Origin of the sequence: Shewanella sp. N2AIL (assembly GCF_022690845.1) — a bacterium.
Taxonomy (GTDB): domain Bacteria; phylum Pseudomonadota; class Gammaproteobacteria; order Enterobacterales; family Shewanellaceae; genus Shewanella; species Shewanella baltica.
This window is the reverse complement of record NZ_JALBYT010000027.1, coordinates 1-57671: the sequence shown is the minus strand read 5'-3', so window position 1 is coordinate 57671 and position 57671 is coordinate 1. Positions and strand designations below refer to the sequence as shown.

45 protein-coding genes, 8 tRNA genes and 2 pseudogenes (1 of these 55 running past the window's edge) are annotated in these 57671 nt (G+C 45.9%); 16 read left to right on the top strand and 39 right to left on the bottom strand.

The window, feature by feature from the left end:
* Window positions 1-2248 carry the 5' portion of a PAS domain-containing hybrid sensor histidine kinase/response regulator gene (locus tag MO387_RS15580; RefSeq protein ID WP_242326368.1) on the bottom strand. 1193 nt of this gene lie to the left of the window's left edge, so the window shows 2248 of its 3441 coding nt (coding positions 1-2248); its start codon is at window positions 2246-2248; its stop codon lies off the left edge, out of view.
* A 174-nt stretch (window positions 2249-2422) separates the two neighbouring features.
* Here MO387_RS15580 and acs point away from each other — a divergent pair, with 174 nt between their 5' ends.
* The 3 genes from acs (at window position 2423) to MO387_RS15565 (ending at window position 6673) form a co-directional block, all read left to right on the top strand.
* Window positions 2423-4375 (top strand): acetate--CoA ligase, encoded by a 1953-nt coding sequence (gene acs, locus MO387_RS15575; protein ID WP_012587884.1) that lies wholly within the window; start codon window positions 2423-2425, stop codon window positions 4373-4375.
* Between the two features lie 222 nt (window positions 4376-4597).
* Entirely contained in the window at window positions 4598-6352 is a 1755-nt protein-coding gene (locus tag MO387_RS15570) for a DEAD/DEAH box helicase (RefSeq protein WP_107947117.1), read from the top strand.
* Between the two features lie 60 nt (window positions 6353-6412).
* On the top strand, window positions 6413-6673 hold the full coding sequence (locus MO387_RS15565) for a GrxA family glutaredoxin (RefSeq protein WP_006081259.1): 261 nt from the start codon (window positions 6413-6415) through the stop codon (window positions 6671-6673).
* A 79-nt stretch (window positions 6674-6752) separates the two neighbouring features.
* On the opposite strand, the gene MO387_RS15560 is transcribed toward MO387_RS15565, so the two are convergent.
* From MO387_RS15560 to motY, 18 genes are all read right to left on the bottom strand, one after another.
* The gene (locus tag MO387_RS15560) at window positions 6753-7916 is read right to left on the bottom strand and encodes a DcaP family trimeric outer membrane transporter (protein ID WP_107947116.1); all 1164 of its coding nucleotides are present in this window, start codon (window positions 7914-7916) and stop codon (window positions 6753-6755) included.
* Window positions 7917-8155: 239 nt separating this feature from the next.
* Window positions 8156-8231 (bottom strand) — tRNA-Lys (locus MO387_RS15555).
* A 60-nt stretch (window positions 8232-8291) separates the two neighbouring features.
* Window positions 8292-8367 (bottom strand) — tRNA-Lys (locus MO387_RS15550).
* A gap of 37 nt (window positions 8368-8404) precedes the next feature.
* Window positions 8405-8480: transfer RNA gene (locus MO387_RS15545), tRNA-Lys, on the bottom strand.
* Between the two features lie 37 nt (window positions 8481-8517).
* Window positions 8518-8607: transfer RNA gene (locus MO387_RS15540), tRNA-Lys, on the bottom strand.
* Between the two features lie 188 nt (window positions 8608-8795).
* Window positions 8796-8871: transfer RNA gene (locus MO387_RS15535), tRNA-Lys, on the bottom strand.
* Window positions 8872-8930: 59 nt separating this feature from the next.
* A tRNA-Lys gene (locus MO387_RS15530) sits at window positions 8931-9006 on the bottom strand.
* Window positions 9007-9044: 38 nt separating this feature from the next.
* Window positions 9045-9120, bottom strand: a tRNA-Lys gene (locus MO387_RS15525).
* 58 nt (window positions 9121-9178) lie between these two features.
* A tRNA-Lys gene (locus MO387_RS15520) sits at window positions 9179-9254 on the bottom strand.
* A gap of 142 nt (window positions 9255-9396) precedes the next feature.
* On the bottom strand, window positions 9397-10146 hold the full coding sequence (gene ybgF, locus MO387_RS15515; RefSeq protein WP_011846551.1) for a tol-pal system protein YbgF: 750 nt from the start codon (window positions 10144-10146) through the stop codon (window positions 9397-9399).
* Window positions 10147-10170: 24 nt separating this feature from the next.
* Window positions 10171-10707, bottom strand: a complete 537-nt coding sequence (gene pal, locus MO387_RS15510; protein WP_006081256.1) for a peptidoglycan-associated lipoprotein Pal — start codon at window positions 10705-10707, stop codon at window positions 10171-10173.
* A gap of 46 nt (window positions 10708-10753) precedes the next feature.
* Entirely contained in the window at window positions 10754-12082 is a 1329-nt protein-coding gene (gene tolB, locus MO387_RS15505; RefSeq protein WP_012196906.1) for a Tol-Pal system beta propeller repeat protein TolB, read from the bottom strand.
* Window positions 12083-12091: 9 nt separating this feature from the next.
* Window positions 12092-13123: a cell envelope integrity protein TolA gene (gene tolA, locus MO387_RS15500; protein WP_107947115.1), complete on the bottom strand. Its 1032-nt coding sequence runs from the start codon at window positions 13121-13123 to the stop codon at window positions 12092-12094.
* Window positions 13124-13558 carry a protein TolR gene (gene tolR / locus MO387_RS15495; protein WP_106650233.1) on the bottom strand — a complete coding sequence of 145 codons (435 nt, stop codon included), beginning with the start codon at window positions 13556-13558 and terminating at the stop codon, window positions 13124-13126.
* On the bottom strand, window positions 13558-14244 hold the full coding sequence (gene tolQ, locus MO387_RS15490; RefSeq protein WP_006081252.1) for a protein TolQ: 687 nt from the start codon (window positions 14242-14244) through the stop codon (window positions 13558-13560). Before tolQ ends, tolR begins: the two co-directional genes overlap by 1 nt.
* Window positions 14234-14635 (bottom strand): tol-pal system-associated acyl-CoA thioesterase, encoded by a 402-nt coding sequence (gene ybgC, locus MO387_RS15485; RefSeq protein WP_012587890.1) that lies wholly within the window; start codon window positions 14633-14635, stop codon window positions 14234-14236. Before ybgC ends, tolQ begins: the two co-directional genes overlap by 11 nt.
* Window positions 14636-14806: 171 nt before the next feature.
* Window positions 14807-16990, bottom strand: a complete 2184-nt coding sequence (locus MO387_RS15480) for a prolyl oligopeptidase family serine peptidase (RefSeq protein WP_107947114.1) — start codon at window positions 16988-16990, stop codon at window positions 14807-14809.
* An 802-nt stretch (window positions 16991-17792) separates the two neighbouring features.
* Window positions 17793-18662: a flagellar protein MotY gene (gene motY, locus MO387_RS15475; RefSeq protein WP_063883092.1), complete on the bottom strand. Its 870-nt coding sequence runs from the start codon at window positions 18660-18662 to the stop codon at window positions 17793-17795.
* A 141-nt stretch (window positions 18663-18803) separates the two neighbouring features.
* Between motY and rnt the strand changes: the two genes are divergently transcribed.
* Window positions 18804-19475, top strand: a complete 672-nt coding sequence (gene rnt, locus MO387_RS15470; protein WP_107947113.1) for a ribonuclease T — start codon at window positions 18804-18806, stop codon at window positions 19473-19475.
* A 100-nt stretch (window positions 19476-19575) separates the two neighbouring features.
* On the opposite strand, the gene MO387_RS15465 is transcribed toward rnt, so the two are convergent.
* On the bottom strand, window positions 19576-20181 hold the full coding sequence (locus MO387_RS15465) for a peroxiredoxin C (RefSeq protein ID WP_006081247.1): 606 nt from the start codon (window positions 20179-20181) through the stop codon (window positions 19576-19578).
* Window positions 20182-20569: 388 nt separating this feature from the next.
* Here MO387_RS15465 and MO387_RS15460 point away from each other — a divergent pair, with 388 nt between their 5' ends.
* Complete coding sequence (locus MO387_RS15460) at window positions 20570-21889, top strand: Na+/H+ antiporter family protein (RefSeq protein WP_006081246.1); 1320 nt, start codon at window positions 20570-20572, stop codon at window positions 21887-21889.
* Window positions 21890-22072: 183 nt separating this feature from the next.
* Here the strand turns inward: MO387_RS15460 and MO387_RS15455 are convergent, their stop codons facing one another.
* The gene (locus MO387_RS15455; protein WP_006087454.1) at window positions 22073-23479 is read right to left on the bottom strand and encodes a GGDEF domain-containing protein; all 1407 of its coding nucleotides are present in this window, start codon (window positions 23477-23479) and stop codon (window positions 22073-22075) included.
* A gap of 271 nt (window positions 23480-23750) precedes the next feature.
* Window positions 23751-24377 (bottom strand): uracil phosphoribosyltransferase, encoded by a 627-nt coding sequence (gene upp, locus MO387_RS15450; RefSeq protein WP_006081245.1) that lies wholly within the window; start codon window positions 24375-24377, stop codon window positions 23751-23753.
* Window positions 24378-24708: 331 nt separating this feature from the next.
* On the opposite strand from upp, the gene purM reads away from it, so the two are divergent.
* The 8 genes and pseudogenes from purM (at window position 24709) to asnB (ending at window position 34278) form a co-directional block, all read left to right on the top strand.
* Complete coding sequence (gene purM / locus MO387_RS15445) at window positions 24709-25746, top strand: phosphoribosylformylglycinamidine cyclo-ligase (protein ID WP_006081244.1); 1038 nt, start codon at window positions 24709-24711, stop codon at window positions 25744-25746.
* The gene (purN, locus tag MO387_RS15440; protein ID WP_012088897.1) at window positions 25746-26390 is read left to right on the top strand and encodes a phosphoribosylglycinamide formyltransferase; all 645 of its coding nucleotides are present in this window, start codon (window positions 25746-25748) and stop codon (window positions 26388-26390) included. Before purM ends, purN begins: the two co-directional genes overlap by 1 nt.
* A 158-nt stretch (window positions 26391-26548) precedes the next feature.
* Window positions 26549-26863, top strand: a pseudogene (locus MO387_RS15435) (UMP phosphatase); the annotation flags it as partial.
* 148 nt (window positions 26864-27011) lie between these two features.
* Window positions 27012-27821 carry a nucleotide-binding protein gene (locus tag MO387_RS15430; RefSeq protein WP_107947112.1) on the top strand — a complete coding sequence of 270 codons (810 nt, stop codon included), beginning with the start codon at window positions 27012-27014 and terminating at the stop codon, window positions 27819-27821.
* Between the two features lie 832 nt (window positions 27822-28653).
* A complete protein-coding gene (locus MO387_RS15425) occupies window positions 28654-29562 on the top strand; it encodes a hypothetical protein (RefSeq protein ID WP_107947111.1) in 909 nt (302 codons plus the stop codon).
* A 101-nt stretch (window positions 29563-29663) separates the two neighbouring features.
* A pseudogene (locus MO387_RS15420) lies at window positions 29664-30098 on the top strand (HAD hydrolase-like protein); the annotation flags it as partial.
* Window positions 30099-30340: 242 nt separating this feature from the next.
* Window positions 30341-32017 (top strand): M28 family metallopeptidase, encoded by a 1677-nt coding sequence (locus MO387_RS15415; RefSeq protein WP_242326366.1) that lies wholly within the window; start codon window positions 30341-30343, stop codon window positions 32015-32017.
* A 596-nt stretch (window positions 32018-32613) separates the two neighbouring features.
* A complete protein-coding gene (asnB, locus tag MO387_RS15410; RefSeq protein WP_006087458.1) occupies window positions 32614-34278 on the top strand; it encodes an asparagine synthase B in 1665 nt (554 codons plus the stop codon).
* 209 nt (window positions 34279-34487) lie between these two features.
* On the opposite strand, the gene MO387_RS15405 is transcribed toward asnB, so the two are convergent.
* The 3 genes from MO387_RS15405 to MO387_RS15395 form a co-directional block, all read right to left on the bottom strand.
* Window positions 34488-35606 carry a patatin family protein gene (locus tag MO387_RS15405; RefSeq protein ID WP_107947109.1) on the bottom strand — a complete coding sequence of 373 codons (1119 nt, stop codon included), beginning with the start codon at window positions 35604-35606 and terminating at the stop codon, window positions 34488-34490.
* Between the two features lie 235 nt (window positions 35607-35841).
* Window positions 35842-38088 carry a TonB-dependent receptor gene (locus MO387_RS15400; protein ID WP_107947108.1) on the bottom strand — a complete coding sequence of 749 codons (2247 nt, stop codon included), beginning with the start codon at window positions 38086-38088 and terminating at the stop codon, window positions 35842-35844.
* Window positions 38089-38405: 317 nt separating this feature from the next.
* Complete coding sequence (locus tag MO387_RS15395) at window positions 38406-40196, bottom strand: acyl-CoA dehydrogenase C-terminal domain-containing protein (RefSeq protein ID WP_107950188.1); 1791 nt, start codon at window positions 40194-40196, stop codon at window positions 38406-38408.
* A 246-nt stretch (window positions 40197-40442) separates the two neighbouring features.
* Between MO387_RS15395 and MO387_RS15390 the strand changes: the two genes are divergently transcribed.
* Window positions 40443-41291, top strand: coding sequence for a D-hexose-6-phosphate mutarotase (locus MO387_RS15390; RefSeq protein WP_107947107.1), 849 nt, complete (start codon window positions 40443-40445; stop codon window positions 41289-41291).
* Between the two features lie 296 nt (window positions 41292-41587).
* On the opposite strand, the gene MO387_RS15385 is transcribed toward MO387_RS15390, so the two are convergent.
* The 11 genes from MO387_RS15385 to yceD all read right to left on the bottom strand — a co-directional run bounded on the left by MO387_RS15385 (window position 41588) and on the right by yceD (window position 50314).
* Window positions 41588-42463: an NAD(P)-dependent oxidoreductase gene (locus MO387_RS15385; protein ID WP_107947106.1), complete on the bottom strand. Its 876-nt coding sequence runs from the start codon at window positions 42461-42463 to the stop codon at window positions 41588-41590.
* A gap of 308 nt (window positions 42464-42771) precedes the next feature.
* On the bottom strand, window positions 42772-43251 hold the full coding sequence (locus MO387_RS15380; protein WP_006087464.1) for an acyl-CoA thioesterase: 480 nt from the start codon (window positions 43249-43251) through the stop codon (window positions 42772-42774).
* Between the two features lie 118 nt (window positions 43252-43369).
* Window positions 43370-43738, bottom strand: a complete 369-nt coding sequence (locus MO387_RS15375) for a hypothetical protein (RefSeq protein ID WP_107947105.1) — start codon at window positions 43736-43738, stop codon at window positions 43370-43372.
* A gap of 233 nt (window positions 43739-43971) precedes the next feature.
* Complete coding sequence (gene fabF, locus MO387_RS15370) at window positions 43972-45210, bottom strand: beta-ketoacyl-ACP synthase II (protein ID WP_107947104.1); 1239 nt, start codon at window positions 45208-45210, stop codon at window positions 43972-43974.
* A gap of 236 nt (window positions 45211-45446) precedes the next feature.
* Window positions 45447-45680 (bottom strand): acyl carrier protein, encoded by a 234-nt coding sequence (gene acpP, locus MO387_RS15365; RefSeq protein WP_006081231.1) that lies wholly within the window; start codon window positions 45678-45680, stop codon window positions 45447-45449.
* 164 nt (window positions 45681-45844) lie between these two features.
* Window positions 45845-46591, bottom strand: coding sequence for a 3-oxoacyl-ACP reductase FabG (fabG, locus tag MO387_RS15360; protein WP_006081230.1), 747 nt, complete (start codon window positions 46589-46591; stop codon window positions 45845-45847).
* A 9-nt stretch (window positions 46592-46600) separates the two neighbouring features.
* The gene (fabD, locus tag MO387_RS15355; protein WP_107947103.1) at window positions 46601-47527 is read right to left on the bottom strand and encodes an ACP S-malonyltransferase; all 927 of its coding nucleotides are present in this window, start codon (window positions 47525-47527) and stop codon (window positions 46601-46603) included.
* Between the two features lie 62 nt (window positions 47528-47589).
* Window positions 47590-48549, bottom strand: a complete 960-nt coding sequence (locus MO387_RS15350; RefSeq protein ID WP_006081228.1) for a beta-ketoacyl-ACP synthase III — start codon at window positions 48547-48549, stop codon at window positions 47590-47592.
* Between the two features lie 9 nt (window positions 48550-48558).
* Window positions 48559-49587, bottom strand: a complete 1029-nt coding sequence (gene plsX, locus MO387_RS15345; protein ID WP_107947102.1) for a phosphate acyltransferase PlsX — start codon at window positions 49585-49587, stop codon at window positions 48559-48561.
* 15 nt (window positions 49588-49602) lie between these two features.
* Complete coding sequence (rpmF, locus tag MO387_RS15340; RefSeq protein WP_006081226.1) at window positions 49603-49773, bottom strand: 50S ribosomal protein L32; 171 nt, start codon at window positions 49771-49773, stop codon at window positions 49603-49605.
* A gap of 16 nt (window positions 49774-49789) precedes the next feature.
* Complete coding sequence (gene yceD, locus MO387_RS15335) at window positions 49790-50314, bottom strand: 23S rRNA accumulation protein YceD (RefSeq protein ID WP_006087468.1); 525 nt, start codon at window positions 50312-50314, stop codon at window positions 49790-49792.
* A 262-nt stretch (window positions 50315-50576) separates the two neighbouring features.
* Between yceD and MO387_RS15330 the strand changes: the two genes are divergently transcribed.
* Window positions 50577-51161, top strand: coding sequence for a nucleoside triphosphate pyrophosphatase (locus MO387_RS15330; RefSeq protein ID WP_107947101.1), 585 nt, complete (start codon window positions 50577-50579; stop codon window positions 51159-51161).
* Window positions 51162-51356: 195 nt separating this feature from the next.
* On the opposite strand, the gene MO387_RS15325 is transcribed toward MO387_RS15330, so the two are convergent.
* Window positions 51357-52073, bottom strand: a complete 717-nt coding sequence (locus tag MO387_RS15325) for an HAD-IA family hydrolase (RefSeq protein ID WP_107947100.1) — start codon at window positions 52071-52073, stop codon at window positions 51357-51359.
* 22 nt (window positions 52074-52095) lie between these two features.
* The gene (gene rluC / locus MO387_RS15320) at window positions 52096-53055 is read right to left on the bottom strand and encodes a 23S rRNA pseudouridine(955/2504/2580) synthase RluC (RefSeq protein ID WP_014620693.1); all 960 of its coding nucleotides are present in this window, start codon (window positions 53053-53055) and stop codon (window positions 52096-52098) included.
* Window positions 53056-53597: 542 nt separating this feature from the next.
* Here rluC and rne point away from each other — a divergent pair.
* On the top strand, window positions 53598-57047 hold the full coding sequence (gene rne / locus MO387_RS15315) for a ribonuclease E (RefSeq protein ID WP_107947099.1): 3450 nt from the start codon (window positions 53598-53600) through the stop codon (window positions 57045-57047).
* Between the two features lie 49 nt (window positions 57048-57096).
* On the opposite strand, the gene MO387_RS15310 is transcribed toward rne, so the two are convergent.
* Window positions 57097-57671: transposase (locus tag MO387_RS15310; RefSeq protein ID WP_242326364.1), on the bottom strand; the 575-nt coding region annotated here is incomplete at its 5' end.

The window sequence follows — 57671 nt, the reverse complement described above, 5'->3', positions numbered from 1 at the left end:
CGAGCAGCGCCCGCTCCTGCTCGCGATACTGAGTAATATCGGTAAAGGTCATCACAAAGCCGCCGTCTGGCATGGGATTACCTTGAATTTTAATCACTTTACCGTCTCTGCGATGGCGCTCAGAAGTGTGTGGCGTGCCATTACGCATATGCTGCACCCGCTGTTCAACCTGCTGTTCGATTTCACCTTCACCACAATAACCCCGCGACGCATTAAAACGGATCACTTCGCTGATGGGCATACCCTGCTGCAAGAATCCATCGGGATATTGGTACAACTCCACATACTTATAATTCCAAGCCACGAGATTGAGATCATTATCTATCACGCTCATGCCTTCATAGGCATGCTCAATCGCGCCGCGCAGCATGTCTTGGCTGAGCATAATTTTCGATGACGCTTCATCCACTAGACTGAACACTTCATCCAGCGCCAAATCACGCCCTTGCAGCACAGAATCCATCACCAGCGCTGCGCTTGAGGCGCCAAGTACGCCCGCCAATAAACGTTCAGTGTGGAAAATCAGCTCAGGCGGCGCTGCTTTATGCCAGCTATCACTTTTTACCGCATCAATCGAAAAACGGCTAAAGCTTTCATAGGCGCGTGTTGGGCTGACGAATCGACTGGCGAGAATCAGCAAATCCTGCTGTGAAATCGGACCATTTTTCTTATTGGCGCTGTTTTTCAATTTGCCAGGGCTCACAAAAGCACTGGCCTGAATACGCTCAGCCACACCCGCCCTAAACCAAATCGATCCCAAAATATAACAGGCGATATTGGCAAAAAGTGCCGTCAGAGCATCACGCACATTGGGCGTTATCGCATCTAGCAAACCTATCTCACCCGTGACTCCCGATACTAACGCTGATGAACTTTGCACATCTGTCATGCCCTGCAACATGATGTAAAACCACAGCGTAAAGCCTACGCCGAGTCCTAAAAACACCCCAGCACGATTGCCGTGCTTCCAATAAAGCCCGCCCACTAAGGCAGGCGCTAACTGAGCAAAAGCCCCGAATGACAACATGCCGAGATGGGACAAGGAATCACTGTCGGCTAAGGCCAGATAACTGCCATAACCTAAGCCAAGAATGATCACTATCGCCAAACGGCGGGCATTAAGTAACAGGTGCGAGAACTGGCTGAAGTTTTTCTCGCGGATATGGCCCGTACGCAGCATCACAGGCACTAGCCATTCGTTACTCACCATCACACTAATAGTCACCACCGCCACTATCACCATGCCGGTTGCCGCCGAAAGTGTGCCCAGCAGTGCAATCACCGCCAGCAAAGGTTGATCTAATGCCAGCGGTAAATTAATCACATAGGTATCGGCCGACACTGAATCGCCGAGAATAATTTTCCCTGCCAAGGCGAGCGGTCCAACAAACAAGCCAAAGAGTGCTAAATAGATGGGGAATAACCAACGTCCCTTTGACAACACGGACTCATCGGCGCATTCCACCACCATCACATGGAACTGCCTTGGCATACACAAAAACGCCGCCATTCCGACAAGTAACTCAGGCATTAGGGCTTCGATACGGGGATTGGGATAATTGATCAGCGACTGCGCATTCGCCTGCTGCCAAATATCCCCAAAACCATCGAATACCCCAAAACTAATGACGACGCCGACCAATAAAAATGCGGCGAGCTTCACCAGAGACTCAAAGGCAATTGCCAGCATCATCCCAGGATTGTGCTCGGTGGCATCGAGTTTGCGGGTACCAAATAAAATGGCAAATATGGCTAACAAAGACGTGATCAGTAGCGGAATTGTCACGCCATCGAGGGGATCGTTTGCGGGTTGAAACAGGTTAAGGCTGAACACCATCGCCTTAAGCTGCAGGGCGATATAGGGCATGATGCCAAACAAGGCGATTAAGGTGACTAAGGCGGCTAAGGTTTGGGATTTGCCGTATCGGGCGGCAATAAAGTCGGCCACTGAGGTGATATTTTGTGCCTTAGACACTAATACCATCTTGCGTAACATGCCAAAACCTAAGGTAAAAATCAGAATTGGGCCGATAAAAATCGGTAAAAAAGACCAGAGATCCTTAGCCGATTGGCCAACAGTGCCTAAAAAACTCCACGAGGAACAGTAAACCGCTAAGCTCAGGCCATAAATACCGACCTGTAGCTTTTTGGTGATCCGGCTAAACCAACGCTCCGCCCCCCACGCTAATAGGAATAAAAGCGAGACATAACAGACGGCAATAACGGCGACGACTAAGGTTAAATTCATACTTTGCTCTTTTTTCTGATTATTGTGCGATAAAACCTGTCTAAAATCTAGCCGGATTTTTAATGCAACAGACTAAATATAAAGGAAAATTTAAAACTAGACCAAGGTCTAATGGAGTTGCCGCCCCCTTGCATACCATACTCAGTCCACGCAATTTTTCAAAAGGGAAGCCCTATGAGCTCGCAGTCTCTCTACAAAGTCTCCGGCAATATCGCTGCCAATGCACTTGTAAACAACGATAAATATAAAACAATGTACCAAGAGTCGATTGTCAATCCCGAAGGTTTCTGGAGAGAACACGGCAAGCGTATTGATTGGATAAAACCCTATACCAAAATTAAAAAAACCTCTTTTGATGATCATAACTTATCGATCAACTGGTTTTACGACGGCACCCTGAATGCTTCTGCCAACTGTTTAGATCGTCACTTAGCCGAGCACAGTGATCGCGTGGCGATTATTTGGGAAGGCGATAACGCCAGCGAACAACGCAAAATTACCTACGGTGAATTACATGCAGAGGTGTGTAAATTCGCTAACGCGTTGCGCAGCCAAGGCGTGCGCCGCGGTGACATAGTCACGATTTATATGCCTATGGTGCCAGAAGCCGCAGTGGCTATGCTCGCCTGTGCCCGTATCGGCGCTGTGCACTCTGTGGTCTTCGGTGGTTTCTCACCGGATTCTATCGCCTCTCGCGTGATTGATGGCAAATCAAAAGTCATCATTACCTCAGATGAAGGTATGCGCGGTGGCCGTGCTATCCCATTGAAACGCAACATCGATGATGCCTTAAAAAATCCTGATGTCACTACCGTTGAAAAAGTCATCGTGCTTAAACGCACGGGTGGCAAAGTGGATTGGGTAGAAGGCCGAGATGTGTGGTGGCACTCACTGATGGAAACCGCATCTGAGTACTGTCAACCAGAGGAAATGGACGCCGAAGCGCCGTTATTCCTGCTGTATACCTCAGGTTCAACCGGTAACCCCAAGGGCGTATTGCACACCACTGGTGGCTACATGGTGTATGCGTCTATGACCCATGAGTATGTGTTCGACTACAAAGCGGGCGAAGTGTACTGGTGTACCGCCGATGTGGGTTGGATCACTGGCCACTCTTACATGGTTTACGGCCCACTTGCCAATGGTGCGACTGTGCTTATCCATGAAGGTGTACCGAATCATCCAAGCCCTGCCCGTTTAGGCGAAATGATTGACCGCCATAAAGTGAGTATTCTTTACACAGCACCAACCTTAATTCGCGCGCTGATGGCCGAAGGTAAACAGCACTTCGATAAGTTCGATGGTAGCAGCTTGAGAATCATGGGCTCGGTAGGCGAACCCATCAACCCAGAAGCATGGCGTTGGTACCATGAGGTCATAGGTCATGAACATTGCCCTATCGTCGATACTTGGTGGCAAACTGAAACTGGCGGTATTTTGATCACGCCACTGCCTGGGGCGACCGACACTAAACCTGGTTCAGCGACTCGTCCGTTCTTTGGCGTTCAACCTGCCTTAGTCGATAACATGGGTAATATTTTAGAGGGGGAGAACGAAGGTAACTTAGTGTTACTCGACTCTTGGCCGGGCCAAATGCGGACTGTGTATGGCGACCACGAACGATTCGTGCTGACCTATTTTAAAACTTTCCGCGGCATGTATTTTACCGGTGACGGTGCCCGCCGCGATGAAGATGGTTACTACTGGATAACAGGCCGCGTCGATGACGTAATCAACGTATCCGGCCACAGATTAGGTACGGCAGAGGTCGAAAGTGCGCTGGTATCACACGAACTGGTTGCAGAAGCGGCGGTAGTTGGCTACCCACACGATATTAAAGGCCAAGGTATTTATGCGTATGTCACGCTAACCCGCGGCACTGAAGAAACCGAAGAGCTACGTCAAGAGCTGCGTCAATGGGTCCGTAAAGAAATTGGTGCGCTGGCAACCCCAGATCTTATCCAATGGGCAACGGGCTTACCTAAGACACGTTCTGGCAAGATCATGCGCCGCTTCCTGCGTAAGATTGCTGCTAACGAAGTGACCAACTTAGGGGATGCATCAACCTTGGCCGATCCTGCTGTGATCGAGACCTTGATTGAATCACGCTTGAATCGTACTGAGTAATATCCGAGTTACGAACAACGTCCACAACGCTTAGTCTATGCCCAATAGGCTAAGCGTAACCTGAACCTCCCTTTTTAAACCTCAGGTTAATAGTGAACCCCGTTGAGAGAGTGTGTGTGATTGCTCCTTTCTCTAGCTTGCCCCTCCAACCAGGGGCATTTTTTTTGCCTGTTATGTTAAGCTTGCGACCTCACTTTTATTCAGCATAGATTTTTTATCAGCGTGTCAGTCAAACTCAGAGACTATCAACAGCAAGCGGTTAATGCCGCCATCGCCCATTTTAGGCAAAGCCAAGCTTCCGCCGTACTCGTATTGCCCACAGGCGCCGGCAAAAGCATAGTGATCGCCGAATTGGCGCGCATCGCCAAAGGCAGGGTCTTAGTGCTCACCCACGTGAAAGAATTAGTCGCGCAAAATGCTGAGAAAGTCGGCCTACTAACGGCACAAGCCAGTATCTATGCGGCGGGACTCAATCAAAAAGCCACTGAGGGGAAAACCGTCGTCGCCAGCATTCAATCGGCGGCGCGGGGGTTAACCCAGTTCGATCAGCCGTTCTCATTAGTGATTATTGATGAATGCCACAGAGTCAGCCTTGAGAAAACCAGCCAGTATCAACAAGTGCTCACTCATTTACGCACGAAAAATCCCCAACTAAGATTGCTCGGCCTCACCGCTACGCCCTATCGCCTTGGCACTGGCTGGATTTATCAGCAACACTATCACGGCAAAGTGGGTTCGCCCGAACACGCCGTGTTCGAACATTGTGTGTTCGAGCTGCCCATCAGACCACTCATTAAGCAAGGTTACCTCACAGCACCAACCCTGTTTGATGGCCTCAGTGCCCAGTACGATTTTAGCCAACTTAAAGCCAATGAGAATGGCGAGTATGCCGAAGCTGAGGTTAACGATTTACTGGGACATTACGGCCGCGCGACTACCGCGATAGTGAAACAGCTCATTGAACTGAGCCAACATAGAAAAGGCATTATCATCTTCGCGGCAACGGTGCGCCACGCCAATGAGATTTTTGGCCTACTCAACCAAGCTCACGCTGCACAGAGCGCCATAATCACGGCACAAACGCACGACAATGAACGTGACGCGACGATTGAACGCTTTAAAGCCCAAGAGCTTAAGTTTTTGGTCAACGTGGCTGTGTTGACGACAGGCTTCGACGCGCCCCATGTGGATTTGATTGCGATTTTGCGCCCAACCGCCTCAGTCAGTCTTTTTCAACAAATGATCGGCCGTGGTTTACGAATCGCTGAAGGTAAAAAAGATTGTCTTATCATCGACTATGCTGCCAATGGTTATGACTTGTATTTCCCCGAGGTCGGCCAAGCTAAACCCAACAGTAAATCGGTACCCGTGCAAGTGCATTGCCCTGTGTGCGATTTTGCTAATATTTTCTGGGGACTCACGGACGATGATGGGGACATCATCGAACACTTTGGTCGCCGTTGTCAGGGCATAGTCGAACAGCATGGTAAAAAGCAGCAGTGCGACTTTCGATTTAGCTCTAAATCTTGCCCTGATTGCGGTGAAGAGAATGATATTGCCGCGCGCATTTGCCAGCACTGCCAATCGACTCTCATCGATCCCGATAAACGCCTGCGCCAAGTGCTCAGTCAGCAGCACCATCATTTGTTCCGCTGCCAACATATGACGCTCATCGACGATGACGGTAATCTGAAAGTGCAGTACCTCGATATCGACGGCAATGAATTTAATCGCCGCTTTAAATTGCAAACTCCGGCACAGTGGCGAGCCCTCTATGCCTTATTCATCTTTCCCCATAGCCGAACGCCGGGATTAAAACCGAAAAAGTACACAAAGGTGACAGAGTTAATCAGCGACGTGGATAAATTCCGCATGCCCGATCTCTTGCTGCTGAAGAAACATAAAAAAGGCTGGGATCTGCTCGAAAGCTATTTTGATTATCAAGGCCGCTATCAAACTGAAAATAAACACGGCTGACATTATCAATTCACTTAGGCCTATGGTATAAAACGACTAAAGTAATCCTAAGGAGCTATTATGTTCGTTGTTATTTTTGGCCGTCCAGGCTGTCCTTATTGCGTTCGTGCTGTGCAATTATCTGAGCAACTCGTTGAAAAACGTGATGACTTTAAGTTCAGATATGTCGATATCCACGCAGAAGGTATCTCTAAAGCAGATTTAGAGAAAACTGTTGGTAAGCCAGTTGAAACAGTACCGCAGATTTTTGTCGATGAGAAACACGTCGGTGGCTGCACAGATTTCGAACAATATGTTCGAGAAAACAATCTGTTAGATTAAGCTCTACACATATGTGACCCGCTTAATGCAAAAGGAGACCTAAGGTCTCCTTTTTAGTTTTTATCGCAAGCAAGTAAGATTAGAGCACATACTTAGCTGAGAACATGATGCGGCTCAAATCACCATCATCGCCATTTTCTTTACTGTTCTTGGCGTACATATACTCGACACCAAAGGTCAGCGGTTTGCTTGGCGAGTAAAGTAAGTTGATATAACCTGAATAAGCATCCTTATTCACGCCTGAACCGGTTAAAGCCACATCGTTATCCGCTTGCGTGCCTGACAAGGTTATACTGCTGCGCCACTGCTCATTCCACCAATGACGGTAAGACACAAATCCACCTAAAGTACGAATCGACTCGATATCACCGTTAGCATCCAGCACACCCGCATTAATGTAATTGAGTGCCATATAACGACCTAAGCCTTGACCATAGGTGGCCGTGAAGCGAAGATCATCTTTGCCGACCGGAATAATGCCCGCAAAACTCGCGCCATATCCTAGGGCTGAGCTATCAATCTGCGTCGCACCTATCTTAGTTTCTAAATTCAACTGACGGGCAATACCCGCAAAGGAGAACGCCGCGCCGCCATCCGTTTTGAGGTTATACCGCGCGATAACATCGGGGATTACCCCGCTACCACTGGTAATGCGGGCACCGCCTTGATTTGGCGTGACTGTGGTTTCAGGATTTTCAATCGCGAATTGGAAATTACCTTGGGTATAGCGCAATAGCGTTTGGCGGGCGAACGGGGTGCCATCGGCAGCACCAACAAAATCGAGATTCTCAGGTAACGCAGCAGCATTTTGGAAGGTGGTCCATGTTTGGCCTACGGTCCAATTGTCATAGGAGACAAATGCATGGCGAATACGAGGCGAATAGCTGTTGGAAGTGCGTTCATTGCCATCGGTGTGGGTCATAAAATCGAGTTCAATAAAGCCAGAAAGTTTATGACCATCAACATCGGTCGTCGCTTTGAAATTAAAACGCGTTTCGCGAGCTTGAAAATCCACGACTTGATTGCCATTACCTTCTTTTCCATAAATAGTACCAGGAACATAAAACTGCCTAGAGAGATCGCCCGAATCCGGTGCGCCATTGCCATAATCACTGAACATAATGTCAGCTTTGATATAACCGCCAAACTCAACATCCGTATCTTTTAGTGATGCCGCATTGGCCGAACTTGCTAATGCCAATAATATTGCACTACCCATCAAGCTTAGTTTTGCTTGTTTCATTTTTTGTCTTTCCCCAATTGTTATTATTTATCCGCAACCAATATGGACAAATTAACAAGTGAGAAACATTGGCAATAGGTCTATGAGACAAAAGTAGAAAATGTCAGGATAAATAATATGTTAGGAAAATATTTGAAATGAAATAAGTAAAACGAAGGTATTAAATCTAGTACTGAGAATTGGAATTTAACTTGGGAAATTCATGGAGGAACTTGAGAGAGATAAAGCGGGGTAATAAGTGGTGGGTCGTGAAGGATTCGAACCTTCGACCAATTGGTTAAAAGCCAACTGCTCTACCGACTGAGCTAACGACCCATCTAGGTATTGCGATATAACTGTTCACTTATTTGTTGCATTTATCATGCTGATAATAAGTGGTGGGTCGTGAAGGATTCGAACCTTCGACCAATTGGTTAAAAGCCAACTGCTCTACCGACTGAGCTAACGACCCATCTGGTGTTGCGCTGATTTATGCACTTTCAGTAAAGTGGTGGGTCGTGAAGGATTCGAACCTTCGACCAATTGGTTAAAAGCCAACTGCTCTACCGACTGAGCTAACGACCCATCTGGTGTTGCGCTGAATTATTCACTTTCAGTAAAGTGGTGTTTCGTGAAGGATTAGAACCATTCGACTGATTGGTTAAAAGCCAACTGCCCTAGCTTTATAAAAAAGCGACTGAGCTAACGAACCATCTATATATTGCGCTGAATTATGCACTTTCAGTAAAGTGGTGTCTCGTGAAGGATTAGAACCATTCGACTGATTGGTTAAAAGCCAACTGCCCTAGCTTTATAAAAAAAGCGACTGAGCTAACGACCCATCGAGGTATTGCGATAAACTATTCACTTATTTATTGCATTTATCATGCTGATAATAAGTGGTGGGTCGTGAAGGATTCGAACCTTCGACCAATTGGTTAAAAGCCAACTGCTCTACCGACTGAGCTAACGACCCATCTATGTATTGCGATAAAACTGTTCACCTATTCTGACATTAATAATGTAAGTAATAAGTGGTGGGTCGTGAAGGATTCGAACCTTCGACCAATTGGTTAAAAGCCAACTGCTCTACCGACTGAGCTAACGACCCATCTAGGTATTTCGCTGATTTATGCACTTTCAGTAAAGTGGTGGGTCGTGAAGGATTCGAACCTTCGACCAATTGGTTAAAAGCCAACTGCTCTACCGACTGAGCTAACGACCCATTGTACTACTGACTACCTCGTTAAATACCACTAACTTATTCTATTTATTAGAGTAAGTGGTGGGTCGTGAAGGATTCGAACCTTCGACCAATTGGTTAAAAGCCAACTGCTCTACCGACTGAGCTAACGACCCATTTACTGGTATTTTACGCCCCGAACGACCTCGCCGCTCTGAGGGCGCCTATAATACCTTTTTCATCTTCTCATGCAAGCGCAAATTCCCAATTTTTTGTCGTTTGCATGAAAAACAGACTAAGAGTATGTTTTTTGGTTAATTACGCTTTAATTGCAGCCAGTTGCTGCTGTGCAATGCGCGCTGCTGCGCTGTTTGCGTAATCTTTGACGACTTGTTGGTAGTATTGCGTCGCCCCAGCCTTGTCACCGGTTTTCTCGGCGATCATGCCAAGCTTCACTAAACTGTCACCCCGTTTATTGGAATCACTAAAACGGTCAACCACAGTTTTGAAGGCTTGTTTGGCTTCTGCAAATTCGCTCTTATTAAATAATAGCTGCCCTAACCAATAGTTAGCATTCGCGGCATACACAGAATCTGGGTATTGTTTGATAAAAGCACGGAAGGCAGGAATAGCGTCGTCATACTTACGCTCTTTCAAGACTAAGTTAACGGCACTCTCATAGCTTGCAGTTTCACTTAAACTACTTGAAGCCGCATTCGTCGAGGCTACAGAAGGTGTGGATGTCGCGGCTGCGGCTGCAGGAGCGGCAGATGCCTTTGAGGATAAATTAGCAAGTTCATCATATAACTGACGCTGACGCTGTTGCATCTGCTCAATCTGATAATTCTGTTGTTCGGTTAAACCACGTAAATCGAGCACTTCCTGCTGCAGTGTATCAAGACGGCGCTGCATATCGAGCTCGCTTTGTTGTCTTGATTTTACAATACGTTCAATGCGAGCAAGTCTGTCATCACCCGAACCACCAGCAATATCTTCCACAGGAGCAGGTGCTGCAACTGCAGCACCCGCACCAAGGAACATTGCCGTAATTAAGACGGCACGTTTCATTGTGTTACTCTCCGAGATTCAATCTTAGTAAACTAAAACTGCACGACGGTTTTTGCCAAAACCTTCATCAGTGCGAGAAAAATCAAGTGGTTTTTCTTCGCCATAGCTGACTACGCTCATTTGGCTTGGCTGTACGCCCATACCTTGTAGGTATTTAGCAACGGCTTTAGCACGACGTTCGCCCAGTGCGATGTTGTACTCAGGCGTGCCACGCTCATCCGCATGGCCTTCAATCAGTACGCGCACGCTTGGGTGCTCAACTAAGTAAGTGCCATGGGCTTCTAATATTGCGGCGAAATCAGTTTGAACTTCACTGCGGTCAAAGTCGAAGTAAATGATGTGTTGCTTTCTTAAGTCTTCTAACTGCTGGCGTTGTTGCTCTTCAGCAGACAACATTGCGCCTACACCACCAGTTTGAATGCCACCACCATTCAGTTCACTACCTGAACCGTTTGTTGAGCCCATTGCATCAGTTTCTGATTCTGAAGTTGAGCTACATGCACTAAGAGCCATAATTGGAAGTGCTACCAACATAGCTTTTAACAACTTATTCAGATCCATTACGTGTTCCTTATAAAATTAAATGTGATTAAATCAAGGTATAACATTAGAGAAACGGTGACCAAGAAGGTGATTTCACCTCACCTTGACCTGCCGGTAATCTTGCTTTAAAACGTCCATCCGTAGAAACAGCTGCTAATACTTGCTTGCCTTGGTATGTGGTGCCATAGATCACCATAGTACCATTAGGGGCCACACTTGGAGATTCATCCAAACGTGTCGATGTCAGCACCTGCATAAAACGCGTACTTAAATCCATACGCGCAATATTAAATTTACCGTTCGTGCGATTAACAAAAATCATACTGCGACCATCAGGGGTAATTGAACCACCGAGGTTCCATTCACCTTCAAAAGTTTCGCGACTCACTTTACCTGAGCTCAACTCTACGCGATAAATCTGTGGTCTACCACCGCGCTCTGATGTAAAAATCAACGACTTTCCATCAGGATACCATGATGGCTCAGTATCGATAGCATAGTGATTGGTAATACGCTTAATGGCTTTGGTCGCAATATCTATGATGTAAATTTCAGGCTGACCGTCTTTAGATAAAGTGATCGCCAAAGATTTTCCATCGGGTGAGAACGCCGGTGCACCGTTAATACCAGGGAAAGAGCTCACTTTAGTGCGCACTTGGGTATAAAGGTCTTGCACGAAAATCTCAGCTTTTTTGTTTTCAAAGCTAACATACGCTAAACGACGACCATCGGGTGACCAAGTCGGTGACATCAACGGCTCTGGCGAGCGCAGTAACATTTGTTCATTGACGCCATCATAATCAGCAACCATCAATTGATATGGAGCTTTTTGAGTATGATTGACCACAACATAGGAGATCCGCGTTAAGAATGCGCCGCGAATACCGGTTAACTTTTCATAGACGATATCGCTGATCCTGTGTCCATATTGGCGAAATTGCGCCGCTGAAATCACAGTTTGACGGCTGTCCATCAAAAATTCTGTTGCACTAACTGGGCCTTTCAACGCTTGGTTTTGGGCTTTGACTAAATCGATTAAATCAAAGCTCACCAGATATTGATCAGTACCATAAGGTTTAACGGTACCTAGCACTAACGCTTCGGCGCCAACACTTGACCAAGAATTAGCTTGAAACTGTGCCACAGTGCCAATATTGCGCTGAGGTAGTCCAAGTTCGTCTAAAGGTTTAAACGTACCGCTACGCACTAAGTCCGACATCACTACATCCGCAATCGCTTGCGGTGCGGCGCCAGGACCTTGCCAAACAAAAGGCATCACAGCGATGGGACGCGCAGCGTCAACACCTTCTGTGATCACAATATCCAATGCCGCTTTTGCGGGGGTGGTGCATAGCAGAACTGCCAATGCTAACCATTTTGCCAATATTTTCATGGGGCTCCTTTAATTAAACGTTGGTGAAACGGTTAAGTTAATATCTTTTAATTCTTTATAAACAGCAGGGTCCGGTGACACTGGCAATTTACCCGCCTTCAGAATCGCCGCTTTTGCTGCACGACAAACATTAGGATCACCGCCCTGAGTTTGACTGCTGATCACAAAACCATCATTTGCTAAACGCACTGAAACTTGACAAGTTTTACCACGCATTGACTCATCAACGATAAGATTGCGCTGGATTGTCGACATGATCATCGACTTATACTTATTCACTTCACTCTGCATCTGCTTATTCATGGTTTGCGACAACGCCGCCTGCTCCGCCGCTAATGCATCAGCCATTTCCTGCTCCTGCTGGGCGCGGGCTTTGGCTTCAGCATCCGCTTTGGCCTTAGCATCTGCTTTCGCTTTAGCTTCGGCCTTGGCTTTAGCTTCGGCCTTGGCTTTCGCTTCTGCATCAGCCTTGGCTTTATCAGCTTTGGCCTTAGCTTCCGCCTCCTTCTGCTTACGATCGGTCTCGGCTTTTGCTGCTGCAGCTTCTTCCACTTTGCGTTTTTCCGCTGCTTTCTGCGCGGCATCTTCAGCGACTTTACGCTCCTGCTCTTTCAGCTTACGGTCGGCTTCGGCTTTAACTGCTTTTTCCTTTTCCTGCTGCTGTTTTACTTGAGCGAGCTTGGCCGCTTCGTTGGCCTTTTGGGTTTCAATTTCCTGCTGCTTACGTTCTTGCTCTAGCTTTTTAATTTGAGCCTGTTCACGTTCGCGCGCTTGCTTCGCTTCTTGCGCTTTGCGCTCAAGCTCGGCTTGGCGTTCTTGCTCACGGCGTTCAGCATCACGCTTTTCTTGCTTAAGTTTCTCAACTTGATTAGCGACTTTTTGCTGATCAACCATCACAGCTTTAACCGCTGGCGCACTAACTTGTTGCATAGGCTCAGGTTTATGAGAAAAATCTATCCCCAACGCCAGAATAATTATCACGCCAATATGAATACCCGCTGAAATTGACAGAGGTAATGTTACATCTGACTTATCTGCCACCTATTTCTCCTTGGGTGAATCCGTCATCAAACCGACTGATGGCACGCCAGCTTGCTGCAGTGTCACCATCAACTGAATCACTTTATCGTAAGGAATATTTCTATCGGCCTTAACCACCACGGGACGCTCAGGCTCTGTCACCATAAGCGCAGCAACTTCCGTCGCGAGCTCTTCCAAGTCCATAGGAACGTTGGTTGAACCACCTTTATTCAAATAATAATCACCGTCACCGTCAATCGAAGCCACCACTGGCGGTTTACTATCAGCGGGTAAAACTTCCGCAGCCCCTTGAGGCAGCTCCACTTTTACCCCTTGAGTGACTATGGGCGCTGTTACCATAAAAATAATTAACAGCACGAGCATCACGTCGATATAGGGCACCACGTTGATTTCGGCAACGGGGCGACGACGTTTGCGCTGATAAGCTGGTTGCATTATGCCCCTTCCTTCTCACTGTATGCTTGGCGATGCAAAATGCTGGAGAACTCTTCCATAAAGTTTGCGTAGGCCATTTCTAATTTATCAACTTGAGTCGAAAAACGGTTGTACGCAATAACCGCTGGGATCGCAGCAAATAGACCCATAGCCGTTGCAATCAAGGCTTCAGCAATACCTGGGGCCACCATAGCTAAGGTCGCGTTTTCCATCGAACCAATGGCGATAAATGAATTCATAATCCCCCATACCGTACCAAATAAACCGATATAAGGGCTAGTCGAACCAATGGTCGCTAATAAGGGTAAGTTTGCTTCTAACTTTTCCATTTCGCGAGAAAGTGTCACACGCATAGCACGTGATGTACCGTCCATCACAGCATCAGGCACTTTGCTATTTAATTTATTCAGGCGTGAATATTCCTTAAAACCAGTCACAAATAATGACTCTAAACCGCTATTATCTGGACGAGTCGATAATTCTTTATATAAACGGTTTAAATCAACGCCAGACCAAAATTTATCTTCAAACTTCGCCGATTTACTTTTTGCGGATGTCAGTAAGCTACGGCGTTGTAAAATCACCGTCCAAGACATCACTGACAAGCAAAGTAAGGTGAACATAACAAATTTCACTAATAAACTGGCTTGTAAAAATAACCCAACAATCGACATATCAGCTTGCACTGTCAAACTCCTGCACAATATTTAAGGGAATAGCTCGGGGACGCATTCGTGACAGCGCAACACAAACAACCAGCACTGTGCCTTCACAATAACAGTCTCCCTGTTTATCGACCAAGCGTTGATGAAAGATCAACGAGGCCTTTTTCAACTCTATGACCTTAGTTTCAACAATAAGGTTCTGTTCAAAACGTGCCGCTTTGCGAAAATCTAATTCCGCACGCTTTACCACAAAGGCGGTATCGTCGGCTAAAAGCGCAGTCTGACTCACGCCAAGGGCTTTTAGCCACTCGGTTCTCGCCCGCTCAAAAAAGTTGAGATAGTTCGAATGATAGACAACGCCGCCAGCGTCGGTGTCTTCGTAATAGACTGAAATAGGCCAAAGAAACATCATTTGAAAATAAGCAAATTTTGGTTGAAAAATTGACGCTTACTATACCTAGGGAAACAAGACTTGTGAATGACCCGACGAAGATATAGATAGGAATAGCGCGGGTTTCAGATGAATAGGGGCAATTGTAAAAGACAATGGGGTCAAAGGACCCCATTTAATTAACATAGTTAGTTATTTTGCGATAGTTTGTGGCAGTGTTAAGCCAAAACTCTGCCACAAGAAACTGTAGATATCAGCAAATTCGTCAATCTTCATCGCCGTCGGTTTACCGGCTCCGTGACCCGCATTGGACTCGATACGCATAATCACAGGTTCAGTGCCTTGTTGCTTATCCTGCAACATGGCCGCGAACTTAAAACTGTGTAATGGCACGACGCGATCATCATGATCGGCAGTCATCACCATAGTCGCAGGGTAAGCTTGCGCTTTCACATTGTGATAAGGTGAATAAGCCAATAGCGCTGGGAATTGATCTGCTTTATCGGCACTGCCATATTCACTCGTCCAAGCCCAACCGATAGTGAACTTATGGAAGCGCAGCATATCCAGTACGCCCACCGCAGGTAATACGGCAGCAAAGAGTTCAGGACGTTGAGTCACCGCAGCGCCCATCAACAGACCACCGTTACTGCGGCCATAGGCACCTAACTTAGTGCTATTAGTGTATTTTTCACTCACTAGATATTCCGCGGCGGCAAAATAGTCATCAAACACATTTTGCTTTTTATCGAACATCCCCGCTTGATGCCAGCTTTCGCCGTATTCAGCGCCGCCACGTAAACTCGGCACAGCGTAAATACCGCCCATATCTAACCAAGCAATGTTGGCCGGACTAAAGCGTGGTGTCATCGAAATGGCAAAACCACCATAGGCATACAGTAATGTTGGGTTTTGACCGTTCTTCACTAAGCCTTTTTTGTAGGACAGCATCATAGGCACACGCGTGCCGTCTTTGCTGCGATAAAACACTTGCTCAGAAACATAGTCATCGGGATTAAACGATACTTTAGGTTTGGCAATTACGCTTGATTCAGCGGTTTTAAAGTCAAACTTATAGGTGGTCTCAGGTTGAATATAACTATTAAACACATAATAGAAATAGTCTTTGCTTGCTTTGCCAAAAGGCCCAGCCACATTGCCTTGACCAGGTAATGCCACGTCTTGGCGTTTCTGCCCACCCATGCTGTAAATCGATAATTGACCTAATACATCGTGTAAATAACTCACCACTAAATGGTCATTAATTATGGCGACGTTATTAATGGGATCTGTAGACTCTGGAATAATAGTTTGCCATTGGGATTTATCGCTATTGCGGGTATCAATCGCAATCACTTTACCGTTAGGCGCATCTAAGTCGGTTTTGAAATAAAACACTGAACCATCATTACCGAGAAACTCATATTCAGCTTCTAAGTTGAGGATCAATTCCACCACTTGTGATTTAGGCTCAAATAAGGATTTATAGAAGAAACGATTACGCTTATCCGTGCCTTGAGAAATCGACAGTAATAAGTATTCGCCTTTCTCGGATACCTCTATGCCAAAGCCCCAATCTTTATTCTGTGGGCGCTCGTAAATCAATAAATCTTGGCGCTGATCTGTACCTAATTTATGGTAATACACTTTTTGATTGAAATTGACGTCGGCTAAGACATCTCCACCCGCAGGGGCATCATAGCGAGCATAAAACACACCTTGGTTTTCTTTATCCCACACTGCGCTAGAAAATTTAATCCATTTCAATTCATCGGCAAGTTTCTTACCGGTTGCGATATCAACAAACTGCCATTGCTGCCAATCTGAGCCCGAATTTGACACACCATAGGCTAAAATTTTACCGTCATTACTCACTGCAACACCTGATAGCGCCACAGTGCCATCCGCTGACAGTTTGTTTGGATCGAGAACTGGCTTTTCAACGCCATCTAACCCTTTGACATACAAAACAGATTGCGCCTGCAGGCCATCATTACGGTAGTAAAATTGATTGTCGCCATTCTCAAATGGGGCGGAGACTTTTTCGTAATTCCACAGCTCAGTGATGCGATCGACCACTGCTTGTTTATTGGGGATCTTGGCTAAATAGGCTTGACCGAAGGCTTGTTGTTCTTTTACCCAAGCTTCCGTTTCTGGCGTATTGGCCTCTAAATGGCGGTAAGGATCCGCCACGGTAACACCGTGAATGGTTTCGACGAGATCATCTTTTTGAGTCACTGGATAAACCAATTTATTTGCGCTTGCCTGCTCAGTCGAATTTTGTTCAGGTGCATTGCCACTTTGGCAGGCACCAAGTGCCATTCCCAATGTGGCCACTAACAAACCTTGCTTTGCAAGGCGAAATCTTAATGCCATCTTGTTATCGTCCTTCTTGTGGTTTCGGGCTTAAGGCCTTTTCAGCAAGTACTATACAAGCAAAAAAAATCATGGCAATGCCGTAACTTAATAAGAAGATTTTTAGGTTGTATCGCAGATTTAACAAAATGGCAGCAAGGATAAGCTTATTGAAGTGTATTATTATGCACTAATAGTGATTTATAAGTTATTAATCAAGGTAAATAGTGACTTAAGTGATATAGATCACCTTTGCAATCATTAGAATTACTAATGTTTATGGGCAATTTTTCTCGTTTGTTTTACCGCCGAGTTCACCATAGAATGTGCTTGTTTTCAGGAGATACCTGCTTGCAGATATCGAAAACAAAGAACTTTTAAACTGGTGTGTTCCCAACACTTCAGTTTCTTCCCTGGTTCTTATGCTTGACTTCCTTCCTTCAATTTGTTGATTGCAAATGCATTATTTTTGCGGCCCGCTTAGTTTAAGCGGGCTTTTTTTTTATCCATTTCAAACACCATCCTACTTACGACGATATCAGACTTTATGCCGCTATCACTATTCATGCCCTCACCCCAGTTAAGTTGTCTAAGGTGCTTAACGGTTACCTGCTCGCGAATATCACAAATAAGAAAAACTCATAATCCTATTCAAAGCTCGCTGATGCTGCAAAGGTTGAGGTTGAGGTTGAGCGAAATACTGCCAAGCTATCCAAAAATAACCATCTCCGCATCCAGAAATGACAATGCCAAGTCAGTGACTTGGCATTGGATTAGGTTTAACTATATTGATGTAGCACAGGTTAAACACTGCGCAAATGCACTACAAAGGCTTACTTATCCGTATCACAACGCGGCGGTTACGTGCCCTTTCGTCCATATCATCGTTCGAAGCCACATGACGGCGCTCACCGTGCCCTACAGTAACGATACGATCTTGCGGAATACCACTGGCAACAAAGAAATCTTTTACCGACTCAGCCCGTTTATCTGAGACTTTTTGGTTAACTGAACGGCCACCGTAACTATCGGTATACGCATCCACCAGCACTAGCTCCACCAAAGGATCATAGGCTAAGTATTCTTGAACCCGAGATAGTTGCTGCTGGGAGAAACGAGTTAAATCGGTTCCGCCTTCATCATAGTTCAGCACAGTAAATGCGATATCTTCAAAACTATAGGGCAACAGGTGCGCTAGACAAGCTTTGAACTCGCTATATTTACGGCCAAAATTAACCGATGACAAACCCACAGCGATCTTATTTGACTCGTTATACCAATCGGCATAGTAAAACGTCGGCTCCATACCGCGACTCAACTCAGCCAACATAGACCAAGCAGCACGTTTAGGCACCTCACCATTAAAGTACTTTTGATAATGCAGTGACGTGATCTCTTTTGAGACCACTCCCGGACGCCACTGTGGCGCGCGACTAATTAACTTAGCTTGCGTGACTTGATCCGGTTTTACCCACATGTCTAAGGTAAAATTCATATTCTGCTGCTTACCCGCTTCGCTGGTAAAAATCGCTTTACCGTAGGAAGGGATATCGTGCTCGAGGCGACAAACGATGGGAGAATTCTCGCTCACTCGCCATTGGGAATCACTTAAAGAGGCGACATAATGGCGCAACTCTGCCGTTGCAGTTGCTGGAACGCATAAAATTGATACTAATATCAGTTTTCGCCACATAGCCTTTACTCATGTTTAATCGGTTACATGGCTTTATCGGCAAACTATTTAGTTCCTTTAGCTCATAAAACCATCAATCAAGCATGACACACCCCAACACATTTAGCATAATAGCGCCCTGTGAATTTTCTAGAGTACTTTATGAGTGACATTTGCGACGCGAACAAATTGAAATACCGATTTCGAGGCTACTTTCCCGTAGTCATTGATGTCGAAACTGCGGGCTTCAACTCTCAAACCGATGCGTTGCTAGAAATTGCCGTCACCCTACTAAAAATGGACAATGAAGGTGTGATAGGAATCGATAAAACCCTACACTTCCACATTGAGCCCTTTGAAGGTGCAAATTTAGAACCCGAAGCGTTAGCATTCAACGGCATTGATCCCACTAATCCGTTACGCGGAGCCGTGAGCGAGAAAGAAGCCTTTTTAGAAATCTTTAAAGCGGTGAAAAAAGCCCAAAAAGCCTCTGACTGCCATCGCAGTATCATAGTGGCGCATAATGCCGCTTTTGATCATGGTTTTGTGAGTAAGGCGATTGAACGTTGCGACTTAAAACGCTCGCCGTTTCATCCTTTTGCTACTTTCGATACTGCTACACTCGCCGGACTTGCCATTGGTCATACCGTACTTGCCAAAGCATGCATCATGGCGGGCATTCCCTTCGATAATAAAGAAGCCCATTCTGCGCTATATGATACCGAACGTACCGCAGAGCTTTTTTGTCACATAGTGAATCGTTGGAAATCATTAGGCGGCTGGCCGTTACTGACCGTGAATGAGCAGGATGCACAAAGCGACACTGAGGCATAAATTTAGCGGTTCACACTAGATCTTAAGCCATATAAAAACAAAAAAGCTGCCATTGGCAGCTTTTTTCATTTAACAGACAACTGTGATTAACAAGTACTAATTACAGTGAGCTTGCGTTTTCAGACAGGTAAGCAGCAACACCTTCAGTGCTTGCATTCATACCTTTATCGCCTTTTTCCCAGCCAGCAGGACATACATCGCCGTGCTCTTCATGGAATTGCAGTGCGTCGATCATACGTAGCATTTCATCAACGTTACGGCCTAATGGCAGATCGTTAACAACTTGGTGACGAACCATGCCTTCTTTGTCGATCAGGAATGAACCACGGAAAGCTACACCCGCTTCTGGATGCTCAACATCGTATGCTTTACAGATTTCATGTTTAACGTCAGCCACTAACGTGTACTTAACTTGGCCAATACCGCCTTTTTCAACTGGGGTGTTGCGCCATGCGTTGTGAGTGAACTGAGAATCGATAGACACACCGATCACTTCCACGCCACGCTTAGTGAACTCTTCCATGCGGTGATCAAATGCGATCAACTCTGATGGACAAACGAAAGTGAAGTCAAGTGGATAGAAGAATACGACTGCTGGTTTGCCTTTGATGGCAGCAGTTAAGTTGAAGCTATCAACGATTTCGCCAGAACCTAATACAGCTGCAGCAGTAAAATCAGGAGCCTGACGGCCTACTAATACGCTCATTTTATATCTCCATCTATGAGTTGAACTAAGTGTAAGGCAAGATGCCCTTTCGCCAGTATGCTCTCCTCAACCTAGGTCGAGTTAAATCCTTACTGATTAAAAGGTGTTCTTACCAATCAAATCTTTAGGCATTATAAGTCGTGTGCTGTGCCTTACAACCTATTTAAGACCAATATCACATTTTTCAAGGGCATTTCCGTTTTGCCTGACTAAGGATAGAGCAATCTGCGTATCCTGTGTGCGCAGCAATCCACATTCGGCTAACAGACAAAACCCAGCATGATCACATTTTCAGATATTTTTCAGATAAGCCCTCGGCAAACTGGACATCGACAGCCTTTGCAGTCAAAAATAGCGTCTTTGGCTTAAAGAATTAAGAAAATTGACTATGAATGCAGTCGTTATTGCAGTGTGCTTAATGTTGGCACTCAGTTTAGCTAGGGTGAATGTGGTTATCGCTCTCACCGTGAGCGCCCTAGTGGCAGGACTTGTGGGCGGAATGGATCTGCACCAAACCATCGATGCCTTTAATACGGGCTTAGGTGGCGGCGCGCAAATTGCGCTCAGCTATGCATTATTAGGTGCCTTCGCTGTCGCACTATCGCACTCAGGCTTAACCACGCTGATCTCAAGAAGCATCATCAGTAGTCTTGGGCAAGATCCTAATCCCACCAACACTAACTGGGTTCGCTGGTTACTGCTGTTATCGCTACTTGTCATGTCGATGGCCTCGCAGAATATTTTACCTATTCATATCGCCTTCATTCCGATTTTAGTGCCCCCCCTGTTACATGTGATGACCAAACTGAACATCGACCGTCGTTTAGTCGCCTGTGTTTTGACCTTTGGTCTGGTCACAACCTATATGATTTTACCGATTGGATTTGGTGGCATTTTCTTAAATGACATTCTGCTTTCAAACTTAACCAGTAATGGCTTAGCGGCTGTTCGTGAGCAAATTCCACCAGCCATGTTAATTCCAGCGGCGGGCATGATAGTCGGTTTACTGACAGCTGTGTTTATCAGTTACCGTAAACCTCGGATCTACGATGAGGCCAAAGTATTGGTTGCAGAGCCAGAAGAAACTCTCAACAAACGCAATATTATCATTGCCGCAGTGGCGATATTAGCCACCTTAGTGGTGCAACTTGAAACCGATTCGATGATTTTTGGCGCCTTAGTCGGCTTCATGATTTTCAGTTTCTCGGGCGCCTTAAAGCATGTCGCCGACCAAGATATTTTCAATCAAGGCGTGCGCATGATGGCCAACATCGGTTTTATCATGATTTCTGCCGCTGGTTTTGCCGCAGTAGTGAAAGAAACCGGTGAAGTGGGCACGCTTGTGGCTTCGCTTAGCGACATCATTGGTGATAATAAAGCCCTCGCCGCCTTCTTGATGCTGCTAGTGGGTCTACTGATCACTATGGGGATCGGCTCGTCTTTCTCCACCATTCCGATTATCGCGACCATTTATGTGCCTTTGGCGTTAAGTTTTGGTTTTTCAGTGGCGGCGACCATTGCGTTAGTCGGCACCGCCGCAGCGCTGGGTGATGCGGGCTCGCCAGCATCGGATTCCACCTTAGGTCCTACTGCGGGTTTGAATGCCGATGGCCAACACGATCATATCCGTGACAGCGTGATCCCCACCTTCATCCACTACAATATTCCACTATTAGTGTTTGGCTGGATTGCAGCCATGGTGCTGTAAACACGATTGAAGGGATTGAATAGCAGTAATAGAAAGTAACGACAGCGCGGACATTGTCCGCGCTGTTTTTTTATTGCCGGCTGCAACTTTATAGTGGTCACGTGACGCGTTAATTCACTCGATGGTTAACTCAATAGCTAACTCAATAGTTAACGCAATAGTTAGCCTAATAACTGATCATAGTTACCGTGTCGCTTCGAGCTTGCGGCTACCCTGCTTATTCTTTTTATCCTCATACAGCGCTTTATCCGCCGCTTGCAGCACTGCCTCGAAGTTAGCATAGTCTTGTGAATCAGCGACACCGCAGGAAACGGTCAACACATTTAAAAATTGTCGCTCTGCCACAGCTTGACGTAAATGTTCAGCCAATACCAAAGCCCGTTCAAAAGTACAATTAGCTAAGATGACGACAAACTCATCACCACCGGTTCTGATTAACAAATCGTTTTCTCGAAATACGCCGCGCATTGCATCGACAATTTGCATGATCGCCATGTCCCCGAGTTTATGCCCGTAGGTATCATTAATGGTTTTGATTTTATCGCCATCCACACAGATCACTGCGTAATGCCCCTTAGTTGCGACATCAAACAGTGCGGTCTCATAGACTTTCTTATTGTAGGTGCGAGTAAAAGCATCCAATAACATCGCTTCACTAAACCGTTGACGCTCAGTACGAAGTTTCCTAAAACGATTGATATTAATTTGAACGAAGAAGATCACAATAGATAACAAAAACCACAGGGGCAAATTCCACACAATAAAACGAAATATACTGATTTTGTATGTCAGTGAAGTCATGTTATCTAAATGATTTGTCATCGAATAAAACAAGAACTCCGGCGTCAGTTCAGCCCAAAGGCTATCTGTCGTGATCACCAACTCAGTGCCATAATCGGTATTGCGCCATTCCACATGTTTATTACGCATAAAACCCGACGTCATAAAGGCCGTGTCGGCAATCACATCACCAATAAAATGATTAGGATCGCTAGATGATGTAATCGGCGAGGCCATAGATAAAATGACTTTACCAGTCACTTCATCTTGATAAGGAATGGATAACACTATGCCATCGGCCAAGGACTCTGGCGTCGCGTCTTTCGCACAATAGTGCAGGCTCTGACAAAACTCATTTGTCGAAGTACGGTCATTAATCAGCCGCGCTTTTACGTCCTCAGGGATTGGGGTAGCAAAATACACAGCATCACTACGATAAAGCCCCACATACAGGAAAATATCTTCTGCATTGGTCTTTTTACTGGAGTAGAGATAATCAAAGTAGCGTAAGACTTGCGCTTCTTCAGCAGAAAGCTCCACCCCTTGGGGCAGCATTAATCGGGTGGGATCGAGCTGAAAAGGCGCTAAAGAAGATTTATTGAAATCAATGATGTCGTGCAGGGATAAGCTTTTACCGAGCAGTTCAATATAGCTCGGTGTGATTTGCTTGGTTTTTACAAAAGACACAAAGGATTGGTGTTCTCTATCGATTTTAAACGGCAATAGGATCAGCAAGAATATGACAAACAAGAGGGTCGCAAGTGCAAGTGACCGACGTAATAACAACCAGTTGAGTGCCGAATGTCCCATAATCCCTCTTAATCCTTGTTATACCGACAATATGCCTTGCCCAAAACTTAAGTAATGTCCCATTAAACCACAAAATAAACCAATAAAAACAACTGCAATTGCGAATAACTATTTGTCTTAATGCTAAACTTTAGCAGCTTAAAACAAAGTTGTTATAACTGTGGCGAACAAAAAAACAAAAAGGGAGCCTAGGCTCCCTTACTGAGTACATCCGCTCAACTGAGCATCAGCTACGCTAATTATTTAGCAACTTGATTTTTAACAGCTTTGGTTATTTAGTACCAAAGATTTTATCGCCCGCATCACCAAGACCTGGCAGGATATAGCCCTTCTCATTGAGGCACTTATCGATAGCAGCGGTATATAACTCGATATCAGGATGCGCCGCTTCTAACGCTTTGATCCCTTCAGGTGCAGCCACTAACACTAAGGCTTTGATTGAAGTACAACCGCGTTTCTTCAATAAGTCGACAGTCGCAATCATAGAACCACCAGTCGCGAGCATTGGGTCGACAACTAAGGCGATACGCTCGTTCATGTCACTGGCGAGTTTTTCAAAATATGGCACAGGCTCAAGGGTTTCTTCGTCACGGTAAATGCCGACAACTGAAATACGCGCACTTGGGATATGCTCAAGTACACCGTCCATCATGCCCAAACCCGCACGTAAAATCGGCACAACAGTGACTTTTTTACCTTTGATTTGGTCGACTTCAACCGGACCGTTCCAGCCTTCAATCGTCACCGTTTCAGTTTCGAAATCTGCGGTAGCTTCATAGGTTAATAAACTGCCCACTTCGGCGGCTAGCTCACGGAAACGTTTAGTGCTAATGTCACCTTCGCGCATTAAACCGATTTTGTGACGCACTAAAGGATGTTTAACCTCGACAACTTTCATTTTTCTCTCCTACTTTATTTTTCGGCGTATTATTTTAGGCAAATTTTTCAGATTCTAGTTGATTTGTTTACTAGGTAAAACATAAAGTTTTGCCATTAGGCCTAATCGTGAGCTATCTCCCAAGAATAATTCCCGATCGACTAAGATACGTACCTTAATTTACTATTTTGTGACCAATCTCAAGACCTCAGAAACTGAAATACAGTTTTACTCGGCCAAAAATACTGCGCCGAGGGGCATAAATCCAAATCATGACTTTCGACCCCTAGCACAAGCTGGTAGAATACCGCCGCATAAAATCCAATAACGATGTACCCGAGAGGATCCCTCCGTGAGCACACCTACCCCACTGAGCTATAAAGATGCCGGCGTTGATATTGATGCAGGTAATGCACTGGTAAGTAACATAAAAGCAGCCGTTAAACGTACCCGTCGTCCAGAAGTTATGGGCAACTTAGGTGGTTTTGGCGCCCTGTGTGAAATCCCCACTAAATACAAGCAACCGGTTTTAGTGTCTGGCACCGACGGTGTTGGGACTAAATTGCGTTTAGCTATCGACTATAAAAAACATGACACTGTCGGCATAGACTTAGTTGCTATGTGTGTGAACGATTTAATCGTTCAAGGTGCTGAGCCACTGTTTTTCCTCGATTACTATGCAACGGGCAAACTGGATGTTGAAACCGCGACGTCTGTCGTCAACGGTATCGGCGAAGGTTGTTTCCAATCTGGTTGTGCGTTAATCGGCGGTGAAACCGCTGAAATGCCAGGCATGTACGAAGGTGAAGATTACGACCTAGCAGGTTTCTGCGTAGGCGTAGTTGAAAAAGCCGACATCATTGACGGTAGCAAAGTGGCAGCGGGTGATGCGCTTATCGCATTAGCCTCGAGCGGCCCTCATTCAAATGGTTACTCTTTAGTACGTAAAGTATTAGAAGTGAGCCAAGCAGACCCTCAACAAGATCTCAATGGCAAACCGCTAATTGAACATCTACTTGAGCCAACTAAAATTTACGTGAAATCATTGCTGAAACTGATCGCAGCATCAGACGTACATGCAATGGCACACATTACTGGCGGCGGCTTCTGGGAAAACATCCCACGCGTACTGCCAGATAATTTAAAAGCGGTTATCCAAGGCGATTCATGGCAATGGCCTGCTGTTTTCAGTTGGTTAATGGAAAATGGCAACATTGCAGAATATGAAATGTATCGCACCTTCAACTGTGGCGTCGGCATGTTAGTCGCGCTGCCAGCCGATAAAGTGGATGCTGCACTTGCATTACTGGCTGCAGAAGGCGAACAAGCTTGGCTGATCGGTGCTATCGCAGATCGTGAAGGCAATGAAGAGCAAGTGGAGATCCTGTAATGCCCCAGAGCTGTCGTGTAGTTGTATTAATTTCCGGAAATGGCAGTAACCTGCAAGCGATTATCGACGGTTGCGACGATAATCTGCAGGCCGAAGTTGTCGGAGTCATCAGTAATAAACCCGATGCCTATGGCCTAGTGCGCGCCCATCATGGCGAAATTGATACCAGCTGCGTGATAGCTCACCAAGGTGAATCTCGCTCTGAATACGATGCGCGTTTAATGACAGTCATCGAACAGTACCAACCCGATTTAATCGTGTTGGCAGGATTTATGCGGATCTTAACCGATGATTTCGTGAATCATTACCTAGGTCGCATGATCAATATCCATCCGTCACTGTTACCGAAATACACTGGCTTAAACACCCATCAACGTGCCATTGACGCTAACGACAGCGAACATGGTGCCAGCGTGCATTTTGTCACGCCAGAGCTTGATGCAGGTCCGGTGATTTTACAGGCTAAAGTGCCTGTTTATGAAGAAGATACCGCTGACATGCTCGCCGCCCGTGTGCATGAGCAAGAACATGCCATTTATCCACTCGTGGTGAAATGGTTTAGTCAGCACCGTCTTAACATGCAAAACGGCCAAGCCTATCTTGATGGCAATCTCATCGGCCCGAGCGGTTACGCGCCTGATTAGTTTCGCGAAATAGCAATTGGTCGCGAGATCACAAATAGAGACCTTAGGGTCTCTATTTTTTTAACTATTTTCCACAAAAGCATTGTTTTCTGGGGCAATGTGGCATTAGATAACTTAACGAAAAGTGATTTTTGCTCGGCATGACAAGAGACTATTAGATGAAAAATATTATCTGCGATATCGATGGTGTACTACTGCACGACAATAAACTGATCCCTGGCAGCGACAAATTTATCCAGCGTATTTTAGAACAAGGCAATCCGTTAGTCGTCCTGACTAACTATCCCGTACAAACGGGAAAGGATCTGCAAAACCGTTTAAGCGCTGCCGGTATTGATATTCCTGAAGAATGCTTTTATACCTCCGCGATGGCAACCGCTGACTTTTTACAGCACCAAGAAGGCAGCAAAGCCTATGTCATTGGTGAAGGCGCCCTCACCCACGAACTCTACAAAGCAGGCTTTACCATTACAGTGGTCTAATACAATCTACACTTATAGTAATACCTCTCGCACTACTTCACAAACCTCATTTTAAAACAGCTAGTTACCTCCCCTACTTCTTGCCATATTTGCATAACGCGATAGAATGCTCCTAATAGTATTTTTTTGTGAGGCATGGATGGAAAAGCAAGAAATCATTGATGGATTAGAGAGACTTAAAGAACGACTACTAAGCGACGTTTATACATCGTTTAATGATCGAGGTGCTAACTACGGTGCACGCAGATTTGTAAAATGGAAACATGTTACTACGGCTTTTCTTGAAGAGAATATGCCTCGAGAAGTTAAACACTTTAATACTTTGTTCGTGGCTTATGCTGTTTTATTACGCCGAAACGAAAGCGATGCTGACTATTTCTGGATAAATGATGGAGAGAAAACATATTCATATTTAGATTCGTTAATCCTCGATATCAAAAATGATGAATATGATTTCACCCCAAGCAACAAGGAAGTTCAAGACGTGAAAACTATACCTGAAGCTAAATCCAATAAAGTGTTCATTGTGCATGGACATGATGGTGAGGTTAAATATCGCACAGCTCGCTTCATTGAAAAACTCGGTTTTGAAGCAATAATACTTGATGAGCAAGTAAACAAAAGTAGAACAATAATCGAGAAGATTGAAGATTACTCCGATGTAACACGCTTTGCGATTGTCCTTTATACACCAGATGATTTAGGTGTGGTAAAGACAAAGTCTGACGACTTGCAACCTAGAGCGCGTCAGAATGTCATCTTTGAACATGGCTTCTTAATGGGTAAGCTTGGACGAGAGAATGTTGTGCCATTAGTTGAGGGTGATATTGAGCTACCAAATGACATTAGCGGTATTGTTTACGTTAGTGAAAACTGGGAAATGAAGATTGCTCAGGAAATGCTAGAAGCCGGCTACGATGTAGATTTCAATAAACTGCTTAAAAAGTAGCAGTAGCACAACGACAAGCCCTTACTAAACAGATCTGCTTATTCTTGTTATAGTAAGGGTTAAGCCTTCAAGTCAGGTGCTAACATTACAGTGGTCTAATACGTATTGCACTTATAGTAACGCCCTCTGCACTACTTCACAAACCTCATTTTAAAACAGCTAGTTACCTCCCCTACTTCTTGCCATATTTGCATAACGCGATAGAATGCTCCTAATAGTATTTTTTTGTGAGGCATTGATGGATAAGTAAGTAGCAACATTAGCTCCATCTATAGCTAAATCAAATAAAGTGCTCATCATGCCCATCCACGATTAACACGTAACTAACCCTACTCAACTTTAATAACTATGAGGCCAAAACATGGGCAATATCATTTTTGTAATCCTTCATATAATATCGTTCTTTACAGGATTTATTTTTTTACTTTTTACAATACCAGCACATATTATATATCTAGCTATCTCAAGTAAGAAAGTGGACCCAAATGCTCCAACCAATAAAACACACTTACTTTGTCCAAAGTGCCAAGAGTTGGTAAAAAAAGAAGCAAGTATTTGTAAGCATTGTGGACATGGACTTATTCCACAGTAGAATCAGCTGAGCCCCTTACTAAACACATCAGCGTATTCTTGTTATAGTAAGGGTTAAGCCTTCAAGTCGGGTGTCAATATCCACAGTGGTCTAATACGTATTGCACTTATAGTAATGCCTCTCGCACTACTTCACAAACCTCATTTTAAAACAGCTAGTTACCTCCCCTACTTCTTGCCATATCTACATAACGCGATAGAATGCTTTTAATAGCATTTTGCACAGTAATAGGAGCACAACATGGAAGTAAATTTCTTTAAGGATTTAGAAACTGAAATCAAAGAAAAGCTAAAAGATTTTGGTTACCCAATACCTAGTTTTGCAGAGCTAAGAAAGCAACACATTAGTGCTACAGAAGCTCACTTGAGCTATAAGCATTATGATATACAAAACTTAGTGCTTCACTTTCTTACAGTGACTGAACGCAGAATACCGATCAAAAAGTGGAACATTCACATATCTCCACAGCTACAGAATCGCACTGAGATAGTAGATATCGTATCAATGCTATCTAAGGGTAAAGATGTAAATCCGTTTCTTAGTAAACAAGTTAAAGGCCAACACCAAAATAAAAAAACTGACTTACTTCGCTTTGAATGGGGAATCTACCATATTCATTTTGAGGAGGGAGGTAAAGGTGATGAAATGCTATTCGTGTATTTTGATGGCAATGAAGCTTACTTGCTAGACATATTACTTCATGAAAAAAACGGTGCTAACCACATCACTTGGACTAATACTGATTTGATACAAATATTACACGACAACTGGCCTCACGTTATTGCACGAGCGATTTTTAAAACTGATAGCAAAGAATCTCTAACTACTGAACAACGACAGATCTTGCGTAACAAAGCGGCGAATACTAATGTTACCGTCCGAGATGGAACGGAATACATGCCTATTGGTGGTGGTTTTTCATGCAGTAAACATCCACAAAAAGCCGCAAAAAATACATTACGCATGCTTAAAAGAACGGAGGAGTTAGAGTCAATGGTTTTGAACAACAATAATAATATCAAAAACCTACTACTCATTGATAAATCGAGCAAAAACATAAAAATCAAACTTGAATTAACTGATGGGCTTAATCTTAAAGTTATTAACACTGCCAATAAGAGTTCATTTGAGATTGATGAACCTTATTGATGTAATAATCAAGTTAAAAATACACATCGAAACCCTGCTAAACACATCTATTTTTTGTTGTTATAGTAAGGGTTAAGCCTTCAAGTCAGGTGTCAATATCCACCGATATCAACCCTGACTTTGTGATTGTCGGTGAAACCCGCTCCTACAATTGGGAAATGATCCATAAAGCCGCAGCCTTTGTGGCAGGTGGCGCCCGCTTTATTGCCACCAACCCTGACACTCACGGCCCAGCTTACAGCCCTGCCTGTGACGCGCTGTGTTCGCCAATCGAGCGTATTACCGGTAAAAAACCTTTCTACGTGGGTAAACCGAGCGCTTGGATTATTCGCTCAGCGCTTAATCATATTGATGGACACTCAGAAGACACTGTCATTATCGGCGACAATATGCGTACCGATATTTTAGCGGGCTTCCAAGCTGGGCTTGAAACCATTCTGGTCACCAGTGGCGTAAGTAAGCTTGAAGATATCGACAAAGAACCGTTCCGCCCAAATCATGTATTCGCCTGCGCGGGCGACATCGATGTTGTTTAAACAATTATCTAAACCTTTGGCCACCCCTGCGTAACCACTCATTCTTGCGAGTCATTCCAACATTACCCATGCAATACACCTAGCCAAAAGGCGTATTGCATAGGGTAAAGCAACATTAAGTAACACATTCACCTTCTTCTCAGCCTTGTGGCTCGCAGCAGCTTGCTTCATGATAAGTCTCGCTTCTGATTGATTAACAGAAATCTAAAATTCCTTAATTAAAACAACAGTAGGATTAACCTATGCGACGTCTGTATCCACTCTGTGCGCTGGCTATGCTCAGTGCCTGTAGTCCGAATTCATCCCAACCCGATGACAACAGCACCTTGGCTGAACTCAAACCAGTGCAGTTTAATGAAGCGCGCTTTAGAAATGATATTAAAGCCCTGTCATCCGATGAATTTGAAGGTCGGGCGCCGACCACTCACGGTGAAAAACTCACCTTGGACTATTTGGCTAAAGCCTTTACAGATATGGGGCTCAAGGGCGCGTATCAAGGCAGCTTTTTGCAACCTGTGCCTATGGTGAGCTATACCGCAGATGAAGCGCAGCAAGTTACGCTGGCAGGATTACCCTTTAAATACCGAAAAGATCTGGTGCTCAGCAGTCGCCACGATAACGGTGGCATTAATATTGAAAATGCGCCATTAGTCTTCGTTGGCTATGGGGTGAACGCACCCGAATATGGTTGGAATGATTACCAAGATCTCGACATGAAAGGCAAGATCGCGGTGATCTTAGTGAACGACCCCGGCTTTGCCCGCCCTGACTCGGGTAAATTCAATGGCAAAGCCATGACCTATTACGGCCGCTGGAGCTATAAGTTTGAAGAGGCCAGCCGTCAAGGCGCCCTTGGTGCACTGATCATCCATGATACTGAGCCCGCCTCTTATCCTTGGTCTGTGGTAGAAAATAGCTGGACTGGGCCACAACAAGATCTGGTGCTGAGTAAAGCCGAACAAGATAGCCGCATCCAAGTCGAAGGCTGGCTTACATTGGACGCAGCGACCCAACTGTTTGATAAATCTGGTTTATCACTGCCGAGCTTGATGGCGCGTGCCGCCGACAGCCCAATTAATGTCCCCCTTGAGCAAACGGCCAGTATCGCCTTTAAAAATAAAGCCGAATACGCGAATAGCTACAACGTAGTCGCCACGCTCCCCGGCAGCACACAAGCCGACGAGCAGATCCTCTATACCGCCCATTGGGATCACATAGGTAAAGACGAGACGAAAGCAGGCGATCAGATTTACAACGGCGCCATGGACAATGCCTCAGGCACTGCTGGCATTCTCGAAATCGCCAGGCAATTAGCCGACAATGTCAAACAAGGCCACGGTTTAGCGCGCTCGGTCACCTTTATTGCCACAACAGGCGAAGAACAAGGCTTACTCGGTTCGCGCTATTACGCTGCCAATCCACTTTATCCTATCGACAAAACCGTGGCAGTGTTAAACCTCGACAGCACCAATATCTACGGCAAAACCAAGGATTTTACGATTGTCGGCAAAGGGAAATCTGAGTTAGAAACTTACCTTATTGATGCGGCGAAACAACAGAACCGCATCGCCATGGGTGAGAAAAATCCCGCTTCGGGCGGTTTCTTCCGTTCAGATCATTTCAGCTTTGCCAAACTGGGCGTGCCAGCGGTATTTGCCGGCGGCGGTAGCGACCCCGTTGATGAAGCCACGGCTGCTTATAAAACCCAGATGCAAGCGACAATGAAAGGCTGTTATCACAATGTCTGCGATGAATACCGTGAAGACTGGGATTTGAGCGGCGCGCTGCAAGATTTGCAAATCTACTACCAAGTCACGCGCACATTGGGCAACAGCAAAGATTGGCCGGGATACTATCAAGGCACAGAGTTTAATAGCCTGCGCCCAGCTAAAACGACGCTTGTGACAGATGCAAAATAGCAGCTTGTATCAGTGACAGCTTGTGAGAGGCGACTTGGTTAGTCGTCTCTTATTAACGCCCGCTAGTCGCACCTGCGAAATAAAGCAGCTGAATAAAACGCTTCCTCCGCCAACCAAAGCACCAAACAAGATTGAAAAGCACGTGAACCATTCACGTGCTTTTTTGTTTTCAGCTCACAAACAATGCCGTTATCGCGAAATATCCATCCTGCCACACCATTCTGCATAGGCTTATGCCATTGGTTGATGTCAAACTCGGCGCATTAATTGATTAAAAATAAAACACTTAAACGAGCCAACTCATTATTTATGGTCTTTTTTAACGGTTTTTCTGTCATCGACACTTTTTTAAAACACATTGTGAATTCCCCAAAACCCCTCACGCCAAATCAGACAATAAAAACAAATCATCAAAAATAACGCAAATTAAATGAATTATTCTCAAATAAAAGCATTAAACATAAACATCTAAATCAACAAAAACACCAATAAACAGATAAAACATCAAAAATAGTGTTTGGCAAATGCCTAAATTGCTGGCACATTAAACCTCAATTGAGACATCCTCAAATGACAGACAGTGTGGGAGTTGTACTATGTGTTCAATCTTTTCGATTTTAGATATCCAATCTGATGCCAAAGAACTGCGCCAAGTCGCGCTAGAAATGTCTAAGCTAATGCGCCACCGTGGCCCTGACTGGTCAGGTATTTATGCCAGTGATAAGGCAATTCTTGCCCACGAACGTTTAGCCATTGTTGACATTGAACACGGTGCTCAGCCACTGCTGACCGAAGATGGCAGTTTGATCCTTGCGGTCAACGGCGAAATCTATAACCACAAAGAATTGAAAGCCCAGCTAGGCGATAAGTACAGCTATCAAACCAACTCTGACTGTGAAGTAATCTTGGCGCTGTATCAAGAATATGGCACTGACTTCCTTGATAAATTAAACGGTATCTTCGCCTTTGTGTTATATGACAAAGCCCAGGACAGATACCTTATCGGCCGCGATCACATGGGTATCATCCCGCTATACACAGGCCGTGACGCTGCGGGTAACTTCTATGTTGCCTCTGAAATGAAAGCGCTGATGCCAGTGTGTAAAACGGTAGAAGAGTTCTTACCGGGCCAGTATCTGTATTCAAAAGATGGTGAAGCCGTTAAATACTATAGCCGCGATTGGCAAAGCTATGATGCAGTTAAAGATAACCCAGCCAGCCAAGAAGAATTACGTGACGCATTAGAAGCGGCGGTCAAACGCCAATTAATGTCAGACGTACCCTATGGTGTGTTGCTATCAGGCGGCTTAGATTCATCGATCATTTCCGCCGTGACGCAAACCTTTGCGAAACGCCGCATTGAAGACGATGGCGAAACCAACGCTTGGTGGCCACAGTTGCATTCTTTTGCCGTCGGCCTTGAAGGTGCGCCAGATTTAATCGCCGCCAAAAAAGTCGCAGATGCCATTGGTACGATTCACCATGAGATCCATTTCACCTTCCAAGAAGGCTTAGATGCGATTAAAGAAGTGATCTATCACTTAGAAACCTACGATGTCACCACCATACGTGCCGCGACACCTATGTATTTAATGGCGCGTAAAATCAAAGCCATGGGCATTAAGATGGTGTTATCGGGTGAAGGTGCTGACGAGCTATTTGGCGGCTATTTATACTTCCATAAAGCGCCAAACGCACAGGCATTCCACGAGGAATTAGTCCGCAAACTCGATAAGCTGCATCTGTTCGATTGTCTGCGTGCCAACAAAGCCATGGCCGCTTGGGGATTAGAAGCCCGTGTGCCCTTCCTCGATAAAGAGTTTATGGATGTGGCGATGCGCATCAACCCTGAAGCGAAAATGTCTAAGGATGGTCGTATCGAGAAACACATTCTGCGCCAAGCCTTTGAGCACAAATTGCCAAAAGAAGTGGCATGGCGTCAAAAGGAACAATTCAGTGACGGCGTAGGCTACTCTTGGATTGACGGTTTGAAAGAACAAGCTGCAGCGCGGGTGGATGATTTACAATTGGCGAACGCGAAATTCCGTTTCCCATACAACACACCAGAAACCAAAGAAGCCTATTTCTATCGCTGCTTCTTTGAGGAACATTATCCATTGAGCGGCGCCGCTGAAACGGTTCCAGGTGGTAAATCCGTCGCCTGTTCAACGCCAGAAGCATTAGCTTGGGACGAAAGCTTGCGCGGTATTATCGACCCATCGGGCCGAGCAGTGCGCTCTGTACACACCTCAAGTTATTAATGACCTAACGTTGAAGGACTAGGTTAATAAACTGGGCTGATGAGCAAGATTGATGAGCTAGATTAATCATCTAAGTTCATTAATTAGATTAATGAACTGGTTAAGACCGACAGCCACAAGAGCCACCCTAGGGTGGCTTTTGTATTTCGATGCTGTTTACTTTTATTGCTTACTCGTGCACAAAATTGTGTCTTAACTCTAGAATTAAACTAGGCCGACAGCGCACTGAATGGCTTGATTTGAGAGTGAGCTTGAATGTGAGTTTGAGTGTGAGCGTTGGTTTGCACTTGAGTTTGAAAATGAACATTCATCTGCGTCAATGCCATCGGATCTTGGGTTAAAAACAGCTTTCCGGCACTCATGCCCGCATGGTAATCATGGCGTAAATCGGCATCGGTGCTACCCAATAACTTACTCTGCAAATTTTCAGCGGCAAAAATCTGCACTATCTCCACATCCTCTGGCGGATTAGCCATAAAATCCAATTCATCCTGATAGGCTTGTTCGTGCTGCACTAAATAATCTATGGTTTTCGGGCAAAAACCAGAAACACAAATCCAAGATTTAAGTTTATGCACCCAAGCCGATTGCGCCTGAAAATCCTCACTCACAGTGCGGATCACCACAATTTTGCGGGCACCACGACGATAGGCCTCACGCACAGGTAAAGGCGCGGCTAAGCCGCCGTCGAGATAAAAATCACTGTCGATAGATTCGCTCAATGCTGCGCTGTGATGCGACCCGCCATGATTAGCCGCGCCGTTACTACAGGCCTTGTCACTATTACAGGCGTTATCATTTAGCCAAGGCGTGAGTTTTACTCCTTGTTTATACAAAAATGGCAATGCGCTGGAGGCTTTAAGCAATTCGCGCCACTGGCTTTTACTGCTTGGACTTAAAAAATAACCCTTGCGATCACTGGCATTGGTAGTGGTGATCAGTAACTGCCGATCACCGAGTGAGGCTGTTGCCGCGTTAAGATCTAATTTAAACATTCCTTGTCGCGTCTGCTCAAAATACCAATCTAAATCGACCACGTTACCGCCGACTAACCCGCGACCGAGTCGATAGAAACGTTTATGCCGCGACAAACCGCGGATTAAGCGTTTGGCATAACCCTTTTGACGGGCTAAAAAACTGCTGAGATTCTGTGAACCTGCAGATGTTCCAATAAATAAATCAAAGGGATCGAATCCGCTATCAAGCCAAGCATCGAGCACGCCTGCGGTGAAAATGCCACGCTGGCCACCCCCTTCTGCAATCAGGGCCACCAGTGGGCTAGCGTTAGATTGAGCGTCTTTGGAGGCTAAGTGCCTGACGGCGTGCATAGGGAAACCTTATCGAATAATTCATATAAGGCGAGTCTAAACAAGCTAAATGAGAAAGGATAACGGATAGAAGCTATCATCTTAATAGGAAAATACTATTGAGATAGTGTGCAAGCATTAGCCGGTGATGATAACGACAGCAAATACTGGCAGAAATAACGGCAGTGGTGAGCAAGGTTAGGCAGGTTAGCTTGTTCGTCATCCTTAACGAACAAGCTGTTTTCACATTAATGCATTAAAACTTATGACTCAGTTCTAGCGTGATATTGCGCGGCTCACCGGGGAAATGGCCATTACGTTCGCTAAACCCACTGACGGCATATTCTTTGTCGAAGATATTTTTAAGATTTAAACGAACTTGAGTTTGATCCCACTGAGTCGTCCAGCTCATGTCAAAAATCGTATGGGGCTTCACTATTTGACCATCGAGGCTGAACTGCTCGCCCACATAGTCCATACCAAAGGCAATCGCCGAATCGAGTGCATTGATGTCGTAACGGGTCCATATCCCCGCTTGATGACGCGGCGCATTGGCAAAGTGCTTACTGTCGAAGGTATTGGTTAAACTGTCGTTAGTGACTCCTTTAACCACTTCGGTCTCGTTATAGGCATAGTTCGCCGTAACAGTCAGGTTATCGGTTAAATCCCCCACCAGCGTCCATTCAAGGCCTTGACTGTGTACTTCACCCAAATTAAGTAAAGCGGGAATGCCATCGTCATCGCCAGTATTTAAAGGGTTAGCTTGAGCGACATTTTGTTTTTCAATGCGATATACGGCGAGCGTGGTCATAAACTGGCCATCAAGCCACTCATTTTTCATCCCAAGTTCAATTTGATTACCCGTTTCTGGATCGAGGAAACCGTCAGCAATATCTTGTGCTTGATCGGTTAAAGATGCTGGATTAAAGCTCTCAGAGTAATTCAAATAAAAGGACATTGAATCGATTGGGCGATAATTAAGCCCTGCCCTTGGCGTTATCGCGTTATCGCTGAAGGAGAAACCGGTCTTTTTATCATAATCGTCAAACTGGCTGAAACGCAGACCGGCAATCAATGACCACTGTTCATTAAAGTGCAAGTGTTCCTGCACATAAAGGCCAAAACGGTTAGCACGGGTACCGTCGGTATCCATGTCTTTTAATTGATAGGTACTAGGATCCGTCTCACCATAGTTAAGGTCAAAAATATTTAGGTTACCCACGCCTTCCTTGCTGGTCGCGAGCTTGTAATGGTACTCGGTTTCCACATAGTGATAATCGCCACCGAACAGGAACTCATGTTCAAAACCTAAGGCATCGAATGCATAAACAAAATCATTGGTTAAACTGATTTCATCATTTGCCCGTGCTTGCACTCGGTATTCACGCTTAATGGTGCCATCTGCACTATTGGCTTTACCATCACCATTTACATCGACCCAACCTCTCGATTCATGATATTGCTGCGTGGAATCATTATTCAGATAGCGGATCTGCGTCTTGACCGAGAAATTATCGGTAAATTGATGGTCGAGAATCGATTGCAGCACCAGCGCATCCATCTTCTGGAAGTCACTCTTCTCATTGGCATTATAGGATGGCGCAACGAGGAAGTTACCGTCATTATCGACAGGCACGCCGCGCAATCGATTGCCGCCTAAATCCTGCTTAATAATATCGAAAGTGGTGGTGAGCTTAGTATCATCACTGATTTCGTAGAGTAACCCACCCGCCACTTCGGCATTTTGGCTATCGGCATTATTGCGAAAGCTATCTTCCTGCTGATAATAGGCGCCAAAACGATAGGCAAGATTTTGGGTTAAGCCGCCAGTGAAATCCAGCGAGCCCCCCATCATGTCCTCGCTGCCCGTGCTTAAGGTCAGCTCTTTGCTCTCGACAAACGTCGGTTTTTTAGTGACATAGTTAATCATGCCGCCAGGTTCACCGCCGCCATAGAGTGCCGATGCAGGGCCTTTTAACACTTCAACCCGCTGCACATTAAAGAGTTGTGGCACAGAAAATCCCGAATAGGGATCGCCCCTTACCCCATCATAAAAAACGTTGGCATCGTCGCGGAAACCGCGAAAGGTCACGCCGGAATAACTAAACTCACTCACACCCGCGATTGAGCGGTATAAATCGGTAATATTGCGCGCGGCTTGGTCAACGATTAACTGCTCGGTCAGCACTTGCACCGACTGCGGCAATTCCATCACATTAATCGCCGTCTTAGTGCCAATCGTGGTTTCTTTATCGACGTACATTTGCATCGCGCGGCCATGGACGGCAATACGCTCAGGTGCTGCGAGTTTTACCTCCTCATCGGTCGTGGCTTGAGTCGGTGCAGGACTTGCAACAGATGAACTCGTAGACAAGGTCTGCTGCGGAGCCTCTTTATCGAGTACAGTTTCAGCGGCGAATGCCGACTGATGTTGAGCGAGTGCAAGTGCAATTAATGAGTAGGCGAAACGAGTCTTCACAGAATGTCCCCAGCGCGAGCGCATAAAAATGGAATAAACCAAAGGGTTTACAAATGTATTCAAACGAATTGGCCGTCATTATAAAGAATGATTTACGAATGACAACGATTATCATTTGAATTTACATAAATGTGAAATCTGTTAGGTAAATAGCTAGCGTCAGCTCACATTATCCTTGTGATATTTGGTTATGACTTAAACGAAACAGAGGTTCAGTCGCAAAGACCTTAGATAGAAGTTTTAATGTGGGATAAAAATAAAAACCAGCGCAGTGCGCTGGTTTTAGGTTGTTCTCGAACTGTTGTTAAGCAAGGGCTTAACTCAGCATATAAGATGAATGCTTAAAAGATAGCTTCATCTAATTGCGTTAGCATTTCACTCGCCTGCTCAATTTGCTTACGCAGACTGCGACCTTGTACCGCCCAGTAAGCCATATAGAAATCGGCGGTTTTCAATTTAGCTTGGTAAAACGGGGTTTCTTCGGTGCCCTGCTCCAACGCCGCTAATGCCACCGCGGCACTTCTGGCCCACATCCACGCCAGTGCAGTCACGCCGAATAACTCCAGATAAGCCATAGACGCTGCGCCGATAATGTCAGGATTGGTCGCAGCTTGTGCAGCTAAATAACCGCTAGCCTTTTGCAAATCACCCGCACAATCCATTAAACCACTCACGTAAGGTTGCATCGCCGCATTGGTGCTATGTGACTTAATGAACTCAGTCACTAATGCCGACCATTGCTGCATCGCCGCGCCGCGGTCGCTAAGTAACTTACGCCCCACTAAATCCAGCGCCTGAATGCCGTTAGTGCCTTCATAAATCAGCGCAATACGGCTATCACGCACAAATTGCTCCATGCCCCACTCATGGATATAACCATGTCCACCAAACACTTGCTGCGCATCGACACAGGCATTAAAGCCGCGATTAGTGATAAAACCTTTCACAACAGGCGTAAACAGGGCCGCTAACTGGGAGGCAACTTTGGCCTTGGCTGGATCGGTATGACGCTCGGCTTCATCGAGCCACAAAGCTTGTTGTCCAACTAAGGCTCTTGCGCCTTCATTAAAGGCTTTTTGCGACAGCAACATGCGGCGCACATCGCCGTGAACCAAAATCGGATCGGCGGCTTTTTCTGGGGCTTTGGCACCGCTTAAAGCGCGGCTCTGTAATCTGTCTTTGGCGTAGGCCAAGGCGTTTTGATAGGCAATCTCAGAGACACCCAGCCCTTGCACGCCCACGCCTAAACGCGCTTGGTTCATCATAGTAAACATGGCGCGCAGTCCTTGGTGCGGCTCGCCAACAAGCTCGCCCAATGCACCTTCAAACACCATCACGCAGGTGGAGTTACCGTGAATACCCATCTTATGTTCAAGGCCGCTGGCATATAAAGTGTTCGGCGCGCCTAAGCTACCGTCGCTATTCACTAGCACTTTCGGCACGGCGAATAGAGATATTCCCTTCACGCCCTCTGGTGCATCCGGCAAGCGGGCTAATACTAGATGCACTATGTTGTCGGTGAGTTGGTGATCGCCTGAGGAGATAAAAATCTTCTCACCAGTAATAGCAAAAACGCCTTCAGAGACCGGCACGGCTTTGGTGCGTAATAAGGCTAAGTCAGTACCGGCGTGAGACTCGGTCAAATTCATTGTCCCAGTCCATTCTCCGCTAACTAATTTACTCAAATATTTTTGCTTAAGTGCATCACTGCCGTGGGCATGAATGGCAGCATAAGCGCCATGGGTTAAACCTGGGTACATAGCAAAGGCCATGTTGGTTGCCGTTTGTATCTCAGTCGCGAAAATCCCCACCACTTCGGGTAGACCTTGGCCGCCATATTCAGGATCGCAGGTCAGCGTTGGCCAGCCATTATCAACAAACTGCCGATAGGCGTTATCAAAACCCTCAGGTGTAACCACCTTGCCATCGACCAACTTACAGCCTTGCAGATCGCCGACACTATTGAGCGGCAGCATGACTTCAATACTAAAGTCAGCCATACCTTGGAGAATAGCATCGACAAGATCTGGATCGATTTCATCGAACCCTTTGAGCGCATCTTGCTGATAAATATGTAACATTTCATTGAGGATAAATTGATAGTCGCGCAGCGGCGCTTGATAAACTGGCATAATCGCTTCCCTTTTCTTGTTAGACTGCAACTCAACTAAGTGATCTGACCACTTTGGTGCTCTGACCACTTTAGCTAAATTTGCCGAAAAAGAAAGCACCCCAACCGCCGCCACAGACTTTTGTTTACACAAACGAACAGCGAAACCGTAAATTGATCGCAACAAAGCCTTATGTTATAGCGGAAAACTTTGTAAGCTAACTGCCTGTTTTTCTGATATGCCAGCAGAGTTAAGGATATTGCAACTATGGGTTCTGTCACTACTAAAAAGCACGCCAACGGGCTCGATTATGTCGAAGTGAATACGGCGTTATGTCAGGCAAGAATTTTTTTGCAGGGCGCGCAAATAGACTATTTTCAACCCGTAGGAAAAGCACCTTTGCTGTGGGTTTCATCGGCTGACGATTATCAACCCGGTAATGGGATCCGTGGCGGTGTGCCCGTATGCTGGCCTTGGTTTGGCATGAGTAGTGAAGCAAACTTCCCCCAACACGGTTTCGCCCGCACCCGCATTTGGGCGCTGGAATCGGTAGAAATGCGTAATCAGTTAGTAGATTTACGTTTTAGCTTAAAAATCAGTGAGCAAGATAAAATCTATTGGCCGCATAACACTCAGGTCAGCGTGTTATTCACCCTAGGCGACACCCTGAGTATCAGTCTTGTGAATACCAACTTAGGCGATGAAACCGTCACGCTTACCCAAGCGCTGCACACTTATTTCCCGATTGAGGATATCCACCAACTCAAAGCGAGCGGTTTTAGTGGCTCCAAATACATCGAATTTGCCGAAGGGCCTTATCCGCAAACCACGGATGAAGTGCGCTTTGATCGCGAGACAGATCGTGTCTATGCCGAACTCGGCCCTGTGCAATTATTGCATACGCCGCAGGGAATAATCGAAGTCAGCCGCGAGAACAGCCAATCCGCCGTATTATGGAATCCATGGATTGAAAAGTCACAACGCCTTGGCCGGTTTAATCCAGAAGATTATTTGACCATGGTCTGTCTAGAAGCGGCCAATGTTTTAGAAGATAAAGTCGTGCTTGCCCCAAGTGAAACCCACAGTTTAGTGACGCATATTCGCTGGAAAGACTAACGATTTAATATCCTAGTTCTTAAAATCTAGAGCTTAAAATCTAGAGCTTAAAATCTGGAGCTTAAAATCTGGAGCTTAAAATCGAGAGCTTAATATCTAGTTCTAAATCCTAGTCAAAAAACGATACAAACAAAAATGCCCAGTTCGATTTGCCGACGCTATCGGGACTGGGCATTTTTATCACTGCGAAATCTGAGTGTTTATCACTCCGAAAGCCAAGTTTTTATCACTTCGAAACCAGAGTTTCTATCACTACAAGACCTAAGTTTTTATAACGATGAAACTTAAGGTAAAGCTTATTTCGCCGATTTCTCTAGGCGCGCCAACAGGCTAGACGTATCCCAACGGTTACCGCCCATGCCCTGTACTTCTGAATAGAATTGATCGACTAACGCGGTTAATGGCAAGTGTGAACCATTGCGGCGGGCTTCTTCTAAGGCGATACCTAAATCTTTACGCATCCAATCGACGGCAAAACCAAAATCATAGCTTTGGCCCCACATCGTCTTGTAGCGATTTTCCATTTGCCAGCTTTGCGCCGCGCCTTTACTGATCACTTCAATCACTTTCTCGCCATCGAGCCCTGCCTTGCGCGCAAACTGTAATGCTTCAGCTAAACCTTGCACCACACCCGCGATACAGATTTGGTTCACCATCTTAGTTAACTGACCCGCACCAACCTCACCTAAACGCTCGGCGCAGCGGGCAAAGGCTTCAATCACAGGTTTAACACGGGCAAACACAGCTTCATCGCCGCCAACCATCACAGTCAAGGCGCCATTTTCGGCGCCCGCTTGACCGCCCGACACAGGCGCATCGAGGAAATCAATGCCCTTTTCCGCTAACACTTGATGAAGCTCACGGGCGACATCGGCCGAAGCCGTAGTATGGTCAACCAGCACTGCGCCCTTTTCCATCCCATGAATAACGCCATCACTGCCTAATACCACTTCACGCAGATCGTTATCATTGCCCACACAAGTAAACACAATATCTTGACCCTGAGCCGCTTCCTTTGGCGTTGGGCAGCAGCGTCCGCCATAGGTGTCGACCCAAGTTTGCGCCTTAGCAAAAGTGCGATTATAAACAGTGACCTCATGGCCTTTGTTCAATAAATGCCTCGCCATGGGGTATCCCATTACGCCTAAACCAATAAATGCGACTTTTGCCATGAAGTGATCCTCAAATAGGTAAACAAGGTGAATCGAGTAGAAATTGCTGAATCGAGTTGTGTTGCATCTGCCCAATATGTTACCGCTAAAACCTCAACAACAAATACTAATAAAGTGCCAGTAAGTGTTTCAATCTATGGATTCAATTACGGATGTTTATTTAGGGAAATAGGCAGTGAAAAATAATGGCGGCAGTTTAGCACTCATCCTGCACAGCGTCAGATTGAAATCGGACCGACAGGCAAACGCACCTTTCGGCAGAGACAACAAAGGCGCCTTAAGCGCCTTTGTTGATTTAATTTATGGGGCTATTTCACCACGTGGGCTTCCATTTCGGCGCCAATCTTTTTACGCATTTCCATCAAGCGCAGTGCAGAATCGCGCAAATGAATATCATGTTCAGTCTGTGGTATCCACTCAGGCACTGGCGTTGGCTGGCCATGTTCATCAACAGCTACCATGATCACAATACAGTGGGTAGTGAGATGACGTTCAGAAACTTTAGGATCGCCCGCCCGCACATCGATACCGATATGCATAGAAGTTTTCCCCGTATAAATCACCTTAGCGCTGACTTCGACTATGTTGCCCACTAAAATGGGTTGCACAAAACGAATGCCGCCCGCATAGGCTGTAATACAATATTTACCACTCCAACCCGCTGCACAGGCATAGGCCGCGAGATCGATCCACTTCATCACAGCGCCGCCGTGGACCTTACCACCAAAATTTACATCCGCAGGCTCTGACAAAAATCTCAGGGTACTTTGTCTATCGATACCAGCCATATAACCTCAACTTATTCAGCCACTGTGGCTCAATGTCTTCGTGCAATAAGCTGAGTTTACGATAGAAATCCCCAATAGCGTAAAGATAATTACGATTGGCCTCGCCAAAGAATTCGATTTAACCAAAGTGACTAATAAGCACGCAGCAAAGCAGTAAACTCGGCAGGGCTAAGCGGTAAAGCCATAGCTGTAGCGCGCTGCTGACAAATCGTGTGCCCTTCGCAAAAGTGTACACACCTAAGCCAAGTGTAAAGAAACCCAGCACTTCAAGACCCGAGGACATATTGCTGTCGCCACCGACATTAATCGCCGTCACCAATAAGGCAAACCAGACGACCACGTAAGCAGCTATTGCTAAGGTAAAAGTCTTGATCCCTATGTCCATGTTAGGATGCCAAACTTTAAATTCACCGCGGATCAATTCGGTCAGATTGGCCGTTAATGCGCCGATGAGAGGGATAAGCGGGATCACCGCAGGGTTTAACATGACACACTCCATCAAGATTGAATATATCTGTCATTATCTGTGGCCAATAGAATTAAACAAGCTTGATGAACAAAGGTTAACGTTATGGATATCAGTTAGTTAGAAAGTGATTCTTATCACAATAAAGGCGTGAAATAATGCTACTCAATTCACAATCTCAATGGATTTCATCCATAAAAAATGCGCCCTCAGGCGCATTTCTTCACTGTTTTTTTGCACTATCAATGCAAGCTTTACACTTTCTTAAACAGTAATGAACCGTTAGTTCCACCAAAACCGAAGGAATTACACAGAGCGTAATCCATCTTCACGTCACGGGCAGTGTGGGCGACAAAGTCTAAGTCACAACCTTCATCTGGATTATCCAAGTTGATGGTTGGCGGTACGGCTTGGTCGCGCAATGCTAGTAAGGTGAAAATCGCTTCAACTGCACCAGCAGCACCTAAGAGGTGACCCGTCATCGATTTAGTCGAGCTAACCAGTACTTTATAGGCGTGGTCGCCAAATACAGACTTAACCGCTGCAGCTTCTGCTTTATCACCCGCTGGCGTCGACGTACCGTGGGCATTGATATAACCAATTTGCTCCAGTGATAACTTAGCGTCATTAATGGCATTGACCATAGCCGCCGCAGCGCCTGCTCCGTCACTTGGAGGCGATGTCATATGGAACGCATCACCGCTCATACCAAAACCGACTAATTCGCCGTAAATGGTCGCACCGCGCGCTTTTGCGTGTTCGTACTCTTCCATCACCATCACACCAGCGCCATCACCGATCACAAAACCATCACGGTCTTTATCCCATGGACGACTTGCCGCAGTCGGATCGTCATTGCGTGTCGATAATGCTTTCGCAGCACCAAAACCTGCCACGCCTAAAGGAGAAGTGACATCCTCTGCACCGCCTGCAACCATCACGTCGGCATCGCCATAGGCAATGGTACGCGCTGCAAAACCGATATTGTGCACGCCTGTAGTACAAGCGGTCGTCACGGCAAAATTGGGGCCTTTCATGCCAAACATGATCGACAAGTGGCCCGAAATCATATTGATGATAGTGCTAGGTACAAAGAAAGGAGAAACCTTACGCGGACCACCATTCATCAAGGCGCTATGCCCTTGTTCAATCAACCACATGCCGCCCATACCGGCACCAATAGCCGTACCGACACGACCAGGGTTTTCTTTGCTCATATCCAGACCTGAGTCTTGGATAGCTTGGATGCCAGCTGCCATACCGTATTGAATAAAGAGGTCCATCTTACGGGCGTCTTTTTTCGTTACGTATTGCTCAACATCGAAATTTTTTACTGAACCACTGAAACGGGTGGTAAATTCACTGGCATCAAATTTGGTTATCGGTGCAATACCACTCTTACCCGAAAGCAAAGCCTTCCAAGTAGTATCGACAGTATTGCCCACTGGAGTTACTAACCCCAAACCGGTTACCACTACACGACGTTTAGACACGGCAGTCACCTTTAAATGCTAATTTGTTAATTCAGATAGAGGACACAAGGTTTTCTATCATTAGACAATTTCTTAAATAACTTTTATTTAGAACAATTCGCCAATCTGCGGCGAGCATCTCGTGGATAACACTTAAAACACGATCCAGAGACGATTGAATGGCACGGAGGCAGAATTTGACGGGGGTAAAACAAAAACAGGCGGCAAAAATGCCGCCTGTCTTCAAGAATTCAGAATTACTGATTCTTAGAAACGTAATCGATCGCTGCTTGAACAGTAGTGATCTTTTCAGCTTCTTCATCAGGGATCTCGGTATCAAACTCTTCTTCCAGAGCCATAACCAACTCAACAGTGTCCAGAGAATCTGCACCCAGATCGTCAACGAAAGATGCCGCTGGCTTAACGTCTTCTTCTTTAACGCCCAGTTGCTCTACAATGATTTTCTTTACACGTTCTTCGATGTTGCTCATTAGTTTTCTTTCCTATTCAAATTACGCACTTGCGTAAGATTGCGAGTAGTTTATTAGATTTGGCTGACAATGCAAGCTTAGTTTTCGTGGTCTAACCACGAAATTTCACTATCAATTGATACAGATCACTACTCAGTTGCGACAGAAATCCCTGCCATTCGCCCTTAAACCATGTACATGCCGCCATTCACATGCAAAGTTTCGCCTGTGATGTAAGCGGCTGAGTCCGAGGCCAAAAAGAGCACTGCATTGGCAATTTCTTGCGCTTGCCCTAATCGTTCCATCGGAACCTGTGACATGATAGCTTTTTGCTGCTCTTCGGTCAGCTCATCTGTCATATCGGTCTGGATAAATCCAGGAGCGATAGCATTAACTGTAATTTGACGAGATGCAACCTCTCTTGCAAGAGATTTTGTAAATCCAATCAAACCCGCCTTTGCTGCCGAGTAGTTAACTTGACCTGCATTGCCCATGGTGCCTACCACTGAACCGATATTGATGATTCGGCCAAAGCGCTTTTTCATCATGGTACGCATCACAGGTTTTGATAGTCTAAATAACGATGTCAGGTTAGTGTCGATAATATCCTGCCATTCATCATCTTTCATCCGCATCAGCAGATTATCACGGGTTATACCCGCGTTGTTGACTAGAATATCAACATCACCGGCTTTTTCTTTGATCGAGGCGAATAAATGTGTAACAGATTCACTATCTGTGACATTAAGCACTAAACCAAAACCTTTGTCACCCAGATATTCTTGGATCGCCGCAGCGCCCTTCTCACTGGTTGCGGTTCCAATAACCACTGCACCGGCTTCGACCAGTGTCTCAGCGATAGCACGGCCAATACCGCGGCTCGCACCTGTCACCAAAGCCACTTTGCCTGTTAAATTCAGGTTGAAACTCATACAAACTCCTTACTCAGTTAATGCTGCTAATGAAGCGACATCATTAACCGCTTGGGCTGATAGTGATTTATTAATTCGTTTTGCTAATCCTGTCAATACTTTACCAGGACCACATTCCACCAGTTGGGTAATGCCTTTTTGGGCCATTAGCTCAACAGTTTCGCTCCAGCGGACAGGACAATATAACTGACGTACTAATGCATCTTTAATGTCAGCAGCAGAGGTGGGTGATGCCACATCAACGTTGTTAATCACAGTAATCGTTGGGGCATTAAACTGTACATCGTTTAATGCCACGGCCAGTTTATCCGCCGCAGGTTTCATTAATGCGCAGTGTGATGGCACGCTGACAGGTAACGCTACCGCCATTTTAGCGCCCGCAGCTTTACAAGCCGCTGCTGCACGCTCAACCGCGTCTTTTTGACCCGCGATAACGACTTGACCAGGGCTGTTGAAGTTAACTGGACTCACCACGTCGCCTTGAGCCGCTTCAGCGCAAGCATTCGCGATACCCTCGTTATCTAAACCGATAATGGCATACATGGCGCCTGTGCCAGCAGGAACCGCTTGCTGCATCAGTTGACCGCGTAACTCCACCAACTTAATCGCGTCTTTAAAATCCATCACTCCGGCGCACACTAAAGCAGAATACTCGCCTAAGCTATGACCCGCTAACATGGCTGGCATAGGTTTGCCTGAAGCCACGTAGGCACGCCAAATCGCCACGCTCGCCGCTAATAGGGCTGGTTGGGTTTTATCGGTTTCATTTAAGCTTTCAACGGGACCTTGCTGAACCAATGCCCACAAATCGTAACCTAAGACGTCACTCGCTTCGGCAAAGGTTTGCCCGACAACGGCGTGTGATTCGGCAAGCTCGGCTAACATGCCTAGGGCTTGTGAACCTTGGCCTGGAAATACAAAAGCAACATTTTCCATATTCAAATTACCTATGGCTAACTTAATTTATTGAAAAATCATGTGGAAAACACATGTAGAACTTAGAAACGAATGAGCGCACTGCCCCACGCAAAACCAGCACCGAAGGCTTCAAGCAGCAGGAGTTGTCCACGCTGAATCCGGCCATCACGCACGGCTTCATCTAATGCGATGGGCACAGATGCAGCCGAGGTATTACCGTGTTTAGCTAAGGTCAATACGACTTTATCGAGACTCATATCAAGCTTTTTGGCGGTAGCATTTATAATACGGAAGTTAGCTTGATGTGGCACTAACCAATCAATTTCTGACTTATCGATATTGTTGATGCGCAGCGTCTCAGTCACAACATGGGACAATTGAGTCACAGCCACTTTAAAGACATCGTTACCTTTCATGGTCATAAAACCGACCGCTTCAGAGGTTTCGCCTTGGCGTGGTGGGAAAGCGCATTTCAATAAGTCGCCTTGGCGACCATCGGCATAAATGTGGGTAGAAATGATCCCTGGCGTTTCAGATGCACCAATCACAACGGCGCCCGCACCATCACCAAATAAAATAATAGTTGAACGATCTTCTGGCTCACATAAGCGAGACAGCACATCGGCACCAATCACTAAGACTTTTTTAGCCGCGCCCGTTTTAACAAATTGGTCGGCAACAGATAAAGCATAAACAAAGCCTGAACAAGCCGCAGCGATGTCGAATGCTGGAATGGTATGCACGCCAAGCATGGCTTGGATTTCACAGGCCGCAGCCGGAAAAGCATTTGGTGCACTGGTGGTGCCGCAAACGATCATGTCTAAATCTGATGCTTCTATGCCAGCCATTTCCAGCGCTTTGAGTGCCGCTTGGTAGCCCATAGTTGAAACGGTTTCATCGAAGGCCGCAATGCGACGTTCTGATATACCTGTACGTTCAACAATCCATTGGTCAGTGGTTTCCACCATTTTTTCCAAATCTTGATTGCTACGCACCTGCACTGGCAGATAACTACCAGTTCCGAGAATTTTTGTATGCATAAGGAGGGATCAGTTATTTATATCTAAAAGAATCGACTCCAAACGATCTTTTATCATTTCAGGGAGTCGACGTTGAGCTTCCGTTACTGCCAAACTAATTGCTTGTAAATAGGCAGTTTCATCCGCGTTTCCATGGCTTTTTACAACTATTCCGCGCAATCCTATCAGACTTGCACCGTTATAGTGGTCGGGGTTCATCTGACTAAGGACCGCCTGAATACGTGGGGCGATAAGTTTAGCCAGAAAACGAACGAATAAACCTTGGGTTAGTCCCCGTTTTAACTGATGTACCAATAACTTGGCAATACCTTCTGAGGTTTTGAGCGTGATGTTACCCACAAAGCCATCACAAACAATCACATCCACATTACCGGAGTAGATTTCATCGCCTTCGATAAAACCTGTGTAATTGATTTGATCTGTGTGTTGCAGTAACTGCGCCGCTTGCTGAACTTGATCGTTACCTTTAATCTCTTCAATGCCCACATTGAGCAAAGCGACTTTTGGCCGAGATTTCTTATCTACCGCTTCGCACAGGACTGAGCCCATCACGGCAAATTGAAATAAGGTTTCCGAGTCACAGGAAATATTCGCGCCCAAATCCAACAAATAAACCGGTTTTTGAGTCACCGCAGGTAAACAACTGACTAATGCGGGTCGATCAACACCAGGCAAGGTCTTCAGCAATACTTTCGCCATTGCCATTAACGCACCTGTGTTACCGGCACTCACACACGCTTGTGCGCGGTCGTCACGCACTAACTCAATCGCCAATCGCATGGAACTGTTTTTACGTGTACGCAAAGCATGCACAGGTCGATCGGACATACTAACGACTTCATCGGTATGAATGATTTCTATGCGTGAAAGTAGATTTGCTTCGGTTTGACGTAGATAGACATCAATTTCAGTCTTGTCACCGACTAAAATGATTTTGAGAAAAGAATGTAATTGTAGTGCCCGCAAGGCTGCAGGCACTGTGACGTGGGGGCCATGATCACCACCCATTGCATCTAACGCAAGCGTCAGATTCGTCATTAGGAAACCAACAAATTACTTGTTGATTACCTTTTTACCGCGATAGAAGCCATCTGCAGTCACATTGTGACGCATATGGATTTCACCGCTGGTAGCGTCTACAGACAGCTGAGCAGTGCTCAGTGCGTCATGTGAACGGCGCATTCCGCGCTTTGAACGTGATTTTTTGTTCTGTTGTACAGCCATTGGCCTGTCTCCTAGATTACTTGCTCTTCAGTTTTTCTAACACTGCAAACGGATTTGGACGCTCCTCATGAGCGGGTTCGATCTCGCCTACAACCATGTCTTTAGATCCAGCACTGCAATCAATTTCTTGATGCATTGGGATTATCGGCATAGCGACTATCAATTCATCTTCGATCAATTGATGTAGACGCACTTCGCCAATTTCATTGCACTCAATTGGGTCATACGCATCCGGGAGCTCATCGATTTCTGCCTTAGTCCGGCATGGACCGAAGCAAAACTCGACCGTAACCTCAGTGGTAAATAGCGTCATGCAACGTTGACATATCAGAGTGAGCTCCGTCACAGCCTTCCCTTTCAGGTAGACTATCCCCTGTAAATCTACGCCACATTCAAGCGACACTGCCACATCGGAACAGTCGCCGGCACATAACTCATTTAATCTTTTCAATTGCACACCAGGAACAACGCCCTGATAAACTAGGCGACTCGAGGCGGCGCGAAATGGATCAATTGAAACCGGTATCTTTACTGTTTGCATAAGGCGCGCATATTATAGTTTGAAAACGCTAGAGTCAAAGAAAAATTTCTAACTTAAGTCCCAGTTTGCGACTTAAGCCTTTCTCCAGCCCCAACATTGAAATTGACGGAAGCGAAATAGTACCCAAGCACGAGGTCGCATACAAGCATAAGCCGACTAAAATAGTCGCATTCACGGAAAAGAAACCGTAAAAGACGAAACTCTTGCACTCTCTAGCGCAGATTGGTCACAATATGAGTCACTCTTTTGCGGATATCCTATTATGCCAACCCCATTAATCTTAGCTTCGACCTCTGTATACCGACAATCTTTACTGCAAAAACTCGGTCTTCCCTTCGAATGCTGCAATCCTGATATTGACGAAACGGCGCATATCGATGAATCGGCCCATGCCTTAGTGTTGCGATTAGCCAAAGCAAAAGCCGTCGCAGGAGCAGAACAATTCCCCAATGGGCTGATTATTGGCTCCGATCAAGTTGCCGTCATTGATGGCAAGATTATCGGTAAGCCCCATGATTTTGACAATGCCGTCGCGCAGCTCACCCAAGCCTCTGGCAAGGCCATCACCTTTTATACTGGTCTTGCACTCTATAATGCCGAAACGGGCGCCATGGCCGCCGAGGTTGAACCCTTTACGGTTCATTTCAGGCATCTTAGCCATGCGCAGATTGTCGCCTACATAGAAAAAGAAGAGCCCTACTACTGCGCGGGCAGTTTTAAGAGTGAAGGCTTAGGCATAGCGTTATTTACCGAGCTTGAAGGTCGCGATCCGAATACCTTAGTTGGCTTACCACTGATATTACTGACGGAAATGCTGTTAGCCCAAGGGGTAGACGTTCTCGCTTAACCGACTTACACGTTAGTTTATTCGTTTACTGAGGTTTTGCTCTGCGTGCTCTGTTTATGAAATCGATTAAGCGCACCCAAAAGTGCCGAGCAGCAGATTCGTTTTATTGACGGGAAGATGGGACGTAAATAAAGGTAACTAGGAAGTACTCATGTGTAGCGGCATGTATTGCCGCTTCAGCATTAAATAGCAGTGCTAGAGGTATTGCAGCAATTGCGCAGGAGAGTCAATCAAAGCGATAGGTCCTGCTTGCAGTAACTTTTCGGCACTGTGGGCGCCATAGGTCACGCCAATACTATCAATTCCAGCATTGGCCGCCATGGTCAAATCCAGCAGAGAATCACCCACCATCAAGGCTCGGTTCGGGGCAATATTCAATTCTTTCAGCAAGCTTGAAATCATTTCAGGATGGGGTTTGCTGTGCACTTCATCGGCGCAGCGTGACGCAACAAAGTATCGACCTAAGCCCGTTTGCGCAAAAACGCGGTCAAGTCCCGCACGGGCCTTACCGGTTGCAACGGCTAATTGATAACCTTGAGCATGTAACTCATCGATTAAAATAGGTGCTTGTGCAAAGAGTGGCGTTGGCGTGGTGTCTAAATGCAAATATTGTGCTTTAAATTCAGCGCGCATCTGCTGATATTGATCATCTTCGCTTTGGCTGAATGCATTTTTAGGATGTTGACGCTGAGAATAGGCAGAACAAGCACTGAGATTGAGCCCATGAGGAAACAGGACTCGCAGCGCTTCTGTCATAGAAAGACCGATGATATCGCGAATATCGCTTTCGGTTGGGATAGGTAACTGCAATGCCTTAGCCATATTTTCAATACAGGTGATAATTTTACCGATGGAGTCCATCAGGGTGCCATCCCAATCGAAAATCACTAAATCGTATTGCTTTATCTTCATCCTTGAAACCTATCCCCGTCGATTACACACGCTTTAACTTATCCAATAACTGCGACAAGTTTTCATCTAAAGGCGCAGAGACCCGCATCACTTCATCATTTTCAGGATGAATGAACATCAACTCAGCCGCATGTAAAAAGAGTCGAGTTAAGCCTAATGAACGCATGCTGTCGTCAAACCCTTGCTCGCTGTATTTATCATCACAGGCGATAGGATGACCAGCAAATTGGCAATGCACCCGAATTTGGTGAGTACGTCCAGTGACAGGGCTTGCCTTCACGAGAGTACAACCTTGGTAACGCTGCATAATTTTAAAGCGCGTTTCAGAAGGTTTACCTTCCGCATTAACACGCACTATGCGCTCACCGGATTTAAGGGTGATTTTTAATAAAGGCTGTTTAACGGCTTTATCTTGAGCAGACCATTCACCTTTAACTAAGGCCAAATAGTCTTTCTGCATCTTTTTATATCTGAGCTGATCATGCAGATGTTTAAGCGCGCTACGCTTTTTCGCCACCAACAACACACCCGAAGTATCTTTATCGAGACGATGTACTAGCTCTAAAAACTTTTGTTGAGGACGCAGTGAACGCAATGCCTCAATCACGCCGTAATCGACACCACTGCCACCATGCACAGCAATACCAGCAGGTTTATTCAGCACGATCAAATGATTGTCTTCGTGCAAAATACGGTCTTCGAGTTGCGAGACTTTGCTTAAGTTAGGCGATGGTGCGGTACGGTTATCTGGCTCTGCCACTCGGACAGGCGGAATACGCACTATGTCGCCAATCTGCAACTTGTACTCGGGTTTGATGCGTTTCTTATTCACTCGAACCTCGCCCTTGCGGACAATGCGATAGATCATGCTTTTCGGCACGCCCTTCAGCTTGGTCATTAAGTAGTTATCGATACGCTGTTCGAAGTGATCTTCATCAATCGTGATCAACTGAACCTGTTGTGGGGTGGATTCTATATTCATGATGCGCCATCTAATTATAACGGCCGCCATTGTACAACAACTGAGAAGAATTGTGCCTTTCCATTGCTGAATTTTTTGATTATTGCTATATTTCACCAGCGATTAGGGATAAGCCGTGAATAAAGTGTTCACAACGCCCCGATCCCAAGCGGAAAATTTAACGGATAAAAAAACATTTTCTTGATAGCAAGTCATTGATTTGCGAATCGTATAATAAGTAAAAATACCATAAATGCGTTTTTTACGATTAAATCGAGAAAGTCGCCTTACTTTAATAAGGTTTACCCTAGATTTTCCTCCCCGATTTCGAAGGATATTTTAACTTGTCGTCAGACAAACCGATTCGACTTGGGCATTACCGGAAAGAAACTAAAGAATTTATGGGGTTGGTTGATGTTTTACAACGAATTCCTTGTTTTTGTAATCATTAAAAAATAAGCCATAAATAGGATGCGACACGCAGCGACTGCGTCTAACAGCAATGCGCACCTCTTGCCTAGCCACCAGCCGTGAGGCTCAGTTGACCTACTGCTAGGCCCGTAATGCAGCGAAGCGCGATGTTTGATGACCTCTATTTAAAGAAGAATGACGTCATCATGAAACGTATGTTAATCAATGCAACTCAATCAGAAGAGTTGCGTGTTGCCCTTGTTGATGGGCAACAACTGTATGATCTAGATATTGAAAGTCCAGGTCATGAGCAAAAAAAATCAAACATTTACAAAGGTAAAATTACCCGCGTAGAACCGTCTTTAGAAGCCGCTTTCGTCGACTACGGTGCCGATCGTCACGGCTTTTTGCCACTGAAAGAAATCGCCAGAGAATATTTCCCGAAAGGATATTCGTTCCAAGGTCGCCCAAATATCAAAGAAGTGGTCAGTGAAGGACAAGAAGTTATTGTCCAAATTGACAAAGAAGAACGCGGCAATAAAGGCGCAGCCTTAACTACCTTCATCAGCCTAGCAGGCTCTTACTTAGTATTAATGCCAAACAACCCACGAGCAGGCGGAATTTCTCGTCGTATCGAAGGTGATGAGCGCACTGAGTTAAAAGAAGCGATGGCCGATTTGGAAGTGCCAGCGGGCATGGGGCTTATCGTACGTACTGCCGGTGTGGGTAAAGAATCTGCCGAGTTAAAGTGGGACTTAAAAGTTCTGCAGCACCACTGGGCAGCAATCACCGAAGCTTCACAAGTTAAAGGCGCTCCTTTCTTAATTCACCAAGAAAGCAACGTGATTGTGCGCGCTATTCGTGACTACTTACGTCGTGATGTGGGCGAGATCCTTATCGACCATCCACGTATTTTCGAAGAAGCTAAGCAACATATCGCCTTAGTTCGCCCTGATTTCGTTGAGCGCGTAAAACTTTACGAAGCTGAAGTGCCGTTATTCACTCACTTCCAAATCGAATCACAAATCGAATCAGCCTTCCAACGTGAAGTGCGTCTGCCATCTGGCGGTTCGATTGTTATCGACCCAACTGAAGCTTTAACCTCAATCGATATCAACTCTGCCCGTGCCACTAAAGGCGGTGATATTGAAGAGACAGCACTGAACACTAACCTTGAAGCCGCCGATGAAATTGCCCGTCAATTACGTTTGCGTGACTTAGGTGGCTTAGTGGTTATCGACTTTATCGATATGACGCCTGTGCGCCATCAGCGTGAAGTTGAAAACCGCTTACGTGATGCTGTGCACCATGACCGCGCTCGCGTGCAGTTAGGTCGCATCTCGCGTTTTGGTTTGATGGAAATGTCGCGTCAGCGTCTGCGTCCTTCTTTAGAAGAATCTGCTGCGCACATCTGCCCTCGCTGTCATGGCCAAGGCACGATTCGCAGTACTGAATCTTTAGCACTGTCGATTTTACGTTTGATGGAAGAAGAAGCCATCAAAGAGAATACCTCACAAATCGAAGCAATTGTGCCTGTGGATGTGGCGGCTTTCTTGTTGAACGAGAAACGCAAAGCCATTCGCATTACAGAACAACGTCACGATGTCGAAGTGTATGTGATACCTGATGCGCACATGATGACGCCAGATTACCGCGTGATCCGTCACCGTAGTGATGATGAAATCAGTGAGTCTAGCTATAAGCGTATCGAGCAGCCTGATGCCAAATTGTATGAGCCACGTAAACTGGAACGTACCGCAGCGCCTATTCCTGCATTAAAAGGTTTTGCCGCGCCACAAAAAGTGGAACAAGCGCCATCTCCAACGGTGAAAGTTGAAGCGCCACAACCTGGCTTCTTCAGCAAGCTAGTGAGTGCGGTCAGCGCCATGTTTGCGCCAAGCGAAAAAGCAGAACCCGTAAAAGTTGTTGAAACTAAAACAGCCGATACCAGTGCCGCTAACGCCAACCGCCGTAACCGTCGCAACGATACTCGCCGCCCACGTAATGCCCAAGATGCTGATAAAGCAAAAGAAGGCACTCGTGAGCCACGCAGCCGTAATCCGAAAAAACCAGCTGATGCAGCGGTAAGCACAAGCACTCAAGAACGCCCAGTTCGCGAGAAGGAAGAAGCTGTTAAGCGTCCAGCGAAAGCGGAACCTAAGCCACGTGTACAAGCGCCAAAAGACGTGGTTGCCGACGTTGAAGCCGATGCACCTAAGCAAGAAGTCGCCCGTGAACGCCGTCAACGTCGTAACATGCGCCGTAAGGTGCGTATCGATAATGGCCATAACACGCCAGATAATGCGATCCCAATTGCACCAGAAGATGCTGCTGAAGTATTAGCTGAAATTGCAGCCATTAACGCCGCAGCTGCAAGCACTATCAGTGTTGACACTAAAGCTGAAGTTGCCCAAGCACCTGCTGAAACTAAAGCGCCAAGAACACGTCGTCAGCCTCGTAAAGAAGCGGCACCTGCTCAAGAAGCGGCTGAAAATGTTGCGGTAGAAGAGAAAGCGATGAGTTCTGCAGTAACTGAAACCCCAGCGGTTGATGCTGTTAAGACTGAAGAACAGGCTGAAGTTGTTACAGCTGAAGTTGCAGCACCAGCGGATGCGGTATCGCAAGATAACGAAGCGGTCGATGCTGAAAGCGAAACTGCTGACGATCAAGCAAAACGCGAGCAAAGAGATGGTCAACGTCGTAGCCGTCGTAGCCCACGTCACCTTCGTGCAGCCGGTCAACGTCGTCGTCGTGACGAAGATGATCAAGGTACATCAACGCCAGCGCAATTCGTTCCAAATGACGAATTAGGTGCTGACCAAGAGTATCCAAGCGAAGTCGCCAGTGTGCGTGTAGAAGCGCCAGTCGTCGCAACTAAAACAGATGCCGTGACTGAAACTCAAGTAACTGCTAAATCCGTTGAAGTAGATACGGCACAAGCAAGCGAAGCACCTGTTGTTGAAGCTCCTGCAGTCGTTAAAGCTGAAACGAAAGTTGAAACGCCAGCAAATGACGTTATAGCAGTCGAAACTAAGCCAGTTGAGACTAAAGCCACTGAAGCGGAAGTGCCAAAAGCGGTTGAAGTGAAAGTTGAAGCTACACCAGTCGTTGAAGCTCCAGTCGCTAATGTTGCAGCTGAAGTCGAAGCGGTTAAAGCCCCTGTAGTTGAAAGCCCAGCGGTTACACCAGCTGCGCCAAAAGTTGAAGCGGCTAAAGTTGAAGCGCCAAAGACTGAAACTGCTGAAGAGCCAAGCGTTGCCGTTGCACCGAGTGTTGAAGTTAAAGAAGCGGTTAAAGCAACAGCCTCTGCCCCAATGGCAAAACCTGCTGCTATCGCTAAACCTCAAACAACAGTGCAAGCGGCACCAACGACAGTGAATTCGCAAATCACCGATTCGGTTGATGCGGTTGTTGTCAACAAGCCGAAAGCCGCCAGCCGTTTTGGCTCTATGGTGTCTTCGGATATGACCAAACCAGTTGTTGAAGTGAGAGAGCAAGTGGCTGTGCCTAAAGGACGCGAGTATGAAAATACTGCGACCGAAGAGCCTACCGCCAAAATCAAACTCGCTAACGGTGCAGAGTCGGATATGGCTCGTCCATAACCACTTAGGTTAGTCAGAAAAAGCCATGCAATTGCATAATGCCGTTCACTTAAGAGTGAACGGCATTTTTTTTGGGTCTAACCGGAAACTTGTTTTTGCTCATTTTAAGGACTCTTGGATAAGCCCTTTCCCGTTTACCATCCAACTTAAATTGCCGTGCATTGCGTTCTATATCCAATACGTCTCTCGGGACATTCCCCGGTGTTTGTGATGGCAGTTGCGTCAACTTGAAGGTGATATAACTCGCCGCATCCCTAAAACTCAGTTGATTAGGATGGACCGATGGCAAGCTTTTAGCCATCAGCAACATCTTATATCTAATGAGATTATAGGCCAGCAGCACGCCCCACAACTCTTGAATCACCAGCTCCGGTAGTTGACTGCGTAGCGTAAAACGACTCTCCAACAGATGTTGTTTCATCTCTCTGTAGCCCAGTTCGATTTCCCATCGATGGGCATATAAGTCGACGATGTCTTCGCTGGGGTAACGCATCGGATCAGTCAACGAGGTCAAAATGGCGACTGACTTACCTTTCACTGTCTTAGTGAGTAAACGCGCTTCAAGGGTATCAGGGAGCTGCGGCCATTTCTTTCTGGCTTGAGGCGTGGTGGTGAGTTTCACCC

What these genes read in the sequence shown, in the direction of transcription:
- MO387_RS15460 (WP_006081246.1), top strand. Translation starts at nt 20,570, where the DNA reads ATGAATGCAGTCGTTATTGCAGTGTGCTTAATGTTGGCACTCAGTTTA.
- rpmF (WP_006081226.1), bottom strand. Translation starts at nt 49,773, where the DNA reads ATGGCTGTACAACAGAACAAAAAATCACGTTCAAAGCGCGGAATGCGC.
- ybgC (WP_012587890.1), bottom strand. Translation starts at nt 14,635, where the DNA reads ATGATGTTTCTTTGGCCTATTTCAGTCTATTACGAAGACACCGACGCT.
- fabG (WP_006081230.1), bottom strand. Translation starts at nt 46,591, where the DNA reads ATGAGTTTCAACCTGAATTTAACAGGCAAAGTGGCTTTGGTGACAGGT.
- MO387_RS15405 (WP_107947109.1), bottom strand. Translation starts at nt 35,606, where the DNA reads ATGCACGCCGTCAGGCACTTAGCCTCCAAAGACGCTCAATCTAACGCT.
- MO387_RS15415 (WP_242326366.1), top strand. Translation starts at nt 30,341, where the DNA reads ATGCGACGTCTGTATCCACTCTGTGCGCTGGCTATGCTCAGTGCCTGT.
- plsX (WP_107947102.1), bottom strand. Translation starts at nt 49,587, where the DNA reads ATGACGAATCTGACGCTTGCGTTAGATGCAATGGGTGGTGATCATGGC.
- MO387_RS15385 (WP_107947106.1), bottom strand. Translation starts at nt 42,463, where the DNA reads ATGGCAAAAGTCGCATTTATTGGTTTAGGCGTAATGGGATACCCCATG.
- pal (WP_006081256.1), bottom strand. Translation starts at nt 10,707, where the DNA reads ATGGATCTGAATAAGTTGTTAAAAGCTATGTTGGTAGCACTTCCAATT.
- MO387_RS15430 (WP_107947112.1), top strand. Translation starts at nt 27,012, where the DNA reads ATGGAAAAGCAAGAAATCATTGATGGATTAGAGAGACTTAAAGAACGA.
- acs (WP_012587884.1), top strand. Translation starts at nt 2,423, where the DNA reads ATGAGCTCGCAGTCTCTCTACAAAGTCTCCGGCAATATCGCTGCCAAT.
- MO387_RS15380 (WP_006087464.1), bottom strand. Translation starts at nt 43,251, where the DNA reads ATGGCTGGTATCGATAGACAAAGTACCCTGAGATTTTTGTCAGAGCCT.
- MO387_RS15565 (WP_006081259.1), top strand. Translation starts at nt 6,413, where the DNA reads ATGTTCGTTGTTATTTTTGGCCGTCCAGGCTGTCCTTATTGCGTTCGT.
- MO387_RS15395 (WP_107950188.1), bottom strand. Translation starts at nt 40,196, where the DNA reads ATGCCAGTTTATCAAGCGCCGCTGCGCGACTATCAATTTATCCTCAAT.
- yceD (WP_006087468.1), bottom strand. Translation starts at nt 50,314, where the DNA reads ATGCAAACAGTAAAGATACCGGTTTCAATTGATCCATTTCGCGCCGCC.
- MO387_RS15325 (WP_107947100.1), bottom strand. Translation starts at nt 52,073, where the DNA reads ATGAAGATAAAGCAATACGATTTAGTGATTTTCGATTGGGATGGCACC.
- purN (WP_012088897.1), top strand. Translation starts at nt 25,746, where the DNA reads ATGCCCCAGAGCTGTCGTGTAGTTGTATTAATTTCCGGAAATGGCAGT.
- rnt (WP_107947113.1), top strand. Translation starts at nt 18,804, where the DNA reads ATGAGTGACATTTGCGACGCGAACAAATTGAAATACCGATTTCGAGGC.
- MO387_RS15425 (WP_107947111.1), top strand. Translation starts at nt 28,654, where the DNA reads ATGGAAGTAAATTTCTTTAAGGATTTAGAAACTGAAATCAAAGAAAAG.
- MO387_RS15350 (WP_006081228.1), bottom strand. Translation starts at nt 48,549, where the DNA reads ATGCATACAAAAATTCTCGGAACTGGTAGTTATCTGCCAGTGCAGGTG.
- MO387_RS15455 (WP_006087454.1), bottom strand. Translation starts at nt 23,479, where the DNA reads ATGGGACATTCGGCACTCAACTGGTTGTTATTACGTCGGTCACTTGCA.
- rluC (WP_014620693.1), bottom strand. Translation starts at nt 53,055, where the DNA reads ATGAATATAGAATCCACCCCACAACAGGTTCAGTTGATCACGATTGAT.
- MO387_RS15390 (WP_107947107.1), top strand. Translation starts at nt 40,443, where the DNA reads ATGGGTTCTGTCACTACTAAAAAGCACGCCAACGGGCTCGATTATGTC.
- ybgF (WP_011846551.1), bottom strand. Translation starts at nt 10,146, where the DNA reads ATGAAACGTGCCGTCTTAATTACGGCAATGTTCCTTGGTGCGGGTGCT.
- MO387_RS15560 (WP_107947116.1), bottom strand. Translation starts at nt 7,916, where the DNA reads ATGAAACAAGCAAAACTAAGCTTGATGGGTAGTGCAATATTATTGGCA.
- MO387_RS15400 (WP_107947108.1), bottom strand. Translation starts at nt 38,088, where the DNA reads ATGCGCTCGCGCTGGGGACATTCTGTGAAGACTCGTTTCGCCTACTCA.
- asnB (WP_006087458.1), top strand. Translation starts at nt 32,614, where the DNA reads ATGTGTTCAATCTTTTCGATTTTAGATATCCAATCTGATGCCAAAGAA.
- MO387_RS15480 (WP_107947114.1), bottom strand. Translation starts at nt 16,990, where the DNA reads ATGGCATTAAGATTTCGCCTTGCAAAGCAAGGTTTGTTAGTGGCCACA.
- tolR (WP_106650233.1), bottom strand. Translation starts at nt 13,558, where the DNA reads ATGCAACCAGCTTATCAGCGCAAACGTCGTCGCCCCGTTGCCGAAATC.
- rne (WP_107947099.1), top strand. Translation starts at nt 53,598, where the DNA reads ATGCAGCGAAGCGCGATGTTTGATGACCTCTATTTAAAGAAGAATGAC.
- MO387_RS15465 (WP_006081247.1), bottom strand. Translation starts at nt 20,181, where the DNA reads ATGAGCGTATTAGTAGGCCGTCAGGCTCCTGATTTTACTGCTGCAGCT.
- fabD (WP_107947103.1), bottom strand. Translation starts at nt 47,527, where the DNA reads ATGGAAAATGTTGCTTTTGTATTTCCAGGCCAAGGTTCACAAGCCCTA.
- acpP (WP_006081231.1), bottom strand. Translation starts at nt 45,680, where the DNA reads ATGAGCAACATCGAAGAACGTGTAAAGAAAATCATTGTAGAGCAACTG.
- MO387_RS15375 (WP_107947105.1), bottom strand. Translation starts at nt 43,738, where the DNA reads ATGTTAAACCCTGCGGTGATCCCGCTTATCCCTCTCATCGGCGCATTA.
- motY (WP_063883092.1), bottom strand. Translation starts at nt 18,662, where the DNA reads ATGTGGCGAAAACTGATATTAGTATCAATTTTATGCGTTCCAGCAACT.
- MO387_RS15330 (WP_107947101.1), top strand. Translation starts at nt 50,577, where the DNA reads ATGCCAACCCCATTAATCTTAGCTTCGACCTCTGTATACCGACAATCT.
- upp (WP_006081245.1), bottom strand. Translation starts at nt 24,377, where the DNA reads ATGAAAGTTGTCGAGGTTAAACATCCTTTAGTGCGTCACAAAATCGGT.
- tolB (WP_012196906.1), bottom strand. Translation starts at nt 12,082, where the DNA reads ATGAAAATATTGGCAAAATGGTTAGCATTGGCAGTTCTGCTATGCACC.